The sequence below is a fragment of the Nonomuraea guangzhouensis genome (genome assembly GCF_019396345.1).
Taxonomy (GTDB): Bacteria; Actinomycetota; Actinomycetes; order Streptosporangiales; family Streptosporangiaceae; genus Nonomuraea; species Nonomuraea guangzhouensis.
This window is the reverse complement of record NZ_JAHKRM010000015.1, coordinates 277732-328654: the sequence shown is the minus strand read 5'-3', so window position 1 is coordinate 328654 and position 50923 is coordinate 277732. Positions and strand designations below refer to the sequence as shown.

Genomic DNA, 50923 nt, shown 5'->3' with positions numbered 1-50923 from the left:
GGCGCGTACCTCGGGCTCCGCCTCGGCGCCGAGGCGGTCGACGATGGTCACCGCCAGGCCGCGCGCCACGGCGGGGGCGCCGGACGCGGCGGCGAGCAGCTCGGCCGCCGCCGCGATCGGGGTGCGCCCGGCCAGCCAGCGGCTGATGTCCTCTTCGGCCAGCTCGGTGGGCATGCCGTCGAGCAGGCCCTCGATGAGCCCGGTCGCGTCGGCCTCGGCCAGGTCGGCGGCCTGCGGGGCGTCCAGGCCGAGCGCCAGGTAGTGCTCACGCAGCCCCCACACCGCCAGCGGGGTCAGCCCGGCGCTGTCGCCCTCGACCACGACCATCCCGCACCAGGCCAGCCGGTCGAGCACCGCGTCCAGATCGGCGCCGCCCGCGTCGGCGACCTCCTCCAGGTAGTCGCCGATCACGGTGACGGGCGCGGGCGCCCGCAGCCGGTAGAGCATGTCGAACAGGTCGTAGAGCTCCTCGTCGAGCTCGGCCGAGCCGGTGATCGTGCCGCGTGTGTCGCGTTCGACGACGTGGGCGACGATCTCGGCCCACGTCTGGAGCGGGTCGTCACCGCCGTCGCGCCTCAGCTCTTCCCGCAGCTCCTCGTACGGTCCGGCGTCTCCTCCGGCCAGGAGCGGCACGTCGGCCAGCTCGGCCACGAGCGTGCCGGGCTCCGCCAGCCGTACGGCGGGCAGCGGGGCGCACCCCGGGCAGTCGCAGGGCGCCTCTCCCAGGTCGGGCAGCTCGCCCGAGGGGATGGCGACCGACTGCTCCAGCGACTCGGGGCCGATGGAGCTGAACAGGCTCTTGGCCATGCCGAAGTTGGCCGTGTCGGCGAGCGCCTCGGGCATCCTCGGCTCGATGCCGGTCAGCTCCGCACGCATCGCCGCCGCGGTCTCCGCGCCGACCGCGCCGGACTGCTGCAGGTAGTCGACGAGGGTACGGGCGGCGGCGACGGTCTCCGGCGCGCTCTCGGGCGGCGCGATGACCTTGCGGGGGTAGATGGACAGCAGCAGCTCGTCGAAGGTCGCGGGAGTGAAGTCGCCCAGTTCGTTGACGTTGAGATAGTCGCTGGCGTAGTCGCAGAGCAAGCGGACCTCGTCCGCGTCCACCACGACACCCCGCGCGCGCCCCCAGGCACGGAGGTCGTCGATGGCCTGGTTCACCCATTCGATCGACACAGAGGCACGCTAATGGCTGACTTACAGATGAGCGAATCGGGGAAACTGCCTAAATCAGGTCTAGGGGGTCAACACTCACTCGGACGACATCAGGTGCCTTACGCGCCGCACGTACCCCACTGGTCCCTTTGAGCGCGGCGGCCAGCGCGGCGCCACCGCCGCGCGGAACGCGGATCATGGCGCGTTCCCTGCCCGTCTCGTCCACCGGCACGGGGCCGAGCACCTGCGCGCCGTCCGGCAGGCGGGTCTCGTCGAGCATCTGCCGGACCGCGGCGGCCGCACCCGTGAGCGTCGCCATCCGCACCGCGGGCGGGAAGCCCAGCTCGGCGCGTTCGGCCAGCTCGCGCTCGGCGTGGGTGATCGGGTCCCAGCGCACCAGCGCCTGTACTGCCGGCAGCCCGGCGTCACCGAGCACCACCACCTCGGCGCCGGGCCGGAGCAGGGCGGCGGCGTTCGTCCAACGCCGCAGCGCCTCCTCGGCGGCCCGCAGGTCGGCCCGGCCGAGCAGCGCCCACCCGTCGAGGAGCACGGCCGCCGCGTAACCGCCCTCGGCCACCGGCTCGGCGCCGGGCGTGGCGACGACCAGGGCACGGGTGGCGGGCACGGTGGCGAGGACGCCGTCGCGGCCGGACGTGCGTACCGGAACCGACGGGAACGCCCGACCCAGCTCCTCGGCGGTACGGCGGGCGCCCACGACGACGGCACGGAGGCGGCGGCCACCACAGTTCGGGCACTTCCAACCGGCGTCCACGCGGCCGCACCAGCGGCAGTAGGGGGCGGTGTGACCGCCGCGGAGGGCGAGCGGGCCATGACAAGACAGGCTCTGCTCGTTCACGGAGGTGATGTCGCCGAGCCTCTCGACAGGTCCGCGGTCGGATCCCGGCCCCTCGACCGGCCTGTCACGCGATCCCAGCCGGTCGGCCGATCGGTCACCGGACCCCGGCCCTTCACCCGGACGGCCACCAGATCCCGGCCTCTCGCCGGACGTCAACCTCTCGCCCGAACGCCCGCCAGACCTCAGCCCCTCGCCCGGACGGTCACCCGTCCCTGGCAGGTCGGCCGGCCCGTTGCCGAACCATAGCCCTTCCGGGGATCCGCCGTCGGAAGCCGGCCCTGCGGCTGATCCGCCTGCGTCCTTCGCCGCTCCGCGCCTCGTTCCTCCGTTTCTCGTCCCGCTGTTTCTCGTCCCGCCGGCCGAGCTGCGGCTGGCTGTCGTCGCCACCGCGAGGCCCGGTACGGCGTGCGGCTCGTTCGTCTGGGCGCCGGAGGCCGTGGGAGCGCTGAGGCGGGTGGGCGGGAGCGCGCAGCGGGCGGGGGCGCGGCAGTTCTGGCAGGCCAGTGCGGGCAGGTAGCCGCGCCGAGGCACCTGGACCAGCACCGGACCGGACTCCAGCCCCTGGCGCAGCACCCGCCAGGCCAGGCTGGGCAGCCTCGCCTGCCGTGCGGCCTGGTCCTTGGCGAGCTCGGCGTCCTCTCCGGCGGGATGTACGCGGGGGGCGAGGCTTCTGATCGTGGTGCGGGCGGCCACGATCGGCCTGGCCCAGCGGCTGGCGATGAGCTGCGTGGCCTCGGCGGTACGCGTGTAGCCACCGATCAGCATGGCGGCGCCCGTACGGTGGGCCCTCAGGGCGAGGACCTCGCGGGCGTGCGGGTAGGGGGCCAGCCGTTCGGCGTGAAGGTCGTCTCCGTCGTCCCAGATGGCCACCAGGCCGAGCGCGGCCACGGGGGCGAACATGGCGGCCCGGGTCCCCACGACCGCCCGTACCTGCCCTCTCAGGACGCGCAGCCAACGCCGGTAGCGTTCCGCCGGGCCCAGGTCGGCGGTGAGCGCCACGTGCATCCCGTCGCCGAGCACCCGGGTGAGCTCGGCGTCGGCCAGCGCCACGTCCTTGCCGTCGGGCACCACGACGACCGCTCCCCGCCCACCGTCGAGCGTCGCCCGCACCGCCTCGGCCACCGCTCCGGCCCACCCCTTGGCGCCGGGCAGCGCCGACCAGACGGCCCTGGGCGCCCTGCCGTTCCGGAGCGCGTCGAGAAACGACGGCCCCATCGGGTAGTCGTCCCAGGGTCCGGCGGACGCACGGTCAGACCCGTCGACCGCCCCGCTCCGGGGCCCGCTGCCCACCGCCGGAAGACCATGCCCGCTGTCCGCCCCGGCCGGAGTGCCTCCAGGCGTGTCGATCGTGGGACGGCTGGACGTGCCGACAACCGGACCACTGGGCCCACCGGGGACCAGGTCGCTGGGGCCACCGGGCGCCGGATCTCCGGGGCCGCCGGTGGCCAGGTCCCTCGGTCTACCGGTGGCGGTGTCACTGGGCGTGTCGCTGGGCATCCCGGCCGCCGTGTAGCTGGGCGTCGTGGTCCCTGGACCGGTGGGCATCCCGTCCGCCGCATCGCCGGGCGTCCCGATCGCCGGACCGCTGGACGTACCGTCCGCCGCATCGCTGGGCGTCCCGATCGCCGGACCCCCGGGCGTCCCGGTCGCCGGACCACTGGACGTCCCGATCGCCGGACCACTGGAGACGTCATTGGCCGGGGCAGCCGGGCCGACAGGCGGGCGGACGGGCTGGGCCGGCGGAGCCGCGGCCGTACCGGCGGGCTTCGGGGTGGTCGCTTCGGCTCTGGCGTGGCGGGGTGGGATGGCCAGGCGGAGGACGTCGGCGAGCGTGCCCGCGTAACGATCGGCGACCGCCCTGGCCAGGCCCGCGATCTCCCCGGTCAGCACCTGCTCGCTCGACACGACCCGCTCAAGGGCGGTGAGCTTGCCCGTGTGGTCGCTCTCCTCGACCCGTTCGAGCACGAACCCGTCCACCAACTGGCCCGCGAACCGCACCCGCACCCGCACCCCCGGCTCGGCCGTCTCATGCATCGACGCCGGCACCAGATAGTCGAACGGCCGGTCCAGGTGCGGCAGCGGGTTGTCGACCGCCACCCGGGCCACCGGCCGCGAAGGAGCGGGGACCGGCGCCCCCTTGGCGGGCTTCGACGGCTCTACCCTCCGCACGGCGTCGAGCGGCAGGAGGGCATCGGAGTCGGTCACGCATTACGTCTACCAGACCCAGCCCGTAGGTAACGCCCGCCTACCTGTCGGACCAGTGGCTCCCAGGAGGCCCCGGGCTCAGCCGTCCTCCCGCTGCCGCCGCCCCATCACCCATGCGGCGACCTGACTCCGTCCGGAGAATCCGAGTTTGGCGAAAATGTTCTCCATGTGGGAGTCCACTGTGCGCCGGGCGACGAGCAGTCGCTGCGCGATCAGCCGGTTGGTCAGGCCGTCGGCGACCAGTTCGGCGACGTCCGCCTCGCGCGGGGTGAGCGGCGCCCAGAACGGTACGACCGCGACCGGCGGGGTGCCGCCCGGGGAGAGCGCCTCGGCGATCGCCTCCTCGGCCGACATGGCGCGGCCTTCCGCGACGGCTTTGCCGTAGTCCTGGCCGAGGGTCTCGCGTAGTTCCCGCTGGTCGGGGTCGCGTTCGGCGGCGAGGATCGGCGCGCCGAGCAGCGGGTTCATCTCGTACCCCCACAAACGTTGCACCGCGCTCAGCAGCCGTACGGCGCGCGCGGGGCGGCCCTGGTCGGCGGCGAGCCGGCCGAGGACCTCGACGCAGAGCGCCCGCCCGAATGTGATGTGCAGCGCCACCTGCGCCCGCAGCGCGGCCGTGGCCAGGGTGTCCGCTTCCGCGTACCGGCCGGCCGCCCGCCGGACCAGGGCGAGCGCGAGCTCCGTCCAGGCCGTGGTGGCGCCGTCGCCTGCTTGCCCGCAGAGCGCGCGGGCCCGGGTGAGGACCTCGTCCGCCTCGCCGGTACGGCCGGCGAGCATGAGCGTGACGCCCAGTTCGACGGTGGCGTTGATCACGTGACGCCCAGTTCGGGTGACGGTGGCGTTGACCACATGAGGTCCGGTTCGAGTGACGGTGGCGTTGACCAGGTGGGCGCCTCCGTCGGGCGGCCGGCCGTTGATGCTCTCGGTCAGGTGGAGCTCGGCCGCTGCCAGGTCGCCCTCGCAGAGGCTGACCGTGCCGCGCGCCTTGGCCAGGTGGCAGCCGCAGCGCGCGCCCACACGGGCCGCGGGGGCCTCGGCCTCGTCGAGTGCCTTGCGCGCCCCGTCCAGGTCTCCCCCGCCCGCCGCCAGTTGGGCGACGTGCAGCAGGGCGTGGAGCCGTACCGAATCCGGGCACGAGGTGATGGGCAGCAGGCGCTCCAGGTAGCGGCGGCCATATCGAGCAGGCCCGCCGAACGCGCACAGATGGCCCAGCCGCAGTCCCATCCTCAGCCCGCGCTCCCGGGTGACCGGGTCGGCGGCGAAGGACTCCAGCGCGGCCCTCAGGTTCGCCCAGTCGGCCCTGACCCGGACGACCCCCTCGGCCCGGTCACGGCCCGCGCCCGTTGCACCACCCGCCCCCTCGGCGCTGATCTCCCCGGCCCAATCGCCGCCCAGCCCCTCCGCACCGGTCTCCCCGGCCCAATCGTCGCTCAGCCCCTCGGCGCCGAATGCCTCTGCGACGGCGTAGTAGTGCTCGCGGTGGCGGGTCCGCAGCCGTTCCTGCTCGCCGGTGCCCTCCAGACGGGCGGCGGCGAACTCGCGCACGCTGTCGGGCATCCGGTACGCCGTGCGCCGCTCGTCCCGCTCCTCGGTCACGATCGACTTCTCGACCAGCGCCGCCAGCGCGGGGTACACCCGTGCGGCGGCCAGCGCGCCACCGGAGCAGACGGCCTCGCCCCCCGCCCGCTCGAAGCTCCCCGCGAACACGGTCAGCCGCTCCCACAGCAGACGTTCCTCGGGCGAGCAGAGCTCATGACTCCACGCGATCACCGCCTGCATGGTCGAAAGCCCGCTCGGCGGGCCGAACGCGTCCATCCGCGTCAGCAGTTCGTCCACGGGCAGTTGCCGCGCATGGACGGCCACCAGCTCGATGGCCAGCGGGATGCCCTCCAGGCGGCGGCAGACCTCGGCGACGGCAGCCGCGTTCCGCTCGGTGAGCTCGAAGCCGGGATCGACGGCCGCGATCCGGTCCAGCAGGAGCGACACCGACTCGACGCGCGCCACGTCGGCTGGCGCCGACTCGCCACCTGGTACGGCCAGCGGCCGGACGATGACCGCCTGCCCGCCGGGCACGCGCAGCGCCTGCCTGCTCGTGGCCAGCACGTGCAGGCCGGGGGCGGCGCGCAGCAGCGAGCGTACGAGGCCGGAGCACGCGTCGGCCAGGTGTTCGCAGGTGTCGAGCACCAGGAGCTGGCTGCGGCGCGACAGGTGCGCGGTCAGGTCACCCTGGACGTACAGGGCCTGGGCGATGACCTGTTCGAGGGACGCGGGGTCGGTGTGCCCGGACAGCTCGACGTACTCGATGCCGTCGGTGAAGGCCCGCCGCATGAGCTGCGCCGCCCGGATGGCCACCCGGGTCTTGCCGACTCCGGCGATGCCGGTGACGCTGACGAGGCGGCGGCGCTGGAGCATCCGCCGGACGTCCGCGACCTCCTGGCGGCGACCCACGAAGCTGGTCGGCGTGGCACGCCATGACATGATCCGTTCCTCGATTTCCGGAAGATCCAAGAAGACCACGTTACGTGCTGCCTGGTTCGCCTCCGGGGACGGCCCCCGCCCTGAACGCGCAGATGCCGCATCCCACAATCGGGATGCGGCATCCAGCGCGATCGCGTCACAGACCGGCGGCGGACCTCAGCGTCTCGGCGCGGTCGGTCGACTCCCAGGAGAAGCCCTCGCGGCCGAAGTGGCCGTAGGCGGCGGTCTCCGAGTAGATCGGGCGCAGCAGGTCGAGGTCGCGGATGATCGCGGCCGGACGCAGGTCGAACACCTGGAGCACGGCGGCCTGGATCTTCTCGACCGGCAGCTTCTCGGTGCCGAAGCACTCGACGAACAGGCCGACCGGCTGAGCCTTGCCGATGGCGTAGGCGACCTGGACCTCGCAGCGGTCGGCGAGCCCGGCGGCCACGACGTTCTTGGCGACCCAGCGCATGGCGTAGGCGGCCGAGCGGTCGACCTTGGACGGGTCCTTGCCGGAGAAGGCGCCGCCACCGTGGCGGGCCATGCCGCCGTAGGTGTCAATGATGATCTTGCGTCCGGTGAGGCCGGCGTCGCCCATCGGGCCGCCGATCTCGAACCGGCCGGTCGGGTTGACCAGCAGGCGGTAGCCCTCGATGTCGATGTCGAGGCCCGCGAGCACGGGGTCGACCACGTGCTCCTTGATGTCGGGCGTCAGCATCTCCTTGAGGTCGATCTCGGCCGCGTGCTGCGTCGAGACGACCACGGTGTCGAGCCGGACCGGCTGGTCGCCGTCGTACTCGATGGTGACCTGGGTCTTGCCGTCGGGCCGCAGGTAGGGGACGGTGCCGGACTTGCGGACCTCGGACAGGCGCTGGGCCAGCCGGTGCGCGAGCGTGATCGGCAGCGGCATCAGCTCGGGCGTCTCGCGGCAGGCGTAGCCGAACATCAGGCCCTGGTCGCCCGCGCCCTGACGGTCGAGCTCGTCGATGTCCCCGTCGACTCGGTGCTCGTAGGCGTCGTCGACGCCCTGGGCGATGTCGGGCGACTGCGCCCCGATGGACACCGACACGCCGCAGGAGGCGCCGTCGAAGCCCTTGTGGGAGGCGTCGTAGCCGATTTCCAGGATCTTCTCCCGGATGACGCCGGGGATGTCGACGTAGGTCTCGGTCGTGACCTCGCCTGCGACATGGACCTGGCCGGTAGTGATCATCGTCTCGACGGCGACCCGGCTCTTGGGGTCGTCCTTGAGCATGGTGTCGAGAATCGCGTCACTGATCTGGTCGGCGATCTTGTCCGGGTGGCCTTCGGTGACCGACTCGGAGGTGAACAGGCGACGTGACAACTCAGTGGCTCCTCATGCAGCGGCTGCTGACGGACGTGCGGGCTCCGGCGACTGTACACCCCGGCCAGTGCCTCGCCGAAGTGTAGCCCTACCCACCGGCATGGCGCGAAACGGGCCCATCACAGGTCGGGCAGGGGATCCGGGGGCAGCGTCTCCGGCGCGAAGATCTCCGCGTCGGCGGCGGCCACCACCGCGGCGTACTCCTCCTCGAACTCGAAGGCCATCACGCCCAGCTCGATCACCGGCAAGGAGGCCTGCATGATCGGCCCGAGCCTGGTGTGGCGCGGGAACGTCGCGTGGACCGCGACCGGGCGGTCGCTCCTGAGCATCCTGGTGGCGAGGACCGAGATGGCGTTGTCGGTGACCACGATCAGGAAGTTCGCCGTGTCCTGGGGTCCTAAGGACAGCGCGGGGAAGACGTAGCGGATGTCCCCCTGTTCGCCGAGCAATGTCCTGCAGCGATCCCTGACAGCGGAACTCACCGGCATTCCCCGCCCCCTTTTGCCCCCTTTGCCTAAGTATCGGCAGGCGTTCGGGGATGTCGCAACAGGTTGGCGACTTGATCCCATACGGCGTCGGCGACGTCGTCCTTGGGACCGCGCGGGATCTCCACCGGCTCGCCGCCCGCGACGAGCACGGTCGCGGCGTTGTCGGGCGTACCGAAGGCCAGGTGGGGGCCCACCTGGTTGACGACGAGCAGATCGCAGCCCTTGCGGGCGAGCTTGGCCTGCCCGTTGGCGAGCACGTCGTCGGTCTCGGCGGCGAACCCGACGATCACCTCGGGCTTCGGCCCGCCGGCGTGTCGCCGCTCCCCCAACTCCGCCAGGATGTCCGGATTTTTCACCAGATGGATGGGGTCGGGCTCGCCGTCGGACTTCTTGATCTTGGAGTCGTGCCGGGCGGCGGGCCGGAAGTCGGCCACGGCCGCCGCCATCACCACCACGTCCGCGGCGGTGGCGGCGGTCAGCACCGCCTCGCGCAGCTCGGCCGCCGACTCCACCCGCACCACGTCGGCCCCGGCCGGATCGGGCAGCGACACGTTGGCCGCCACCAGGGTCACGCGGGCCCCGCGGGCGACGGCCGTGCGGGCCAGAGCGTAGCCCTGCAGCCCGGAGGACCGGTTGCCCAGGTAGCGGACCGGATCGATGGCCTCGCGCGTGCCACCGGCGGAGACGACGACATGCCGTCCGGCCAGGTCGCGCGGGCGCCCGGCAAGTACGCGCAGGCAGATCTGGAAGATCTCGGCGGGATCGGGCAGGCGCCCGGGCCCGCTGTCGGCGCCGGTGAGGCGCCCGACCGCGGGATCGATCACCACGGAGCCCCGTTCGCGCAGCGTCGAGACGTTGGCGCGGGTGGCGGGGTGCTGCCACATCTCGGTGTGCATCGCGGGCGCGAACACCACCGGGCAGCGCGCGGTCAGCAGCGTGTTGGTGAGCAGGTCGCCCGCCAGGCCGTGGGCGGCCTTGGCGAGCACGTCGGCGGTCGCGGGCGCCACCACGACGAGGTCGGCCCGCTGGCCGATCCGCACGTGGGGCACCTCGTGAACGTCGTCCCACACGTCGGTCGTCACCGGGTTGCCGGACAGCGCCGCCCAGGTGGGCTCGCCCACGAATCGCAGGGCGTCGCGGGTCGGCACGACCCGCACCTCGTGCCCGGACTCGGTGAACAGGCGCAACAACTCACACGCCTTGTACGCGGCGATGCCCCCGCTGACGCCCAGGACGACCTTCATTTAACGGGTCAGACCGCGCCTTCGATGGGCTCGGCGTTGAGCAGGCCCTCGGCGACCTCGCGCAGCGCGATGGACAGCGGCTTCTCCTGCGCGTGCGTCTCGACCAGCGGTCCGACGTATTCGAGCAGGCCCTCGCCGAGCTGGGAGTAGTAGGCGTTGATCTGGCGGGCGCGCTTGGCACCCATGATCACCAGGGAATACTTGCTGTCGACGATGTCGAGCAGCGCGTCGATCGGCGGGTTGGTGATGCCCTCTGCGACCGGGGCAATTCCTGCCACGATTGTCAGACCTCTCGGTTGGTGGTTTTGATGACCCCCTGAGGGTCAGTCATCAAGGCTATCAGCCGGCGGCACACCTCTTTGACACTCGTGTTCACCAGCGTGAGGTCGAATTCCTTCTCGGCCGCCATCTCGACGTGCCCGGCCTCCAGGCGGCGGGCGATGACGTCCTCGGGTTCGGTGCCGCGGCCGCGGAGCCGCTTCTCCAGCTCCTCCCAGGAGGGTGGGGCCAGGAAGACCAGCAGGGCGTCCGGCATGCTCCGGCGTACCTGCCTGGCGCCTTCCAGGTCGATCTCGAGCAGCGTGGGCATGCCCGCGGCGAGCCGGTCGAGCACGGCCGCGCGCGGCGTGCCGTACCTGTTGCCGGCGAACTCCGCCCACTCGAGCAGCTCACCCGACTCCACGAGCCGGTCGAACTCCTCGTCGTCGGCGAAGAAGTAGTGGATCCCGTGCACCTCGCCGGGGCGGGGTTTTCTGGTTGTCACCGAGACCGACAGCCACACCTCGGGGTGTGCCCGCCGGAGCTCGGCGACGACCGTTGACTTACCGACGCCCGACGGTCCCGACAGGACCGTCAGGCGCCGCTCGCTCGAGGGGAGGAAGTCGCCGACCCCAGATCCGACTGCCTCATGGGCCCAAACACTGCCAGACCTGGACCTGTCGGTCACTTCCTACCCCCCATTGAACCTGCGCTTTCGTGTGGAACCGAGATTAGCTCTCGTTGCCACCGAACTCGCGCTCGAGGGAGGCCCTCTGGTTCGCACCGAGACCCCGCACGCGGCGGGACTCGGCAATGGCAAGCCGCTCCATGAGCTGCTTGGCGCGGACTTTGCCCACGCCTGGGAGCGATTCCAACAAGGCCGACACCTTCATCTTGCCGATGACGTCGTCGGTCTGCCCATCCTTGAGCACCTCAGCCAGAGAAACCGCGCCATGCTTGAGCCGGTTCTTGACCTCGGCACGCTCTTTACGGGCCTTGGCAGCCTTCTGCAGGGCTGCGGCGCGCTGCTCAGGGGTCAGGGGAGGAAGAGCCACGCCGGGTCACCTCGAATTTCTGTCGATGTACTCGGACGGGAAGGGAAACTAGCTGGTCATCGCCCCCTAAGCAACGTCAAACCCAGTTTCTCTCCTCACAAAATCCACTTCATCACTCTCTGTGTCTGGAAAACTACAGACTGCTGATCAAATCGCCTTCACTTCCCGCTTCTTCCTTACACACAGGAAGCGCGGTGGGGGTACGATGATGATCACCTACCCGTCAGGGAGAGGTGTCCGAAACGTGCGCGGGATCGGGTCCGAAACCCCGCCCGAGGTGGGCGTCCGCGCGCGCTGCGCGGGTGTTTTCACGATCATGTACGGTCGGTGTGAGGCATCCTTGGGCACCGCCATCTCTCCGGGGAGGCGCTCACCGTGCGTACACGGCCACCCGCCGTAGCGCGTGTCCACGGAGGGCGGCTTGCCATGAACGGGTGGCACCTGCGGAGCAAGAGTCTTCCTTGCTTGCCGTACGCGGGCCCGAGTCGCCCTCGGCTCGCCATAGGCGGGCTGGAGACACCTCGGCTCGCCGTACGCGGGGCGGAGACGCCCTGGCTCGCCATAGGTAAGTCCGAGTGACTCGGCTCGCCATAGGCAGGTCCGAGCTGTTCGAACCGCCCTACGTGGGCCCGAGCCGCCCTGGACGACCCGCGGTGGCGCGCAGGGCACCACCGCACGACGTCCGGCCGACCCGGCAGCGGGCTGATGCTTCACGACCTGAGCGATCGTCGGCCCTGCCCCCACGGTGGCCGAGCTACACACGGGCCCCATTGGGTGGCGCCCCTGGGCATCGGCGCACGCGTCCAGGCGGCCTTGCGCGGGGCTGAAGGCGCACCACGACGGGAGCGGCTACCCGGCTCGCGCGGGGTCCGAGCCCCACACGACCGCGAGTGGGCAGTCCCCTCACGCCCTCACGGGCCGACCCCACCAACAGGCGCGCACCCTCACCAACGGGCCCGCGTCCGCACGAGGACCCTTACAGACAGGCGGTCGCCTTCACGATCGGGCTCTCACTCTCACGAACGGGCCCTCACAGACAGGCCCCCGCCCTCACGAACGGCCCCTCACAGACAGGCCCCCGCCCTCACGAACGGCCCCTCACAGACAGGCCCCCGCCCTCACGAACGGCCACTCACAGACAGGCCCCCGCCCTCACGAACGGCCCCTCACAGACAGGCCCCCGCCCTCACGAACGGCCCCTCACAGACGGGCCCCCGCCCTCGCACATGCTCTTCGCGAACGGACCCCTATGAAAGAAGGACCGTTCACGGCCGACCCCATGAAGGGCGCCAGGAAGCCCTCAGGAGGGGATCGTGCGGCGCAAGGAGGACGCGATGGCGGCCGCCGTGGCGCCCGGGTCCGGGGAGGCGGTGATCGGGCGGCCGATGACCAGGAGGTCGGCGCCGTCCGCCAGCGCCTGCTCGGGCGTCGCGACCCGCGCCTGGTCCTGGCTGTCGGCCCCGGCCGGCCGTACGCCGGGCGTGATGAGCGTGATCCCCGGCCCCACCTCCGACCGTACGTCGACGACCTCGTGCGGCGAGCACACCAGGGCGGTGGCCCCCGACTCGACCGACAGGGCGGCCAGGCGGCGCACCGCGTCCGAGGCGGGGCCCGCGAGCCCGATGCGGCTCAGATCGGCCTCCGACAGCGACGTGAGAACCGTCACCGCCGCGATCTGGGTGTCCGGGGCCGCCTCGACGGCCGCGCGGATCATCGCGGGGCCGCCCGCCGCGTGGACCGTGAGGATGGCCGGGCGCAGACGGGAGACGGCCTTGGCCGCGCCGGCGACCGTGTTGGGGATGTCGTGCAGCTTCAGGTCCAGGAAGACCTGTACGCCGCTCGCGCCGCGGACCGAGGCGATCACGTCGGGGCCGTAGCGCAGATAGAGCTCCAGCCCGATCTTCACCGTGGTGACGTGCGGTGTCACCAGGGCGGCCCATCTGGCGGCGGTCTCCAGGTCGGGGGCGTCGAGGGCGACGGCAATGGGTGCGGGCGTCAAGGGGAGCTCTCCTCGGAGTCGACGAGCAGGTGCCGGGGGGCGCTCCCCGGCGGACGGTGGGCCAGGCCGACCGCGTCGGCCAGGCGCTGGAAGCCGCGTGCCCTCAGCAGGTCCTCAAGCTCTCGCTCGATGCGCAGGCACGCGTAGGGGTCGTGGAACAGCGCCGTCCCCACTCCGACCGCGCAGGCGCCCGCCAGGATGAGCTGGAAGGCGTCCCTGCCGGTCGTCACGCCGCCGACGCCGATCAACGGCACCCCGGGCAGGGCGGCGTGCACCTGCCACACGCACCGTACCGCCAGGGGCAGGATGGCCGGTCCCGACAGCCCGCCGGTCACGGCCGCGAGCGAGGGCCGCAGCGCCTCGGTGTCGATGGCCATGCCGAGCGGGTTGTTGATCATGGACAGCGCGTCGGCTCCGGCGTCGACGCAGGCTCGGGCGACCGACACGATGTCGGCCACGTCGGGGGCGAGCTTGGCGACCACCGGCACGTCGTACCGCATGATGGACCGCACCGAGGCGATCACCTCGGCGGCGGCGCTGCCCTCGCGGGCGAAGACCCGGCCGCGGTCCTCGATGTTCGGGCAGGACAGGTTCACCTCCAGGGCCGTGACGCCGGGCGCGTCGGCCAGCCTGCGGGCCAGCGCGGAGTACTCGGCCACGGTGCCGCCGCCGATCGACACGATGGTCCTGATGCCGCGCTGGGCCAGCCAGGGCAGCTCGCGTTCGAGGAAGGCGTCGATGCCGGGGCCCTGGAGGCCGACGGCGTTGAGCATGCCTGAGGGGGTCTCGGCCATCCGGGGGGTGGGGCGGCCGGCGCGCGGGGCCATGGTGATCGAACTGGTGGTCAGGGCGCCCAGGCGGTGCAGGTCGAAGAACTGGGCCAGCTCGCGGCCAGAGGCGGCGCAGCCGGCGGCGGTGGTGATGGGGTTGGCCAGCTCGACGTGCGCCAGGAAGGTCCGCATATCTACTGACACGTCAGGTCACCGCCGCAGAAAGAACAGCGCCGCCGAAAACGCGAGCGCCGCAGGGGGCGGGGGTCCTTCGGGGGACGCGAGCGCCGTAGGGGGCGGAGGTCCTTCGGGAGACGCGAGCACCGTTGGAGGCGGAGGTCCTTCGGGGGACGCGAGCGCCGTAGGAGGCGGAGGTCCTTCGGGGGACGTGGGAGCTGTGGAAAGCGGAGGTCGTCCCAAGGATGCGAGCGCGCCGTTCCAGGCGAGGGCCCTCCAGAGGACGCGATCGCCGTACGGCGGGACGTGGGCCGCAGGGGTCAGCCCGCATGGCGAGCACCGCCCCCGGGCGCCCCCAGCGCGTCGAACGGGATCGTCCCCACATCCTCGAACCGCACCCGCTCCCCCCGGAACACCGGCCCCTCGGCGCAGGCCCGCACCATCCGGGTCACCCCGTCGTCGCCGATGACCGGCAGCACGCACGTCATGCAGACCCCGATCCCGCAGGCCATCGCCTCTTCCACCGCCACCTGCACCGGGATGTCGAACTCCATCGCCACCGCCGTCACCGCCCGCAGCGTCTCCATGGGCGCGCACGCGTAGACCACGTCCGCCCGTGTGTCGGCGATCACCGCAGGCAGCGCGTCGGTCACCCTGCCGCGCAGCCCGAGCGAGCCGTCCTCGGTGGTGAGCGTCGTGGTCTGCGCCATCCGCCTGGCCCGCATGGCGCCGAACACCCGGTCCGCGCTGGCCCCGCCCAGGACGAAGTCGACCCGGCAGCCGCGTTCGATGAGCTGGTCGGCCACCGGGAACAGCACCGCCGAGCCGTACTCGGAGCCGACCAGCACGCAGTGGACCGGGTCGCGGGGCAGCGGGAAGGGCCGGCCGAGCGGTCCGACGAGGTCGATCGTGTCACGCGCGCGGCGTTCGGCCAGCCACGCGGTGCCGGGCCCGCGCACGGTGAAGACGAGCTCCACCGTGCCGCCGTAGTCGGGCTTGACGTCGTGGATGGAGAAGGCCCGCCGCGTCACCATGGACGTGTGAGCCCCGCCCACGGCGACGGACACGAAGTGGCCGGGGCGGTAGCGCTCGGCGATGCCGGGCGCCACCACGGTCAGCGCATGGTAGGCGTCGACCCGGCGCGTCGTCAGCACCGTGCCCGTCACCTGCACCGGAGTGCCGGCCAGTCCTGTTCACCTCCCGCGGGAGCCTGCCGTGGATCGAGCCCTACGCCCCTGCCGCCCGCAGCGCCCGCGCGTGCTCCTGGAGGGACCGTACGCCGACATCGCCCCGCACGATGGCCTGGATGCCCGCGGCCGCGGCGGCGAGCCCGGCGACCGTGGTGATGCACGGGATGCCGCGCAGCACGGCGGCGGTGCGGATGTCGTAGCCGTCGAGCCGCGGACCCGACTGGCCCGGACTGCCGAACGGCGTGTTGACGATCAGGTCGACCTCGCCGTCGAGGATGTACTGGACACTTGTGGGCTCACCTCCGGGTCCGGGCCCCTCGCTCCGCTTTCGCACGATCTTGGCATGGACACCGTTGCGGCGCAGCACCTCAGCGGTCCCCTCGGTGGCCAGGATCTCGAAACCGAGGTCGGCAAGCGCCCGCACCGGGAAGATCATCGCACGCTTGTCCCGGTTGGCCACGGACACGAACGCCCGCCCCTTGGTGGGCAGCTCGCCGTAGGCGGCCGCCTGCGACTTGGCGTAGGCGACGCCGAAGGACTCGTCGATGCCCATGACCTCGCCCGTGGAGCGCATCTCGGGGCCGAGCACGATGTCGACGCCGCGGAACCGGTTGAACGGCAGCACCGCCTCCTTCACCGCGATCGACGCCTCCAGCGGCAGCGTGCCGCCGTCTCCGGTGGCGGGCAGCATGCCCTCCTCCCGCAGCGAGGCGATCGAGGCGCCGAGCATCACGCGGGCCGCCGCCTTCGCCAGCGGCACCGCCGTCGCCTTGGAGACGAACGGCACGGTACGGCTGGCGCGTGGGTTGGCCTCCAGGACGTACAGGACGCCGGCCGACATGGCGTACTGGACGTTCAGCAGCCCGCGGACCCCGACGCCGCGGGCGATGCCCTCGGTGGCGGCGCGGATGCGCTTGATGTCGTTGCTGCCGAGCGTGATCGGCGGCAGCGCGCACGCCGAGTCGCCGGAGTGGATGCCGGCCTCCTCGATGTGCTCCATGACGCCGCCCAGGTAGAGCTCCTCGCCGTCGAACAGCGCGTCCACGTCGATCTCGATGGCCTCGTCGAGGAACTTGTCGACCAGCACCGGATGGCCGCCCTCCTGGGCCGCCATGTAGGTGGTCAGGGTCGCGTCGTCGTAGACGATGGCCATGCCGGCGCCGCCGAGCACGTACGAGGGCCGGACGAGCACGGGGTAGCCGATCTCCTCGGCCACGGTCAGCGCCTCGGCGACGGTCGTCGCGGTGCCGTGCTTGGGCGCGGGCAGCTGCGCCTCGGCGAGCACCCGGCCGAACGCGCCGCGCTCCTCCGCCAGGTGGATCGACTCGGGCGAGGTGCCGACCACGGGCACGCCCGCGTCCTTGAGCGCCTGCGCCAGGCCGAGCGGCGTCTGCCCGCCGAGCTGCACGATCACGCCCGCGACCGGGCCGGTCTGCTGCTCGGCGTGTACGACCTCCAGCACGTCCTCCAGGGTGAGCGGCTCGAAGTAGAGCCGGTCGGAGGTGTCGTAGTCGGTCGAGACCGTCTCCGGGTTGCAGTTGACCATGACGGTCTCGAACCCGGCCCGCGACAGCTCGAAGGAGGCGTGCACACAGGCGTAGTCGAACTCGATGCCCTGGCCGATGCGGTTGGGGCCGGAGCCGAGGATGATGACCTTCTCCCGCTCGCCGTACGGGACCTCGCTCTCCTCGTCGTAGGCCGAGTAGAGGTAGGGGGTCTTGGCGGCGAACTCGGCGGCGCAGGTGTCGACCGTGTTGTAGACCGGCCGCAGGCCGAGCGCGTGGCGCAGGTCGCGGACGCGCGCCTCGTCGATGCCGCGGATCTCGCCGAGCTGGGCGTCGCTGAAGCCGTGGCGCTTGGCCCGCTCCAGCACCTCGGCGGTCAGCTCGGGCGCCTCGCCGACGGCCCGCGCCTCCTCGTCGAGCAGGAACAGCTGGTCGAGGAACCAGGGGTCGACGTTGGTGGCCTCGAAGAGCTCCTCGGCCGTGGCACCGGCGAGGATGGCCTGCTGCATGGTGCGCAGCCGGCCGTCGTGCGGGACGCGCGACTCGTCGAGCAGCTCGGCCTTGGGCCGCGGGGAGCCGGCCCAGGAGAAGGAGGAGTCCTTCTTCTCCAGCGACCGCAGCGCCTTCTGCAGCGCCTCGGGGAAGGAGCGGCCGATGGCCATGGCCTCGCCCACGGACTTCATGTGCGTGGTGAGGGTCTGGTCGGCGCCCTTGAACTTCTCGAAGGCGAACCGCGGCACCTTGACCACGATGTAGTCGAGCGTGGGCTCGAACGACGCCGGGGTCTCCTTGGTGATGTCGTTGGGGATCTCGTCGAGCGTGTAGCCGATGGCCAGCTTGGCGGCGATCTTCGCGATCGGGAAGCCGGTGGCCTTCGAGGCCAGGGCGCTGGATCGGGACACGCGCGGGTTCATCTCGATGACGATCATGCGGCCGGTCGCCGGGTTGACCGCGAACTGGATGTTGCAGCCGCCGGTGTCGACGCCGACCTCGCGGATGACCGCGATCGCGACGTCACGCATGTTCTGGTATTCGCGGTCGGTCAGCGTGAGCGCGGGGGCGACGGTGACGCTGTCGCCGGTGTGGACGCCCATCGGGTCGATGTTCTCGATGGAGCAGACGATGACCACGTTGTCGTGCTTGTCGCGCATGACCTCGAGCTCGTACTCCTTCCAGCCGAGGATCGACTCCTCCAGGAGCACCTCGGTGGTCGGCGAGGCGTCCAGCCCGGCGCCGGCGATGCGGCGCAGGTCGCTCTCGTCGTAGGCGAACCCGGACCCGACGCCGCCCATGGTGAAGGACGGCCGCACGACCAGGGGGAAGCCGAGCTGCGTGGCGGCGGCCAGGCACTCGTCCATCGTGTGGCAGACGACCGAGCTGGCCGACTCGGCGTTCAGGCCGTGCTCGCGGGCGACCTTGGCGACGATCCCCTTGAACAGCTCGCGGTTCTCGCCCGCCTGGATCGCGTCGAAGTCGGCGCCGATCAGCTCGACCTCGTAGCGCTCCAGCGCGCCCGACTCGTGCAGCGCGACCGCGGTGTTGAGCGCGGTCTGCCCGCCCAGCGTCGGCAGCAGCGCGTCGGGGCGCTCCTTGGCGATGATCTTCTCGACGTACTCGGGGGTGATCGGCTCGACGTAGGTGGCGTCGGCGAACTCGGGGTCGGTCATGATCGTCGCGGGGTTGCTGTTGACGAGGATCACACGGAACCCCTCGTCGCGCAGCACGCGGCAGGCCTGGGTGCCCGAGTAGTCGAACTCGCACGCCTGTCCGATCACGATCGGCCCCGAGCCGATCACCAGGACGGACCTGATGTCATCACGCTTGGGCACGGCTCATGACCTCACAGAACTCGTCGAAAAGGTAGGCGGCGTCGTGGGGCCCGGCGGCGGCCTCGGGGTGGTATTGAACGCTGAAGGCGCGCCCGTCGAGCAGGCGCAGCCCTTCCACGCAGCGGTCGTTGAGGTTGACGTGGCTGACCTCGGCCGGGCCGTAGGGGGTGTCGAACGGCTCGCCGATCGGCGCCTCGACGGCGAAGCCGTGGTTGTGCGCGGAGATCTCCACTTTTCCGGTCCGTACGTCCTGGACCGGCTGGTTGACCCCGCGGTGCCCGTATCGCAGCTTGTACGTGGACAGCCCCAGGGCGCGGCCGAAGATCTGGTTGCCGAAGCAGATGCCGAAGAACGGCACCCCGGCCTCCAGCACCCGCCGCAGCGGCGTGACGTCGACGGTGGCCGGGTCGCCCGGCCCGTTGGACAGGAACACCCCGTCCGGCTCGACCGCCATGATCTGCTCGAACGTGGCGCCGGCCGGCAGCACGTGCACCTCGCAGCCGCGCTCGGCCATCCGGTGCGGCGTCATGCCCTTGATGCCCAGGTCCACGGCCGCGACCGTGAACCGCTTCGGGCCGATGGCGGGCACGACGTAGGGCTCGGTCGTGGCCACTTCGGCGGACAGGTCGGCACCCTCCATGCGTGGCGCCTGACGTACGCGCTCGATGAGGTCCTCGACCGGCTCCGAGGGAGCGGTGAAGATGCCGGCGCGCATGGCGCCGCGCTCGCGCAGGTGGCGGGTGAGCGCGCGGGTGCCGGGCATCGCGATGCCGACGACGCCCTGCTCCTTGAGGTAGTCGTCGAGCGAGCGGTTGGCCCGCCAGTTGGAGACCACGCGGGACGGCTCGCGTACGACGTAGCCGGCCACCCAGACGCGGCCCGACTCGGGGTCGTCGTCGTTGACGCCGGTGTTGCCGATGTGCGGGGCCGTCATCGCGACGATCTGCCGGTGGTAGGACGGGTCGGTGAGGGTCTCCTGGTAGCCGGTCATCCCGGTGTTGAAGACCATCTCGCCGAACGTCTCGCCCTCGGCGCCATAGGGGGTTCCGTGGAAGACACGACCGTCTTCCAGAACGAGTAGCGCTGAAGTCACACCAGCTTCCCTTCAAGTACTGTCGGCTTGCCGCGCAGGAACGTCGCCACGACCCGGCCGGGCAGCGTCATCCCCTCGTACGGCGTGTTGCGGCTCTTCGACGCGAAGGCGGACGGATCCACCTCGGTGCGGACGGACGGGTCGTACAACGTGAGGTTGGCCGGCACCCCCACCTCGATCGGCTGCCCGTGCCCCGACAGGCGGCCGATACGCGCGGGGACGATCGACATGCGATCGGCGACGCCCGCCCAGTCGAGCAGCCCGGTGTCCACCATGGCCTCCTGCACCACGCTGAGCGCGGTCTCCAGGCCGACCATGCCCATGGCCGCGGCCGACCACTCGGTCTCCTTGTCCTCGACCGGGTGGGGGGCGTGGTCGGTGGCGACGATGTCGATCGTGCCGTCGGCCAGCGCCGCGCGCAGCGCCTCGACGTCGGCGCGGGTGCGCAGCGGCGGGTTGACCTTGTAGATGGGGTTGTAGGCGCCGACCGGCGAGTCCTCGACGAGGTCGTCGGTGAGCAGCAGGTGGTGCGGGGTGACCTCGGCGGTGATGTTCCAGCCCTTGGACTTGGCCCAGCGCAGGATCTCCACCGAGCCGGCCGTGGAGACGTGGCAGACGTGCAGCCGGGAGCCGACGTGCGCGGCCAGCAGGCAGTCGCGGGCGATGATCGCCTCCTCGGCGACCGCCGGCCAGCCGGTCAGGCCGAGCCGGCCGGAGACGACGCCCTCGTTCATCTGCGCGCCGCCGGTCAGCCTGGGCTCCTGGGCGTGCTGGGCGATCACGCCGTCGAACGCCTTGACGTACTCCAGGGCGCGGCGCATGAGCACGGCGTCGTCGACGCACCTGCCGTCGTCGGAGAAGACGCGGACCCGGGCGGCGGAGTCGGCCATCGCGCCGAGCTCGGCCAGTTGCCGGCCCTCCAGGCCGACGGTGACCGCGCCGACCGGCTGGACGTCGCAGTGGGCGAACTCGCGGCCGAGCCGCCAGACCTGCTCGACCACTCCGGCGGTGTCGGCGACGGGCGAGGTGTTGGCCATGGCGTGCACGGCGGTGTAGCCGCCGCGGGCGGCCGACTGGGTGCCGGTCTGCACGGTCTCGGCGTCTTCGCGGCCGGGCTCGCGCAGGTGGGTGTGCAGGTCGACGAGGCCGGGCAGCACGATCGCGCCGCCGCCGTCGATCCCGGGCTCACCGTCGATCCGCGGCGCGATCTCGGCGATCACCCCGTCCTCGATGCGGAGGTCGACGGGCTCCCCGCCGAGGATCCTGACGTTGCGGACGATCATGCGGTCTCTCCCCCGAGGAGCAGGTACAGGACGGCCATGCGGATGGTCACACCGTTGGCGACCTGCTCGACGATGGTCGAGCGCGGTGAGTCGGCCACTTCGGCGGCGATCTCCATGCCCCGGTTCATCGGGCCGGGGTGCATCACGATGGCCTCGTCGGGCATCTTGGCGAAGCGGTCGCGGTCGAGGCCGTAGCGGCGGGAGTATTCGCGCTCGCTCGGGAAGTAGGCGGCGTTCATCCGCTCCTTCTGCACCCGCAGCATCATCACCACGTCGGACTTGGGCAGCACCGCGTCGAGGTCGTAGGAGACCGCGCACGGCCAGGTGTCGACCGCGACCGGCAGCAGCGTGGGCGGTGCCACCAGCGTGACGTCGGCGCCGAGCGTGGCCAGGAGCAGCACGTTGGAGCGGGCGACCCTGCTGTGCAGCACGTCGCCGACGATCGTGACCTTCCGGCCGTCGAGGCCGCCCAGGCGGCGGCGCATGGAGAAGGCGTCGAGCAGCGCCTGCGTGGGGTGCTCGTGGGTGCCGTCGCCGGCGTTGACGACGCTGCCGTGCACCCAGTTGGCCAGGCGGTGCGGCGCGCCGGAGGCGCCGTGGCGGATGACGACCGCGTCGGCGCCCATCGCCTCCAGGGTCAGCGCGGTGTCCTTCAGCGACTCGCCCTTGGAGACGCTGGAGCCCTTGGCGGAGAAGTTGATCACGTCGGCCGACAGCCGCTTGGCCGCCGCCTCGAACGAGATGCGGGTCCGGGTGGAGTCCTCGAAGAACAGGTTGACCACCGTACGGCCGCGCAGCGTCGGCAGCTTCTTGATGGAACGTTCCGAGACCCTCGCCAGCTCCTCGGCCGTGTCGAGGATGAGCAGGGCGTCGTCCTTGCTGAGGTCGCCCGCGGAGATGAGGTGGCGGTTCACTTGGCGTCCTCCTTCATGAGGAGCACCGCGTCACGCCCGTCGGTCTCCTGCAGATAGACCTTCACCTTCTCGCTCTTGGCGGTCGGCAGGTTCTTGCCGACGTAGTCGGCGCGGATGGGCAGCTCGCGGTGGCCGCGGTCGACCAGCGTGGCCAGCTGGACGGCGGTCGGGCGGCCGAGGTCGTTGAGCGCGTCGAGCGCGGCCCGGACGGTACGGCCGGAGTAGAGGACGTCGTCGACCAGGACGACGATCCTGCCGTCGATGCCGTCGGGCGGCAGCTCGGTGTGGCCGAGCGGCCTGGCGGGCTTGAGCCGGAGGTCGTCGCGGTACATCGTGATGTCGATCGAGCCGACGGGGATCTTGACGCCTTCGAAGCGTTCGATGCGGTCACCCAGCCGGCGGGCCAGGGTGGCGCCGCGGGTCGGGATGCCGAGGAGGACGACGCCGTCGGCGCCCTTGGTTCGTTCGAGGATCTCGTGCGCGATACGGGTCAGCGCCCGGTGGATGTCCGGGCCCTCCAGGACTGCCCTGGAATGGGGCGTCTGGTCGGTCGGGAAGTCGGACACGGCAGAGCTCACCACCTTTCCCGCCTCACGGGACGGGTCTTAAAAGGGTGTTGGTCGGGACACACAGTACCAGGGGCTACCAGCCAGAACTTGGGCGGGCCACTGCCCGTGGCGGGCCGCGATTCGGTAATTTCCCGGCCTTTCCCGTGTTGGCACCCCCCGCTCGGGGCACGTCATCGGCATCGCGGGCGGTGCCGGCGCGTTGACGTCCGCCTGCTTCGAGGGGATACAGAGACAATGACCTTCCATGTCGACTCCGAGGTGGGCAAGCTCTACCAGGTGCTGCTGCACAAGCCCGACCTGGCGCTCAAGCGGCTCACCCCGACCAACAAGGACGCGTTCCTCTTCGACGACGTGCTGTGGGTGCAGCGCGCGATGGAGGAGCACGAAGAATTCCAGCAGGTGCTGCGGGAGCGTGGCGTCAAGGTCCACATGCTCGCGGACCTGCTCCAGGAGACGATCGAGATCCCCGAGGCGCGCAAGCACATCCTCGACGGGATCCTGGACGAGCGCTTCATGGGCCCGCTGGCCGTCGACGACATCCGCAACACGCTCGACGCCATGGACTCCAAGACCCTGCAGCTCTACCTGACCGGCGGCATCACCAAGCGCGAGATGGTCGAGGCCGGCTGCGACCCGAAGTCGATGTCGTACCACGCGGCCGGCGACGACGACTTCATCCTGCCGCCCCTGCCGAACCACCTGTTCACCCGCGACACCTCCTGCTGGGTGTACGACGGCGTCTCGATCAACGCGATGAAGAAGAAGGCGCGGATGCGCGAGACGGTGAACATGGAGGCCATCTACGAGTTCCACCCGACCTTCGCCGACGGGTTCGGCCGGCCGCAGAAGGACGGCTACCACGTGTGGCTGCCCGGCCAGTCCGTCGCCCCGGCCACGCTGGAGGGCGGCGACGTGCTGGTACTCGGGCGCGGCGTGGTGCTGATCGGGATGAGCGAGCGCACCCAGCCGCAGGCCATCGAGATGCTCGCGCAGCGGCTGTTCCAGGCCAGCTCCGCGCGGAAGATCATCGCCCTGAACATGCCGAAGGCCCGCGCGTTCATGCACCTGGACACCGTGATGACGATGGTGGACGTAGGCGTGTTCACCAAGTACGCGGGGCTCGGCATGCTGGCCTCGTACACGATCGAGCCGGGCGACACCGACAAGGAGCTCAAGGTCACCGACCATCAGCCGCAGGACATGCACCGCGCCATCGCGCGGGCCCTGGAGCTGGACGACATCAAGGTGCTGACCCCCACGCAGGACGTCTACGCCGCCGAGCGGGAGCAGTGGGACGACGGCTGCAACGCCCTCGCCGTCGAGCCGGGCGTGGTCGTCGCCTACGAGCGCAACACCACGACCAACAACTTCCTGCGCGACAACGGCATCGAGGTCATCACGATCCGGGGCAGCGAGCTCGGCCGGGGCCGCGGCGGCCCGCGCTGCATGAGCTGCCCGCTAGAGCGAGACGGCATCTGACCGATGAGGGTCATCGTCGCTCTGGGAGGCAACGCGGTACTGCGGCGGAGTCAGAAGGCCGACTGCGAGCCGCAGGTCGCCAACGTGGCCAACGCGGTCAAGACGCTGGCCAAGCTCGCGGAGAAGCACGAGCTGATCATCACCCACGGAAACGGGCCGCAGGTGGGCCTGCTGGCCTTGGAGAGCGCCAACGACCCCCGCCTGACCAAGCCCTACCCGTTCGACACGCTCGGCGCCGAGACCCAGGGCATGATCGGCTACTGGATGCTGCAGGCCCTGCAGAACGCGCTGCCCGGCCGTCAGGTGCTGGCCATGGTGACCCAGACGCTCGTGTCGGCGGTCGATCCGGCCTTCGAGAAACCGACCAAGTTCGTCGGCCCCGTCTACGAGCAGGACGAGGCCGCCAAGCTGGTCAAGGAGTACGGCTGGACGGTCGCGGCCGACGGCCGCTACTGGCGGCGCGTGGTCCCCTCCCCCGCCCCGCGGCGCGTGGTGGAGACCCGGCTGATCAGCAAGATGGTCCGCGAGGGGGTCGTGGTGATCTGCGCGGGCGGCGGCGGCATCCCGGTCATCCGCGACGAGCACGGCCGCCTGTCCGGCGTCGAGGCGGTCATCGACAAGGACTCCACGGCGTCGATGCTGGCCGAGGCGCTCGAATGCGACGCGTTCCTCATCCTGACCGACGTGCCGCGCGTCATGAAGGACTTCGGCACCGCGCGGCAGAGCGAGCTCGCGCACACCACCCCGCACGAACTACGCGCCCTCGACTTCCCAGCCGGCTCCATGGGGCCGAAAGTGGAAGCGGTCTGCCGTTTCGTGGAGACCACCGGCGACATGGCGGCGATCGGCGAACTCGGCCAGGCGGAGCAGATCCTGGAGGGCTCCGCGGGCACGATCGTCACACCGAACGCCCGCTGGCCGCTGACCAGCACGCTGTAGGGCTCAAGGAGGTTTCGACGTGGCACTCGCCCAACGGCTCTTCCGTACCAAGCCCACCGAACAGATCGTGGCCGAAGGCGGCCACGGCGAGGGCGGTGAGCTGCGCCGCACGATGTCGCTGTGGCAGCTCACGCTGTTCAGCGTCGGCGCCACGCTCGGCACCGGCATCTTCGTCATCCTCGGCCAGGCCGTGCCGAAGGCGGGCCCCGCCGTCGTGCTGGCCTTCGTGCTGGCGGCGATCACGGCGCTGTTCTCCGCGCTGTCCTACGCGGAGCTGGCCGGCTCGATCCCGGTGTCCGGCTCGTCCTACTCCTATGCGTACGCGACGCTGGGCGAGCTCGTCGCCTGGATCTGCGGCTGGTGCCTCATGCTCGAGTACGCGGTGTCGGTCGCGGCGGTGTCCGTCGGCTGGGGCGAATACCTCAACTCGTTCCTGGAGGGCCTGTTCGGCTGGTCGCTGCCCGCTGCGATCACCCACTCCCCCGGCCAGGACGGCGGCGTGGTCAACGTCACCGCGATCCTCATCGTGCTGCTGGCCACCTGGCTGCTGCTGCGCGGGGCCTCGGAGAGCGCCACGGCCAACGCCGTGTTCGTGCTCATCAAGATCGCCGTGCTGGTCTTCTTCTGCGTGGTGGCGTTCACCGCGTTCAGGGCCGGGCACTTCTCGCCGTTCGCGCCCATGGGGGTCGCGGGCGTCACGGCCGCCGCCTCGCAGGTGTTCTTCTCCTACATCGGCTTCGACGCGGCCTCCACTGCCGGCGAGGAGGCCAAGAACCCCAAGCGCGACCTGCCGCTGGCCATCATCCTGTCCCTGGCCATCGTCACGATCGTGTACGTCCTGGTGGCCGTGGCCGCGATCGGCGCCATGCCGTGGACCGACTTCGACCCGGAGCGCACCGAAGCCAGCCTCTCCTACATCGTGAACCTCGCCACCGGTGCCACCTGGCCGGGCCTGATCGTCTCCTTCGGCGCGGTCGTGGCGATCGCCAGCGTCGTCCTGACCGTCATCTACGGTCAGACCCGCATCCTGTTCGCGATGTCCCGCGACGGGCTCATCCCGCACATCTTTCAGAAGGTGAACCCGCGCCACCAGGTCCCGGTCGCCAACACCCTCATCGTGGCCGCGTTCATCTCGGTGCTGGCCGGGCTGGTGCCGCTGGGCCAGCTCGCCGAGGCGACGAGCATCGGGACGCTGTTCGCGTTCGCCATCGTCAACATCGGCGTGCTCGTGCTCCGCTACCGCAGCCCCGACCTGCCGCGCAGCTTCCGCACGCCGCTCTTCCCCGCCACGCCGGTGCTCGGCACGATCTTCTGCGTCATCGTGATGGCCGGTCTCGCCGGCGTCACCTGGCTCGCGTTCGGCCTCTGGATGCTGGCGGGCCTGATCTGTTACTTCCTGTATGGCTACAGCCACTCGCGGTTGAACACCGAGGTGCCCAGATGAAGTTCGAAAGCGTACTGGTCGGATTCATCCCCGAGCCGAGAGGGCGTGACGGGCTGGCGCTGGCCTCACTCCTCGCCAGACAGACCAAGGCGCGCCTGATGGTGGCGACCGTGCAGCCGCCCGTGTGGACCACGCCGGGGCCCGCCCGTGCCGACGTGAGCGAGTGGCGCAGGTACCTGAAAGAGCAGGCGGACGCCACGCTCGAGCAGGCCAGGTCGCTCACCGGCGACGAGGCCGACTACGTCGTCCACACCCACAAGGGCAGCGGGCGCGGGCTGGTGGAGCTGGCCCGCCGGCGCGCGGCCGACGTCGTCGTGATCGGCTCCGCGCCGGGTGGCGGCAAGGGCCGCATCGCGGTCGGCAGCACCGCCGACCAGTTGCTGCACTCCTCGTCGGTGCCGGTCCTGCTGGCCCCGCGCGGCTACGCGGACGGGCCGGCCGCGGCCTTCGAGCGGATCACCGTCGCCTACCGCCGGAGTCCCTGCTCGGACGCCGCGGTCAAGGACGCCGCCAAGACGGCGGTCGGCCTCGACGTGCCACTGCGGCTGATCACGATGGTGATCCGCGGTGCACGTCGCCACAAGATCGAGGAGGACATGCTCACCCGGCTCCGCGACCAGGTGGCGGCCGACCTCTCGGAGGCGGCCAGCGGGCATCGGCCACACATCCGGGCGGAGTTCGAGATCCTGGAGGGCCGCGACGTGGCAGAGGCCATGGGGCAGACGTCATGGCTGCCGGGCGAACTGCTCATCTGCGCCTCCAGCAACGCGGGGCCGCTGCGGCGGGTCTTCCTGGGAGACACGTCGCTCAAGATCGTACGCGCGGCCACGTCTCCGGTGATGATCCTAACCCGCCAAGCCTGACTCCGGCGCCACTTATGGGGCTGTCCGACGTCCATCGTCGCGCGCCCGCCCCGCCCTGGTGCCCTCCCCCGGCCGCTCCCCGCCGACCCTCTCACCGCTCCCCACCTCGGCCTCTACGCGATCACTGACACGGATTTCGAGGTGATTTCACCATGCATGTCACTGGGGCAAACGGTGCGAAGTACAGTTACCAGTGGGACAAGAGGGGCTATTAAGTCGTTCCATCCCGGATCGGATTCGGCATCTTTTTTCCAATCAGCTTGACCTTAGGCGTCCACCCCTTTACCGTCACTGTGCGTAACCACACTGCGCGGCGTTATGGGGTAAACCCAGAGCCATGGCTACCGATGGTGCCGAGCCAGGCACCACACCCCCCGGTGGCACGGGCATTCGCCGCAAGGGAGCACAATCTACTGAGAGCGCTACATACGAGAGCCGGGGGGCCACACGATGCCGTCTGAGTACGCAAAGTCGCTGGGTGCACGACTCCGCGCCATCCGCACCCAGCAGGGGCTGTCCCTGCATGGAGTCGAAGAGAAGTCGCGTGGCAGGTGGAAAGCCGTGGTCGTAGGCTCGTACGAGCGTGGCGACCGGGCTGTAACGGTTCAGAAGCTTGCCGAGCTTGCCGACTTCTACGGGGTGCCCGTCTCCGAGCTGCTGCCCGGCGGTGCCGCGCCCAGCCCGCTCGGCCCGACACCCAAGCTTGTGATCGACCTGGAACGCCTTGCGACGCTGCCGAAGGAGAAGGCCGGGGCACTCGCCCGCTACGCGGCCACCATCCAGAGCCAGCGTGGTGACTACAACGGGAAGGTCCTGTCGATCCGCCAGGAAGACCTGCGCTCCCTGGCCGTGATCTACGACAAGTCGCCCAGCGAGCTGACCGAGGAGCTCATCAGCTGGGGCGTCCTCGACGCGGAGGCCCGCCGAGCCGTCGAGTCCTTCTGACCACTCCTGTTTTCGGGGCGCGCCATGTGATCGGCGCGCCCCGCTTTCATGTCCGCTTGCGCACGGCGGCCTGTGCGACCCCTCGGGGGCAGCATGAGCGACCCCTCGTTATGGCGGCCTGCGCTGCCCCCCGGGGGGCAGCATGAGCGAGCCCCCGCTATGGCGGCGCCGGACTCCTCTGGCGGAGACGACACCGCGAATGGCGGAGACGACACTGCGCACGTCCGGTCGTACATCTCCGCCTCACCCGCCGCGCGCGTGGCCTCCGCCGCGCAGGCCGGCCACACATAGCCGTCGGCACCTCGCACAGCAGCCACGCGCACCGGCGGAACACCTCGCATCCCCGCGTCAGGCCATGCCGGGCGGATCCACCGCATGCCGGGCGGATCCACCAGCAGGCTCACTCGCGGCCTCTCCCCCTCGCTGATGCCCCAACCGCGCACATCCACCCTCGGCAAGGCCGGCCGCGCATGTTCACCGCGCAGACGCGGTCACATAGGTCCACCCGCGGTGTTCACCCAGATGGGGCGAGGGAAGCGATCTCCCTAGCGGTATCGAACGCCAGTTCGTATAATGGACCAATGCATCTCGACACGAAGGGCCTACCAGGATTGTGGCGACCGCCCATCGTCGAACATGCCGAGCCGATATTCCCGACCACCGGCACCGGTGAGGCGCGATACCTGCTGGCGTGGGGCGATGCGGAAGGAGAACGGTGGGGGTTCCTGCTCTGGCCGCCGCAGACGGTGAACACCGATGACGGCAGCGAGCACATGGGCGAGGCCCACTGGGTGCGCTGGCAAGACATCCGCCCAGTAGCCGGCGAGGACTACAGCACCGTACCGCTGTGCGATCCGATGTGAACGACGCCCTGTCGCGCCATCGCGAACCTGTCGGGACATCGCGTGTCGGTCACGTTGGGATTCGCACGCGCGCGAGTCTGGACACGTAGGTCGGGGATCGGGACGCGCAGGACGAGCAGCTCAGCGCGGCGACGAAGGCGAGTCACACGGGCTCGCCTTCGTCGCCGTGTGGCCGTATCCAGCGTCCCCCGCGCCAAAGGGGCACGCACGTACGTCGATCGCATGCGGATTGAGGGGCCCAGCCCCGGTGCCTGGCTTTGGCGGGTCACCCACGTTCAGAATCGGCCCCACCCGTGTCGGCGCGTTCGCTTGAGGCGTCATGCTTGGCGTCTTTGCCGGCTTGGCGTGGGCATGCATGTTCGGAGCATTGGGCCTCGCGAGCATCGGTGTGATCGTGCGCGCTTGGAATGTCCCGCTTGCCTCCTACCGGTCTGCCGTCGGCGTGTTCGCGAACGGTCGGAACGACTCGCTCCGCGTTTGCCGGTTTGGCGTGGTCGTACTTGGTCGGGGTGTTCGGGGGTCCCTCGCCTGCGTCGGCGTGTTCGCTCGTGTTGGAGACGTCCGGCTGCCCACTCGCCGCCGGTGCCGGCGGCGCGAGCGGTGTGGTCAGCCGGCCAGGGGGACCTCGACCGGGAGCTGGGCTTGAGCGGGGACGCCCAGGATGTCCTGCACCACGGCGACGAAGGTGTCCGCCTCGGCCAGGAGCTCGTCCGCGTCGGCCGCGCTGACGCCGCGGACCATGCCGGCCTCGGCGGCGGCGCGCTTGGCGGCGCTCACCGAGAAGTAGGCGGCCCACTCCGCGAGCCTGGGCTCCGCCTCTGGGAGCAGCTCCCAGGCGCTGCGCAGGCGGCGCCTGCGGCCTTCCATGGGGCGGGGACGGGCGGCCAGGATCGCCGCCGCCGCTCGCAGAGCTGCCAGATGTGCTGCCACATATCGGGATGCCGGGGTGCGAGCGGTCGCCGCCTCCGCCAGGCAGGAACGTGAATCCGTCAGGTGTGCCCGCACCGCGGGCGACAGCCGGGGCCCCTGCGTATCGCCGAGCCGTTGTGCCATCTTGCGCGCCTCCTTGGAGTCATGGCGGCTCCCGGCGTCTCCGCCGGTGGAGTCAACGTTCGCAGACACCACCGACAATTCCGCCGGGCTGGCCGGACGAGGAGCTTCCCCTCACCCCGTCCGGCCAGGACGCGCCCACTCGTCTCCGCCGACGACGAGGACACGCCCTTCGCCCTGGAGCCTGATCGCGGGTCTCGCTTGGGGGAAGCGAACGGCCCGCGACCAGGTCCTACGACGTGAGCCGCGAGCCTCACGTCACTAGGTCGAACATAATTTCGATCACGCTCGGTGTCAACCTGTTCTACGAACACAGATTCGATCAACATGGAGGGTGAAAAAGCACATGCCCTTCGACGTGCGGATCCACCCTGGGAGAGGCCTCCTGCTTGGGGGACCACCTTGAGGAGACCGCCTGGGGAGGGAACCGCCTGGGGAGCGCCCCGGGCGGGGACCGCGTTGGGGGGAACGCCCCCGGTGGGGACCGCGTGGGGGGACCGCCTGGGGGAGCGCCCCGGGGGAACCGCCTTGGGGGGCCGCCTAAGGGGGACGCCCCGGAGGGGAGACCGCCCGGGAGGGGAGACCAACCCGGAGGGGGGACTGCTCCGGAGAGGACCATCCGGGAGAAGACCGCCCCGGAGGGAAGCCGCCCTGAGAGGGCCCACGCCCCGAGGGGCCGCGTCAAGCAGGGGTCGCGCCGCAGGTCGGGGGTTGGCTTCGTGAAGCATGCAGGCGAGCAGTGGTAGAGCGAGCGGTCGGGGGCGCCAGGTCCCGCGAGGGACGTGGCGGGGTCGCGCGCTTGCGGCACGGGCCGTGGCCAGATTGCCGCTGCCCACGAGCGATCGGCATGGAGGGCCGTGGTGACCGCTGACACTGCGACGGCCGACCTGAGCGCCCATGGAACGTGGCCGCTCAGCGCAGGGCTGAGGGCTGTGGGGCAGACAAACTCAGGGCGCGTAGCTGAGGGGGCTGCAAGGGCTGAGGGGTCGAGGGCCGTGGAGCAGATGAACTCAGGGCACGCGACCGAGGGGGCCGCAGGGGCGGACGGCATGGGGCCGGAGAGGAGGCGAACTCGGAGCACAGGGCCGAGGGGCCGCAAGGGACGAGGGCGTGAGGCTCTGGAGCCATGAGCCGACGGAGCCATAGCGCGAGGGCCCCAGAAGGGTGTGGCCGTGGCGTGAGAGGCCGTGGAGTGTGGTGTGAGGCGCAGGGAGCCGCGTCGACGGCGGTGTGCCCCGGCCTGGCCAGACCGTAAGACAATGCGGTCCAGTCAGAACGTACGACAAAAGAGAGAACCCGCCGTCGGCGCGGTAATAACCGGCAAATCGTGAAAAAACGTGAAAACCGTGCTGAATGGTGTCTCAGACCACCGAAATGGCCCCGGACGGGCACAGTGTCACGGCGCGGCGGACGGCGTCCTCCAGCTCGGCCGGTGGGGTGGAGTCAAGGACCACCACCGTCCCCTCGTCCTCGCTCTGGTCGAATATCGCCGGCACCGTCAGCGCGCACATGCCCGCACCGATGCACACCGTCGTGTCTGCCTTGATCTCCATCATTGACCTACCAGGTGACAGGGAGGCGGTGCACTCCATAGATGCTCATGTCCGAGCGCATCGGCACCTCCTCCGGTGATACAGCCAAGCGTAGGCCGGGGAAGCGCCGCAGGAGCGCGGGGTAGCCGATGCGCATCTCGGCCCGGGCCAGTTGCTGGCCGAGGCACTGGTGGATGCCGTGGCCGAACGTCAGGTGGCCGGTGGCCGGCCTGGTGAGGTCGAGGTGTTCGCCGCCCGGGAAGCGGGACGGGTCGCGGTTGATCACCGGCAGGTGGAGCGTGACAGATTCGCCGGCCTTGATGAGCTGGCCCTCGATCTCGACGTCGGTCAGTGCGCTCCTGACCGGTCCGAGGTGGATGATCGTGAGGTAGCGGAGCAGTTCCTCGACGCCGTTCTCGACCGCGGACGGGTCGTCGCGCATGACGGCGAGCTGGGCGGGGTTGGTGAGCAGCGCGTACGTGCCGAGGCCGAGCATGTTGGCGGTGGTCTCGTGTCCGGCCACCAGCAACAGGAACGCGACGCCGGTGAGCTCCTCGTCGTTCAGCTCGCCGCTCTCGACGAGGCCGCTGAGCAGGTCGTCCGTCGGCTTTGCGCGCTTGCGCTGGATCAGCCCGTAGAGGTACGCGGAGATCCGGGTCATCGCGCCGATGGCGTCCTCGGCCTTGACCTCCAGGTTGACGAGCACCTTGGTGTCTTCCTGGAACTGCGCCCGATCCTCGTACGGCACGCCGAGCAGCTCGCAGATCACCAGCGACGGGATGGGCAGCGCGAACTCCTGCACCAGGTCCACCGGCTTGCCCGCGGACTCCATGGCGTCGAGGCAGGCCTCGGTGATCTCGGCGATCCTCGGCTCCAGCCCCTTCATCCGGCGCACGGTGAACTGGCCGGTGAGGAGCTTGCGGTAGCGGGTGTGCTCGGGCGCGTCCATCCGCAGGAAGAACCCGGGCGGAACGCGGAAGCCCCCCTCCTGGGCGAGCTGCATCCGGGCCGGGATCGGCGGGTGCATGCGCTCGGGGCGGTTGCTGAAGCGCGCGTCGGCGAGCACCGCGCGCGCGGCGGAGTGGCCGGTCACGAGCCAGCCGAGGTGCCCGTCGGCGTAGGTCATGCGGTGCATCGCCGCTTTTGGCCGTAGCTCGGCGATTTCGTCGGGCGGGTCGAAGGGGCGTTGCCGGGCGGTGGTGAGGGTCAGATCAGACATGCTGCGGTTCCCTTTCTCGTCGTCAACGTCTTCAGAAAACCTCATCCGTTGCAAAATTTCAATGGGTGCAACAAACGGAAATTGGCGGTAAAGTTCGCGACATGGTGGGACTGCGGGAGCGTAAGAAACAGCGCACGCGCCGGGCGCTGATCGAGGCCGCGCTCCGGCTGTTCGACGAGCAGGGCTTCGAGGAGACCACGCTGGCCGAGATCGCGGCCGAGGCCGAGGTGTCGACGCGGACGTTCTTCAGCTACTTCGCCAGCAAGGAGGACGTGCTGTTCTACGACGGCGAGTCGCGCATGGCCATGGCCATGGAGCTGATCTCGTCCAGGATGCCCGGCGAGCACCTGGCGGACCTGCTGCTGCGGCTCGTACGGGCGAGCCTGCACCTGGCCACCGTTGACGACAGCATCTCCGTCGAGGAGGTGCCCCTGCGGATGCGGCTTCTGATGAACGTCCCCTCGTTGCAGGCGCGGGCGCTGCACCTGCTGTTCAACAGCCAGCTCCGGCTGGCGCGGGCGCTGGAGGACGCCTTCCCCGACGAGCTCGACCACGTGGACGCGGCGGCGGTCATAGGCGCGCTGATCGGCGCCACCAAGCTCGCGGTCATCTCCAGCATCAACCATGGCGGGTCGCTGGAACAGGCGACGGAGGCGGCCGAGCGCGCCGCCCGGCTCACCCTGCGTGGCCTGTCATCGATCGGGTCAGCTTCTCGGCCGTAAACGACCGAGCTTGCAGCTCCTCGCCGTCGATGGCTTCGACGGTCCGGTCCGCGTCAGGCAGCGTGACTCACTGCCCAGCCCGCCACACCACGCGCGGCGATGTTGCGGGCTGCGTTGACGTCGGCGTGCTCAGCGAAGCCGCACGAGGTACAGCGGAAGGTTTCCTGGTCGGGCCGGTTGGCCCGTTCGGTGTGCCCGCAGGCCGAGCATTGCTGGCTGGTATGGGCCGGATCGACGTGGACAACGGCGATCCCGGCCCGTCGGGCCTTGTAGGCGATGAAGCTGCCGAGTTGGTGGAAGCTCCATGAGTGCAGGGTGACCCGCTGGGGCTTGCGGAGCCGTACCCGGTCGCGGATGCCCTGGAGGTCTTCCAGAGCGATTCCTTGGCCGGTGCGTTCTGCCTCGGTCACGATCTGCTTGGCGATGGTGTGGTTGGTGTCGGCCGCGAACCGCGCTTCCTTGCGACGGCGGCGTTTGAGCAGTCGTTTGGCGCTCTTGGTCCGTTTGGCCTGCAACCGGCGGCGCAGTTCGCGGTTGCGGTGGCGGACCGCGTTCAGGGCCTTGCCGCTGTGCCGGGTGCCGTCGCCGCTGGTGGTCGCGGTGGTGGCGATGTTGGCGATGCCCAGATCGACGCCGAGGAAGCCTTGCGGTGCGGTCAGCGGCACGTCGGGGATCTCGCAGGTCGCATACAGGTACCAGCCGCCGTCTCGGTGGACCAGATCCGATTCGCCCTTGCGGCAGGCGGCCAAGGTGGTGAGCTGCTCGGTCGAGCCGGTGAACGCGACATTCTTCAACCGGCCGCGGGTGGTCCAGAGCGACACCGTTCGCGCCTGCATCTGCCAGGACAGGCACCGATCGTCGTAGGGCTGGGCCGCGTCCGGCCGGAAGGTGATCGGCCTGCTCCCGGCCTTGGTCCTGCGCTGGGTTCCCGGCGCGCCTAGATTTCCGGCTCTGAGGTTGGCGTGGAGGGTGCGGTAGGCATCGGCGACTTTTTTGATCACATGCTGGGCGGCCTGCGCGGCCAGCCCGCACTCGGCCTTGATCCGGTCGTAGGTGTGTTGGCGCAGGTCGTAGTTGCGAAAGCACCGCTGGTCGAAGGCAACCGCGGAGACCAGGTCGGCGGCCGTGTTGACGGCGTGCAGGGTCGCTTCCAGCGCCGCCGCCTGCTCAGGTGTCGGCAGGAGTTTCACCTGCACCACCAGTTTCACAATCGAACACACTATCATTCGGTCCATGTCACCGCGATGGGAACCGAATCCCGATGTCAGGCGGGGACGTAGTGTCACATATAGCCTTCATGCGCATTTGGTCTTCATGCCGAAGGACCGGCGCGGCGTGTTCACCGACGAGATCCTCGCCCGCTGCGCGGACATCATGATCGAGGTCTGCGACAGCTTCGGCGCCGAACTGGTGGAGTTCAACGGAGATTCCGATCATGTGCACCTGCTGGTTCGCTACCCACCAAAAGTCGCCCTGTCGGTCTTGGTCAACTCACTCAAAGGCGTCTCGGCCCGGCTCCTGCGCAAGGAGTACCCGGCCCACATCGGCAGGTATCTGTGGGGCGGGCGCTTCTGGTCTCCGTCTTACCTCGCCGCGTCCTGCGGCGGCGCACCACTCACGATCATCAAGGAGTACATCGAGAACCAGAAACGGCCAGGCTGAGCAGCCCACCTGGACCAACCGTCACGGCACCACTCGGGCCTGGAGGCCCTCCCGCGCTGCCGTTTCCTCCCGGGCGTAAACAAACACCCAGGGTTCTACGCCAGATCACGCTGAACCGGGGCCGAGCGCTCGCGGGCGGGTCAACCGGCTGAACCAGGGCCGAGCGCGCGCAGGCGGATCAGCGTGCTGGCGTAGTCACCCGCAGGCAGCAGCTCCGGCAGCAGGCCCGGCGACATGAGCAGGGCCCCGTGGTGCAGCGCCCCAGTGTCCTCGTCGCGGTAGCGGCCGAGCGGGTCGAGCCCGGCCAGGCGGAGCGGCACGAGCGGCGTGCCGTGGGCGACGGGCCCGCGCCAGGCGAGTACGACCACCTGGTCGCCGTGGGTGTACTGCACGCCGTACTCGAGCCTGTCCTGTCGCCCGAGCTGGACGACGGGCCTGATCTCCTTGTAACGGCTGACCAGCGCGGCGGCCTCGGCCAGTTCGGCGGGGGTCCACTTCAGCAGGTCGCCGCCGAGGCCGAGCGCGCCGGCCATCGCGACGTGGAAGCGGAAGCTCAGCGGGGTGACCCGGCGGGTGAGGGGGTTCGGGCTGTCGGTGACCCAGGCGGCCATCACGCGGGCCGGGTAGATCTGGCTGAAGCCGTGCTGGATGGCGATGCGGTCGTGGGCGTCGGTGTTGTCGGAGGTCCACACCTGGTCCGTACGGGCGAGGATGCCCAGGTCGGTACGGCCGCCGCCACCCGCGCACGCCTCGATGCGCAGGTGCGGATGGTCGGCGCGGAGCCGGTCCATGATCGAGTAGACGGCTCTGACGTGGTCGATCCAGAGCCGGTCCTGGTCGGCGGCGCCCGGCCGGCCCGCCTCGGTGAAGGCCCGGTTGAAGTCCCACTTCAGGAAGTCGACGCCGTGCTCGCCGACCAGCCGGTGAAGCCACTTGTGCGCCCAGTCCGCGACGTCGGGCCGGGCGAAGTTGAGGACGAGCTGGTTACGCAGCAGCGTGCGCGGGCGGCCGGGCATGTGCAGCACCCAGTCGGGGTGCGCGCGGTAGAGGTCGCTGTCGGGGTTGACCATCTCGGGTTCGACCCACAGGCCGAACCGCATGCCCAGGCCGTGCACCTCGTCGATGAGCGGAGCCAGGCCGTTGGGGAAGCGGTCCGGGTTCGGCCACCAGTCGCCGAGTCCGGCGCTGTCGCCGGTGCGCCCGCCGAACCAGGCGTCGTCCATGACGAACAGCTCCACACCGGCGCGGGCGGCGAGCGCGGCGAGCTCCTTCTGGTTCGACTCGGCCACGTCGAACCCGACGGCCTCCCAGGCGTTGTAGACCACCGGGCGCAGCTCGTCCGGCTCGGGCAGCACGTTCTGGGTGACGTGGTCGTGCCAGCGGCGGCTGGCCCCGCCGAACCCGTCGGGGGCGTACACGCCGGCGAACGCCGGCGTGACCCACTCCTCCCCCGGCTCCAGCCGCCAGGTGAGGCCCTCGTGGCCGAACCCGCCCGTCCACCCCGCGCTCCCCGAGGGCGTGCGGGTGACCGTGACGCGCCAGCTGCCGCTCCAGGCGAGCGCGCAGCTCCACACCTCGCCGTGCCGCTCGCCGGCGTCGCCGCCGTCCACGGCGAGCCAGGGGTTGGCGTGGTGGCTGGTCACCCCGCGCCGGCTGGTCAGCGTCGTCTCGCCCACGGTGAGGCCGGTACGGCGCAGCTGATGCTCGGCGCTCCACCCGCCGGTGACGTGGCTGAGCCGGTAACCGGACAGCGACGGAACGCTCCACGCGGCGGAGTCGCACCGCAGGATCGTCACGGGCACCTCGGACCGCAGCCCGACCCACCGCTCCAGGACGTCGCCGCGCACCCGGTAGTGCAGGTCCACCTCGAACGGCTGGACGGCGTCCCGGAAGCGGACCGTCAGGTGCCCCCCGTCGATCGTGTGACCGAGATGGCGCCAGTCGACGCCCCGGGCACCGTCGGGGAAGGCGATCTGCAACGACGGAGTGCCGAAGCGGGCGCCCGCCTCGGTGCCGAGCTCCTCGGCCGGTCCCGCGCCGTCGAAACTGCTCGCGAGGGGCGCCGCCGGCCGGGGCAGCGACGCGGCCTGCCCCTCGGTCAGAACGGGCCCCCAGTGCAGGTGGACGGGCGTATCCTCGGCGTCGAGGCCGAAGACGTAGCTGGTGGTGGAGGTACGCAGCAGGTACGTACGACTGGCGGCGTCGAAGGTCACCGAAGGCATGTCCGGAGCCTAGATCGACGTGCCCTTCGAATCAATTCTTAACGAAGTTAATTAGTGTTACGATGCCCATCATGCCTGCACCGCTCACCACTCCCGCGGCGGCCACCGTGTTCACCATGGTGCTGACGCAGGGGCCGGTCTCCCGGGTGGAGATCGCCAGGCGGACGGGGTTGTCGTCCGCCGCAGTCACCAAGGCGGCCCGCCCGTTCATCGAGGCGGGCTATCTGGAAGAGCTGGAGGCCACCGACCGGCCGGGGCCCGGCGCGGGCCGCCCGGCCAGCCCGCTGGCCATCAAGCCGGACCGGGAGTTCTTCGCCGGCGTGAAGATCACCGACGACGAGCTCATCGGCGTCGTCACCGACCTGCGCGCCCAGGTGCTCGTCGGCGCGCATCGCCCGCTGACGACGTCCTCGCCCGAGGGCGTGGTGGCGACGCTGGCCGATCTCGTGGCCGAGCTGCTCGCCGCCGACCCGGCCTACCGGCAGCGCTGTCACGCGCTGGGGCTGGCCGTGTCGGGCGATGTGGACAAGGCGCACGGCATGGTGCGCTACTCCCCCTTCCTCAACTGGCGGCAGGTGCCGCTGGCCAAGCTGGCCGCCGCGGCGACGGGCCTGCGGGTCACGGTCGAGAACGACGTCAAGTCCCTCACCGTGGCCGAGCAGTGGTTCGGCGAGGGCATCGGCGCGTCGTCGTTCGCGCTGGTCACGGTGGGGGTGGGGATCGGCTGCGGACTGGTGGTGAACGACCGGATCGTCGCCGGTTCGCACGGCGTCGCCGGGGAGATCGGGCACATCCCGGTCGGCGGCGAGGCGCCCGAGTGCCACTGCGGAGGACGCGGCTGCGTCGAGGCGATCGCCGGGACCGCGCCCATCGTGACCGCGGTCCGCGAGGCCCTCGGTGACGCGGAGCTGACCATCGACGCGGCCATCGACGCCGCGCACGCGGGCGACGTGGCGGCGCGCGAGGTGTTCGCCAGAGCCGGGCACGCGATCGGGCTGGCCATGGCCGCCATGGCGAACCTGATCGGGCCCGAGCGCATCATCGTGACCGGCGACGTGCAGGGGCTGGCGGCCTACGACCTGTTCGAGGAGCAGATCAGCCGGTCGTTCGCGAGCCAGGCGTTCGGGGCGGCGGCCGACTGCCGGATCTTCCTGCGCCCCCGGCCGTTCGAGCAGTGGGCGCGCGGCGCGGCCTCGGTCGCCATCCAGACCTTCTTCACCCTCCAGGAGCGCTGATGACCACGGCGACCGGGATCTGGCAGCCGCACGACCGATCTCCGGCGGAGACCCGCGAGGTGCGCATCGTCGCGGGCGAGGCGGAGCTGACGGCGACGGCCGCGGCCGAGCTCGCCTGGACCGTCACCGAGGACGCCGAGGGCGTCCACGAGGTGCGGATCACGCCGGACCGGCCCGCCGCCGTCCGCGTGGCCTGGCGGGTGCCGTGCGTGGCCGCGACGGCGTTCTGGGCGCCCGACGGCGGCGAGCACCGAGGGCTGCCGCCGTTCTGGCGCAAGCCACGGGTGGCCGCCCTGGAGAAGAACGCTCCCGTGGGGTGCCTGGTGGGCGCCGGGGACGTGTCGCTGTGCACGTACGCCGTCGGCGAGGTGATCAGGCCGGTCCACATCCGCACCGGGGTGGTGGAGGAGACCGGGGACTTCGGCTTCTGGGCCGAGCACGACGCCGAGCCCGGCACCGGCTTGGTGCTGCGGCTCGACCTCACCGGACGGCCGTTCGCCCGCACGCTCGCGGACGTGGCCGAGTGGTGGCGCGGCGACGTCCGCGAGCGTGCGGACGTGGCCACGACGTGGCGCGGCCCGGCGGGACAGGTGCCCGAGGTGGCGCGGATGCCCGCCTACTCGACCTGGTACGCCATGCAGCAGCACGTCGACGCCGTCAGCGTGGAACGGCAGGCCGGTCCGGCGGCCGAGCTGGGCTGCGAGGCGATCATCGTGGACGACGGCTGGCACAGCGACGACCGCGGGCGCGGCTACGGGCACGTCGGCGAGTGGGAGCCATCCGCCACCTCTTTTCCCGATATTTCGGGACACGTGGCGGCGGTCAAGCAGGCGGGGCTCGCCTACCTGCTCTGGTACGCGCTGCCGTTCGTCGGCCGCCACACCGCGCTCTGGGACCGCGTACAGCCGTACTCGCTGGCCTACAAGGAGCACATGAACGCGGTCATCGTCGACCCGCGTTACCCGTACATCCGCGAGCTCCTCGCCGGCCACCTGACCCGGGCGGTCCGGGAGTGGGGCATGGACGGCCTGAAGATCGACTTCATCGACCAGTTCGCCGTGGAGGACCCGCCCGAGCCGGGGCCCGAGGCCGACTGCGCGACGGTCAACGAGGGCGTGCGGCGGCTGCTGGCCCTGTTACCCACGGACTGCCTGGTGGAGCTCCGCCAGCCGTACGTGAGCCCGGGGCTGTGGCCGTACGCGACGATGATCCGCGCCTCGGACTGCCCGCTCAGCCCCGCGCACAACCGCCAGCGCACCGTGGACCTGCGCCTGATCGCCGGGCCGCTGGCCGTGCACGCCGACATGCTGATGTGGCACCCGGAGGAGACCCCGGAGCGGGTGGCGACGCAGCTGGTCAACGTGCTGTTCGCGGTGCCGCAGATCTCGGTGGACCTCACCACGCAGACGCCCGAACAACTGGAGGTGCTGCGGTTCTGGCTGGGCTTCGTCAAGGAGCACGCCGAGGTGCTGCAGCGCGGCGCGTTCGAACCGGCCCGGCCCGACCTGGTCTACCCGCAGGTCACGGCCCGCTCGGCGGACACGGTGATCACGGCCCGCTACGCGCCACTGCCGGTGGCGGTCCCGGAGGCGGGCACGTTGTGGGTGGCCAACGCGGACGACTCGGCCGACGTGCTGCTCCAGATCGGCCACTCCGGTACGGCCCGCGCCAGGGTCCAAACCTGCCGGGGCCGTACGGTGAACGACCTGACGCTGGAGCTGTCGCCCGGCACGCACCCGATCACGGTGCCCACGGGCGGGCTGCTCCGGCTGGACCTGGGCTCAGAAGCCGTCGCGTAGCCGGTCGAGGAACTGCGCCTCGTACAGCGACGGCGGGAGGAGACCCGGCTGCCCGGTGCCCTCGATGTACCCGGCGGGCTGCTGGAAGGGGCCGTCGCCGGTGACCGTGCCCAGGCAGCCGATCGCGTAGTTCTGGGCCGTCGGCGGCTTCTGGACGATGAGCCTGCTGGTCGACACGTCGCACCGCCAGGCCACCGAGTGCGCCGCCGACCAGCCGTGCGAGGTGCCGTAGCGGCCCCGGTTGTACAGGCCGAGCGTGTAGTCGTAGTGCGGGTCGATGTCGCGGTGACCGTCGTACAGCAGGCCCTGGGACCAGCGGCGGTGGCCTTCACTGGAGTTCAGCGCGTACTCGGCCGTCCCCCGCAGGAACACCACGCCCGACACCGTGCTGTGCCCGTTGGAGACGAAGGCGTGCCGCGACTTGTAGGCGTAGCAGTCGCGGAAGAGCACCTGCTGCGAGTACACGTAGGTGTTGAAGTTGTAGCGCCTGCTGCCGGTGACGATGCTGACCGGGTCGATGGCGCGGCAGTTCTCGACGATGGCACGAGTCGTCTCCTGGGTGGCCACCCCGGCCTGGGTGAAGTGCAGCATCGTGCTGCTGCGCACCCAGAAGTCCTCGGTGCGCAGCAGCGCGATCGGCGTGGTCCTCGTCCCGCTCGGAGTCGCCGTGATACTCGATGTCCGCGCAGCCACTCGACTCCCATCTGGGTAACGAGCCCGGCCCGGTCCCACTTTTGACGTGCTCCTCGCTCTGAAGAGGCGAGGATTCCTGTGCTGCTTACGCAGCAGCCCATGCCGCATAAGCAGCACGAGCTGTGGAACAGGATGCTTGACGCTTCACCGACCCGCCTACCGGCAAGTCTCCACGTCCTGTCACCGCCCGTCCGGCGGCCTCGTCGTACCGATGAATCCAGGAAGCGATCTCACGGCCAGCTTGGTTATCGCTTGCCAGTTCGATCACGGAAACCTTACCGTACGTGATTGAGACGTCGCAATCAGTTCCGGTCATTGCACGCTCGCGCCCCAGAGGACACTCGCGCGCGCCCACCTGCACGAAGTCAGTGGTGATGTCGGTACGGGTGCCCGGCACCTCCCCCTTCCAGCCGCCCGCCGCGGCGCCGCCGACCACGATGACGTCGCGGTCCTTGGGGTTGTTGCCGGTGGCCTTGATGATCGTGTTGCCCGCCGGGTCCGCGCCGTCGCCGCTGCCGCGCAGGACCATGCCGTCGGCGCGTACGTACAGGGTGCCGGCGACCGGGTAGAGGCCGGGCAGCAGGAGCAGCGCGCCGCGCAGCCGGCGGGGCAGCGCCGCGATCTCGTCGAGGGCGGCCTGGACGTGCGCGGTGTTGTCGCCCTCGACCGGCCGGATGGCCTTGACCACCCGCGCGTGCGGGATCGGCCGCTCGCCGTTGCGGTATCCGGCGTGGCTGAAGTCCGGGATGCGGTTGCCCTCGGCGTCCTGCGCGTAGGCCAGCCGCCCGCGCCGGTCGTAGGAGACCAGCTTGGACTGCCAGAACGTGGTGGCGCCCGCGGGCGCGGCGCCGGCCGCCGCGGCGATCGCCAGCGTGCCTCCCGCCACGATCAATCCGCGCCTGCTGAGGTCGTGTGCCATGGCCTCTCCTAAGGGGGTACGGCCCGCACCCGAGTTGGGTGCGGGCCGTTCGTTCGGGCTCAGCTGATGACGATCTTGTCGAGCTCGGGACCCCTGGCCGTGAGGCTGAAGAACCGGATCGTGTTGACCCCGGCCACCAGGTCCACCGGCACGGTCGCGGTCGTCACCGTGTCCTTGGTCCCGGTCATCGGCACCTGGATCGAGTCGGCCCCGTTGACGCTGACCGCGAACGTCTGCGCGCCGTCCACCAGCGCGTGCACGGTCATCTTCCGGGTGCCGGTGGTCTCCGACAGCACACCCTTGACCACGGCGTAGTCATAGACGTTGCCGCCGATGAGGATCACCTTCCGGCCGCCCGAGCAGACCGCGCAGTAGGCGGGCTCGGCCGCGCCCTCCCAGACGTTGCCCACCCGCTCGGCCTCATAGGCGCCTGGGCTCCGGTCCGGCGCCGGCAGCTTGACCGGCGGCGTCGCCGGGCCGAGCTGCCACGCCTTCAGGTCCTTGACCAGCAGGTACGTCTCCTGCAGCCCGGCGCTCTTGATGCTGCGGTAGATGCCCCACTTGGGACGGTTGTACTGCTCCTGGGTCCACCACAGGTCGATGTGCTCGACCTTCTGGTCGGCGATCGTCCGGCTGCCGTCCGCCAGGGTCCAGCGCATGTAGCCGTCGTCGCTCGACTTGAACTCCAGCGTGGTGGTGACCCACTTGTTCTGGATCGGCTCCAGGTCGGCGGTGGCGAAGTCGTGCGAGGCGTTGTCCGGGAGCGTCCAGTAGCGGGCCGCGATCTTCTGGACTCCCCCGATGACCGGCAGCGAGATCTGCGCGATCGGGGTGCCGACGTCGGAGTTCTTCAACTGCCAGATGTGGGTGAAGGAGGTGGTCGCGTCGAGGGTGTCCGGAATGTACATGCGGTAGCTGATCCGCCAGGTCTCGTCCTTGCGGATCTCCAGCGGGGCGCCGTCGTGGCCGCGCATGCCGCGTACCTCGTTGCGCATGCGGTCCGAGCCGTCGCGGTCCTCCAGGTGGGCGGTGAACTTCCAGGCGTCCTTGTCCGTGAAGACGTGCGGCTGACCCTCAGGGTGGGAGCCGCGCCGGTCGTCCTCCAGCGCCTCGAACGCCTTGACACCGTCCTTCCTGACGCTCGGGTCCCATCGGAGCTCCCATCGCGGCCGACCCGACTGGGACGGGGTGGGCTCCGCGGTGGCGGGGGTGGCGGTCGCGATCAGGGCGAGTGTGGCGAGCGCGCCCGCCAGGCGAGTGAGCTTCACGGGCCCTCCGCCGCGGCGGCCGTCTGCTGCTCCGCACGCAGGTTCCTGATCAGCAGGTACGTGTTCTGCAGACCGGAGCTGTTGATACTGCGGTAGATGCCCCACTTGGGCCGGAGGTAGTCGGTGTCGGCGCGCCAGAGATCGGTGTTGTCGAGGCGTTTGTCGACCAGCGTCGTCGAGCCGTCCTTGAGCGTCCAGCGCAGGTAGCCGCTGTCCGACGCCTTGAACTCGAAGGTGGTGTCGAGCCACTTGCCCTGGATCGGGTTCAGGTTCGTGTTGCCGACCTCGTGCGTCTGCTCGTCCTCGTCCCAGTAGCGGACGTTGATCTTCGGCGTGCCGCCCGAGATGGGCAGCGACATCGTGTAGAGGGGCGCGCCGGAGCCGGGCACCTTCATCTGCGCGATGTGGGTGAAGGAGCTGGTCGCGTCGAGCGAGGTCGGGATGTACATCTGGTAGGAGATGCGCCAGACCTGGTTCTTCAGGATCTTGATGTACGCGCTGCTGCTCGTCCGCATGCCCTTGACCTCGTTGCGCTGCCGGTCGTCGCCGTCGCGGTCCTGGGTGTGCATGTCGAAGCGGTAGGCGTCGCCGGAGACGTAGATGTGGGTGACGCCGGAGTGGGAGTCGGAGCGGTCGTCCTCGATGCCCTCGAAGGCCTGCGCGACCGTCTGGCCGGCCGGGCTCGGGTTCCAGCGCTGCGTCCAGACGGCCGCCGTGGCCGAGGCGGGCGCGGTGGGTAACGCGATGAGGGTGAGGGCGGCGAGGGCGCCGCTCAGGCGCTTGATCATGAGGTCTCTCTCCTCAGATGGAGGGTGAACCCGCCGTTGGGGGATACGGCGAGGTCGAGCTTGCCCCCGGCGGAGACGGTCGCCGTCTCGGCGAGGATGCCGTCGTCGGGGGCGTCCCGGTAGATCTCGGCCGCCCACTCCCCCGCGTCCAGGAAGTCGAGCGGCACGGTGAGCGTGCGGGCCTCGCCCGACACGCCCGCGCCGACGTACCATTCGTCGCCGCTCCTCCTGGCCAGCAGGATGTGGTCGGCGGGGTCGCCGGAGAGCAGCCGCGTGTCGTCCCATGCGGTGGGGACGCCGGAGAGCAGCCGCAACGCCTCGGGCCTTGCCCGGTAGGACTCGATGCTGTCGGCGAAGTGCTGGACGCCCGACTCGAAGATCACCGACAGCGCGAGCTCGAATCCGGCGGAGATGCTGCGGACCGCGGTGAACGTGCACGGGGTGAAGTCCATCGGGCCCTGCACGTTGCGGGTGAACGCGAGCGACAGGTAGTGCGCGGGCGGATAGAGCGGCAGCTTGCCGGGCTTCGGCTTGATCCACTCGGCGCCCTTGACCGCCTCCGCGGTCATGAACTGCGGCCAGGTCCGCTCGGTGCCGCGTGGGATCGTGCCGCCGTGGAAGACGACCATGAGCTGCAGCCGGGCGGTGGCGGCCAGGATGGCGTCGAACCAGCGCATCCGGTCCTGGCCGTCGGACTCGGTGAAGTCGATCTTGACGCCGACGGCGCCCCATTCCTTCCAGAGCGCGAGCTTCTCGCGGTGTTCCAGCTCGGTGTCGACGTGCTGCCAGTGCGACCAGAGCCAGACGCCGACATCCCTGGCCGCGGCGTAGGCGATCAGCTCGGGCATCCACTCCTTGTTCCACCCGGCGTCGGCCAGCACGTACGGCCAGCCGTGCTCGGCGGCGAAGTCGACCCAGCGCTTCTGCGCCTCCAGGTCACGCGTGGACGGCCCGTCGGACCACCACGACCAGGCCGCGGCGCCGGGCCGGATCCACGAGGTGTCGGCCACCGCCGACGGCGCGGCCAGGCTGGTCACCAGGTCGCTGGCCACGATCGTGTCCAGGTCACCGATGATCATCGTGCGCCACGGGGTGACGAGCGGGCTGGCCGCCGTCACGTACGGGTCGGGCAGGTCGAGCCGGAAGGCGTGGCCGTCGAAGCGGAGCCGGGTGCCCGCGTAGCCGCTGTCCAGGTTCGACTCGGTGACGAACAGCCAGGTCTCGCCGATCTGGAAGAGCGACGGGTAGCCGTACAGGATGGGCTCGGCGTCGGCGACCTGACCGTGCCGGTGGATCTCCTCGTAGTCGCAGCGCCCGTTCTCGTACGGCAGGAGCACCGCCCGAGCCTCCCCCGGCACCACATACTCCGAAATTTCGTCAATTACGGTCACCGGTCCGGTCCACGGAACCACGTACCGATATGCCACGCCGTGGCCGCCGATCCGCACCTCCAGGTCGAGCCGGTGCGCGCCCTTGGTGAACGACAGCGTCCACTCCTTGGCCGTGTAGCGGTGCTCGCGCCGCTTGCCGGTCACCGTGTCATAGGTCTCCGCCACCTGCCTGGACGACAGCTCGTCGAAGGCCAGGCCCGTGCTCAGGTCCTCGTGCGCGGCCCGCAGGCCCAGCCTGGACGGCCGCACCACCACGCGACCGCCGCGCCGCACCTCCAGGCTCGGCTCGCCGTCGGGCGAGAGTTCGACCGCGACTTCCAGGTCTTCATCACTGAGCGTCCACTTCGGCACAGGGCCCTCCAGAACAGAGATAGGAGGACTCATCGGCAGCCCGCTCGGGTGCGCCGGCTCGGACGAGCGGCGCGCGCCGGCCCCGCTGAGCTCCTCACAACGTGCCCGAGCCTAGGTTGCAAGCGATTGCAATTCAATTCTTGACGAAGTTAATTACCAGGTCTACGGTACGGCCATGCCTCACGCTTCGGATGCTGACGGATCGACACATCGGATCTCTCCTGCCCGGCTGGCCGAGTTCAGGGAGCAACGCTTCGGCTTGTTCATCCACTGGGGCCTGTACGCGCTCGCCGCCCGCCACGAGTGGGTCAAGCAGCGCGAGCGGCTCACGGACGAGCAGTACCAGCCCTATTTCGAGCACTTCGATCCCGATCTGTTCGACCCGGACGCCTGGGCCGAGGCCGCCGCCGGAGCGGGGATGCGCTACATGGTGCTGACGACCAAGCACCACGACGGCTTCTGCCTGTGGGACTCCGCGCTCACCGACTACTCGGTGGCGGGCACGCCGCACGGCAAGGACCTGGTCGGCCCGATCGTCGAGGCCTTCCGCGGCCGAGGGCTCGGCGTGGGCTTCTACCACTCGCTGCTCGATTGGCATCACCCTGACTTTCCCATTGACGGACTGCATCCCGCATGGCGTGAAGGTCTGACCAATAATGACCGAGACATCACGAAATATCAGGCCTATCTCCATGGGCAGGTCGAGGAGCTGCTGACCCGCTACGGCCGCATCGACACCATGTGGTTTGACTTCTCCTACACCAACCGGCGGCGCAACGGGCAGCTCACGCCGGGCGCGAAGGGCGCGGCCGACTGGCGCTCGGAAGAACTGGCCGCGCTGGTCAGAAGGCTCCAGCCGGACATCATGCTCAACAATCGGCTGGAGATCCCCGGCGACTTCACCACTCCGGAGCAGTTCCAGCCCGCCGCGGCCCCCGCCGAGGTGTGGGAGGCGTGCCAGACGCTCAACGGAAGCTGGGGCTACGACCGCGACAACCTCGACTACAAGTCGGTCGACCTGCTCGTACGCATGCTGGTCGACAGCGTCTCCAAGAACGGCAACCTGCTGCTCAACGTCGGCCCCGACGGGCGCGGCGCGTTCGACCCCCGGGCACTGGAGACGCTGCGGGGCATCGGGGACTGGATGCGGCTGCACGGCCGCTCCATCTACGGCGCGGGCCCGAGCACCTTCGAGGCACCGCCGGACTGCCGTTACACACAGCGTGGCGACCGGCTCTACGTGCACCTGCTCGCCTGGCCGTACCGGCATCTGCACCTGCCGGGACTGGCGGGCAAGGTCCGCTACGCGCAGTTGCTCAACGACGCCTCGGAGATCCGCACGCTGGTCCCCGACCCGGCCGTCGACAGCGGCAACTCCCAGCTGGGCACGCTGCCGTCTCAGACCCTCACCCTCCAGCTCCCGGTCCAGCGCCCGGACGTGGCGGTGCCGGTGATCGAGCTCTTCCTGTGAAAGGCCCACCCCCATGGAGATGAACCGCCGGCAGATGCTGGCCCTCGCGGTGGCGGCGGCGACCGCGCCCGTACTGTCCGCCTGCGGCGACAACCGTCAGGCGAAGCAGGCGGCGGCCCCGGTCAAGTCGGGCGCCCAAGTGATCGACCCGAACCGACCGGCCAGCGATGACTGGCCCTTCGAAGAGGCCGAACAGCTCAACAACTCGCTGACCTGGCCGAAGACGGACGTGCCCGACCCGGCGTCCAAGGTCGTGATCACACTGGCGTTCACCACGGACGCCGTCACCGAGGTACGCAACGCGCAGTTCGACTTCTTCTTCAAGAAGCGCCACCCGAACATCGAGATCAAGCGCGAGTCGGCGCCGTTCGACCAGTTCCTCACCAAGTACATGGCACAGGCCGCCGGCGGCTCACTGCCCGACGTGCTCTACAACCACTACTCCTGGACGCAGAACCTCATCACCAACAAGGTCCTGCAGCCGCTGGACGACTACATCGCCAAGACGCCCGAGTTCGACATGAAGGACATCCCGCAGCGCGGGCTCGGCTACTTCAAGCGGGACAGCGCGCTGTACGGGCTGCCCACCGACATGGCGCCCAAGCTGCTCTTCTACAACAAGGACCTGTTCGACAAGGCCGGGCTGGACTACCCGGACGAGAGCTGGACGTGGGACAAGCTCTTCGAGACGGCCAAGAAGCTGACCAGCGGGTCGGGCGCGGAGAAGATCTACGGCGTCTCGCCGATGCCCAAGCCGGCGCCGGACCTGAGCTCGGTGTACCTGATGCCGTACGGCGGGCGCTTCCTGGACGCGGCCGAGTCCAAGGTGATGATCACCGATCCGAAGGCCAGGGACGTCATGGCCCGCTGGATGGACCTGCTGCTCAAGGACAAGGCGGTGCCGAGCCTGGCCGAGCTGCAGCTGTTGGAGAAGGTCGATCCGTTCAAGTCCGGGCACGCGGCCCTGTTCCTCAACGGCGCGTGGGTCATGCTGGAGCTGTCCAAGCAGAAGGCGTTCAAATGGGGCGCCACGCAGGTGCCCAAGGGGCCGGAGGGCCGCACCACCCCGGCCGTCGGCAGCGCGCTGGTGATGGCGGCCTCGTCACAGAACAAGGACGCCGCCTGGATCTACATGCACGAGTACCTGTCCGCCTCCGGCTACAAGTTCCGCCGGATCGCCGCGCCGGCCCGCCAGTCCGCGTGGGAGGACAACGCCAAGGCGCTCGGCATCCCGGTCGAGGAGGCGGACCTGGTCAAGAAGATCATGGCCGACTACGCCTCGGACGACGGCGTGCTGCGGCTGCCGGCCAACAAGAAGGTCGTGGACACCGCCATACCGATCTGGGAGCGGGCGCAGCTCGGCAAGATCGGCGTGGACGACGCCTTGAAGGAGATGGCCGCGAAGGTCACGCCGGTCCTCAGCGAGAACAAGATCGCATGACCGCGGTGAGCGCCGGCGGCACTCTGGCCCGCAGGGAGGCGCGGCGCTTCTACCTGTTCACCTCGCCGTGGACGATCGGGTTCGTGCTCTTCAGCGTGGGCCCGATCCTGGCCGCAGTGGTGCTCAGCTTCATGAAGTGGAACCTGCTCCAGGCGCCGACCTGGGTGGGCCTGGCCAACTACGAGCGCATGTTCAACGACCCCGAGTTCTGGGAGTCGATCGGGAACACCGTGGAGTACGGCGTGGGCGCGGTGACGCTCGGCGTGACGTTCACGTTCCTGCTGGCGCTGCTGCTCAACCAGCCGCTGCGTTTCCAGGGCCTGTTCCGTACCGTGATGTACCTGCCGTCGGTGGTGTCGGGCCTGGCCACCGCGCTGCTGTGGCTGAACATCCTGCACCCCGACTACGGCCTGATCAACAAGGTGCTGGCCTCCATCGGCATCCAGGGCCCCGGGTGGCTGGCCTCGCAGGAGTGGGCCATCCCCGGGCTCGTGCTGATGAGCGTGTGGGGCGCGGGCAACACGATCGTCATCTACCTGGCCGGACTGCAGGGCATCCCGAAGACGCTCTACGAGGCGGCCGAGATCGACGGCGCCGGGTGGTGGCGCCGGTTCTGGAGCGTGACGGTGCCGATGATGTCGCCGGTCATCTTCTTCAACGTGGTGACCGGGTTCATCGCCGCGCTGCAGAGCTACGTGCTCATCCTCGTCATGACCGAGGGCGGCCCCGGCAACGCCACGATGGTGCTGGGCCTCTACATCTACCGGCACGCCTTCGTCTACTTCGACATGGGGTACGCGGCCACGCTGTCGTGGGCGATGTTCGTGCTGGTCATCGCCGTAACCGCGATCCAGTTCAGCCTGGCCAGGCGCTGGGTGCACTACGAGTTCAAGTGAGGTACGCCGATGCTCGTCGAGACCGCGGCGCATGATCGGGCGCCCGCGCGCACCAGGCCGGGGAGGCCCCTGACCTCGGAGCAGGCCGATCGGATCAGGCGGATCCGGCGCACCGGCGCCTATGTGCTGCTCGCCGTCAGCTCGGCGGTGTTCCTGCTGCCGTTCCTGTGGATGCTGACGACCTCGCTGAAGTCCGACGCGGACAACCTGGCTTTCCCGCCGCAGTGGCTGCCTGACGCCTTCCACTTCGAGAATTACGTCAAGGGCTGGTCGGGTTCGTTGCCGTTCACCAGGTTCCTGGTGAACACCATCGTGATCACCGGGCTGTCCATGGCCGGCAACCTGCTCTCCTGCGTGCTGCCCGCCTACGCCTTCGCCAGGATGCGGGCGCCGGCGGCCACCCTCATGTTCGGCGCGCTGATGGCGACCATGATGATCCCGCGCGAGATCACCCTGGTGCCGAAGTTCATCATGTTCTCCAAGCTCGGCTGGGTGGACACCTATCTGCCGCTGATCGTGCCGGAGTTCTTCGGCGTGGCGCTCTACATCTTCCTGCTGCGGCAGTTCTTCACCACGATCCCGCAGGAGCTCATCGACGCCGCCCGCATCGACGGCGCCTCGGAGCTGCGCATCCTGTGGAGTGTCATGCTGCCGCTGGCCAGGCCGGCGATCGCGGCGATCTGCCTGTTCTCCTTCGTCGGGAACTGGAACCAGTATCTGGAGAACTCCATCTACCTGCGGACCGTGGACAAGATCACCCTCGCGCAGGGGCTGGGCATGTTCAACGGCGTGTACGTCACCCAGTACAACCAGATGATGGCCGTCTCGATCATCTCTATGATGCCCATACTCATCGTCTTCTTCCTGGCCCAGAAAACGTTCATCCGGGGCGTCACGCTCACCGGAATCGCTGGAAGGTAAGTTTTGAATTACGAACGTCAGCCGTACAGAAGGTGTGGCCGCAGCGGCCTGCAACTCCCCGCGGTCTCGCTGGGCCTGTGGCACAACTTCGGCGGCGGCAAGCCGCTCGACAGCCAGCGCGCGATCCTGCACAAGGCGCTCGACCTCGGCATCACCCACTTCGACATCGCCGACAGGTACGGTCCGCCGCTCGGTGCCGCCGAGTCGACGTTCGGCACGATCTTCCGCCAGGACCTGCGCGGTCACCGTGACGAGATCGTCGTCACCACCAAGGGCAGCAACCCCATGTGGGACGGCCCCTACGGCAAGGGCAACTCGCGCAAGCACCTGCTCGCCACGCTCGACCGCTCGCTGGACCGGCTCGGCCTCGACTTCGTGGACATCTTCTACCTGCACCGCGACGACGACGCCACGCCGCTGG

The 50923-nt window shown here is 70.2% G+C and carries 42 protein-coding genes (1 of these 42 cut by a window edge); 15 read left to right on the top strand and 27 right to left on the bottom strand.

Annotated elements, in window-relative coordinates; genetic code table 11:
- From KME78_RS30865 to pyrR, 17 genes are all read right to left on the bottom strand, one after another.
- Positions 1-1173: hypothetical protein (locus tag KME78_RS30865; protein WP_219532888.1), on the bottom strand; the 1173-nt coding region annotated here is incomplete at its 3' end.
- A 49-nt stretch (positions 1174-1222) separates the two neighbouring features.
- Positions 1223-4213: a primosomal protein N' family DNA-binding protein gene (locus KME78_RS64820; RefSeq protein ID WP_372454970.1), complete on the bottom strand. Its 2991-nt coding sequence runs from the start codon at positions 4211-4213 to the stop codon at positions 1223-1225.
- Between the two features lie 78 nt (positions 4214-4291).
- Entirely contained in the window at positions 4292-6721 is a 2430-nt protein-coding gene (locus tag KME78_RS64815) for an ATP-binding protein (RefSeq protein ID WP_246652116.1), read from the bottom strand.
- A 106-nt stretch (positions 6722-6827) separates the two neighbouring features.
- Positions 6828-8015 (bottom strand): methionine adenosyltransferase, encoded by a 1188-nt coding sequence (gene metK / locus KME78_RS30840; RefSeq protein ID WP_219532887.1) that lies wholly within the window; start codon positions 8013-8015, stop codon positions 6828-6830.
- A 119-nt stretch (positions 8016-8134) separates the two neighbouring features.
- Positions 8135-8503, bottom strand: coding sequence for a hypothetical protein (locus KME78_RS30835; protein WP_219532886.1), 369 nt, complete (start codon positions 8501-8503; stop codon positions 8135-8137).
- A 26-nt stretch (positions 8504-8529) separates the two neighbouring features.
- Positions 8530-9747: a bifunctional phosphopantothenoylcysteine decarboxylase/phosphopantothenate--cysteine ligase CoaBC gene (gene coaBC / locus KME78_RS30830; RefSeq protein WP_219532885.1), complete on the bottom strand. Its 1218-nt coding sequence runs from the start codon at positions 9745-9747 to the stop codon at positions 8530-8532.
- An 8-nt stretch (positions 9748-9755) separates the two neighbouring features.
- Positions 9756-10025 carry a DNA-directed RNA polymerase subunit omega gene (gene rpoZ, locus KME78_RS30825; protein WP_214637710.1) on the bottom strand — a complete coding sequence of 90 codons (270 nt, stop codon included), beginning with the start codon at positions 10023-10025 and terminating at the stop codon, positions 9756-9758.
- A 5-nt stretch (positions 10026-10030) separates the two neighbouring features.
- On the bottom strand, positions 10031-10693 hold the full coding sequence (gmk, locus tag KME78_RS30820) for a guanylate kinase (RefSeq protein WP_219532884.1): 663 nt from the start codon (positions 10691-10693) through the stop codon (positions 10031-10033).
- A gap of 43 nt (positions 10694-10736) precedes the next feature.
- On the bottom strand, positions 10737-11060 hold the full coding sequence (gene mihF, locus KME78_RS30815) for an integration host factor, actinobacterial type (RefSeq protein WP_214637712.1): 324 nt from the start codon (positions 11058-11060) through the stop codon (positions 10737-10739).
- Positions 11061-12360: 1300 nt separating this feature from the next.
- Positions 12361-13059 carry an orotidine-5'-phosphate decarboxylase gene (pyrF, locus tag KME78_RS30810; RefSeq protein WP_219532883.1) on the bottom strand — a complete coding sequence of 233 codons (699 nt, stop codon included), beginning with the start codon at positions 13057-13059 and terminating at the stop codon, positions 12361-12363.
- Positions 13056-14033, bottom strand: a complete 978-nt coding sequence (locus tag KME78_RS30805) for a dihydroorotate dehydrogenase (protein ID WP_308127197.1) — start codon at positions 14031-14033, stop codon at positions 13056-13058. Before KME78_RS30805 ends, pyrF begins: the two co-directional genes overlap by 4 nt.
- A 293-nt stretch (positions 14034-14326) precedes the next feature.
- Complete coding sequence (locus KME78_RS30800; protein WP_246652320.1) at positions 14327-15193, bottom strand: dihydroorotate dehydrogenase electron transfer subunit; 867 nt, start codon at positions 15191-15193, stop codon at positions 14327-14329.
- Positions 15194-15233: 40 nt separating this feature from the next.
- Entirely contained in the window at positions 15234-18530 is a 3297-nt protein-coding gene (gene carB / locus KME78_RS30795) for a carbamoyl-phosphate synthase large subunit (protein ID WP_219532882.1), read from the bottom strand.
- Positions 18517-19623 carry a glutamine-hydrolyzing carbamoyl-phosphate synthase small subunit gene (gene carA / locus KME78_RS30790; protein ID WP_219532881.1) on the bottom strand — a complete coding sequence of 369 codons (1107 nt, stop codon included), beginning with the start codon at positions 19621-19623 and terminating at the stop codon, positions 18517-18519. The genes carB and carA overlap by 14 nt, the downstream gene beginning before the upstream one ends.
- A complete protein-coding gene (locus tag KME78_RS30785; RefSeq protein WP_219532880.1) occupies positions 19620-20906 on the bottom strand; it encodes a dihydroorotase in 1287 nt (428 codons plus the stop codon). Before KME78_RS30785 ends, carA begins: the two co-directional genes overlap by 4 nt.
- A complete protein-coding gene (locus KME78_RS30780; RefSeq protein WP_219532879.1) occupies positions 20903-21820 on the bottom strand; it encodes an aspartate carbamoyltransferase catalytic subunit in 918 nt (305 codons plus the stop codon). The genes KME78_RS30785 and KME78_RS30780 overlap by 4 nt, the downstream gene beginning before the upstream one ends.
- A complete protein-coding gene (pyrR, locus tag KME78_RS30775; RefSeq protein ID WP_219532878.1) occupies positions 21817-22386 on the bottom strand; it encodes a bifunctional pyr operon transcriptional regulator/uracil phosphoribosyltransferase PyrR in 570 nt (189 codons plus the stop codon). Before pyrR ends, KME78_RS30780 begins: the two co-directional genes overlap by 4 nt.
- Before the next feature lie 237 nt (positions 22387-22623).
- Between pyrR and KME78_RS30770 the strand changes: the two genes are divergently transcribed.
- The 6 genes from KME78_RS30770 (at position 22624) to KME78_RS30745 (ending at position 28922) form a co-directional block, all read left to right on the top strand.
- Complete coding sequence (locus KME78_RS30770; RefSeq protein ID WP_219532877.1) at positions 22624-23868, top strand: arginine deiminase; 1245 nt, start codon at positions 22624-22626, stop codon at positions 23866-23868.
- A 3-nt stretch (positions 23869-23871) separates the two neighbouring features.
- Positions 23872-24807: a carbamate kinase gene (arcC, locus tag KME78_RS30765; protein ID WP_219532876.1), complete on the top strand. Its 936-nt coding sequence runs from the start codon at positions 23872-23874 to the stop codon at positions 24805-24807.
- Between the two features lie 19 nt (positions 24808-24826).
- Complete coding sequence (locus KME78_RS30760) at positions 24827-26251, top strand: amino acid permease (RefSeq protein WP_219532875.1); 1425 nt, start codon at positions 24827-24829, stop codon at positions 26249-26251.
- Positions 26248-27114 (top strand): universal stress protein, encoded by an 867-nt coding sequence (locus tag KME78_RS30755; RefSeq protein ID WP_219532874.1) that lies wholly within the window; start codon positions 26248-26250, stop codon positions 27112-27114. Before KME78_RS30760 ends, KME78_RS30755 begins: the two co-directional genes overlap by 4 nt.
- Positions 27115-27564: 450 nt before the next feature.
- A complete protein-coding gene (gene bldD / locus KME78_RS30750; RefSeq protein WP_026214021.1) occupies positions 27565-28059 on the top strand; it encodes a transcriptional regulator BldD in 495 nt (164 codons plus the stop codon).
- Positions 28060-28640: 581 nt separating this feature from the next.
- The gene (locus KME78_RS30745) at positions 28641-28922 is read left to right on the top strand and encodes a hypothetical protein (RefSeq protein ID WP_219532873.1); all 282 of its coding nucleotides are present in this window, start codon (positions 28641-28643) and stop codon (positions 28920-28922) included.
- A gap of 606 nt (positions 28923-29528) precedes the next feature.
- Here the strand turns inward: KME78_RS30745 and KME78_RS30740 are convergent.
- The 3 genes from KME78_RS30740 to KME78_RS30730 all read right to left on the bottom strand — a co-directional run bounded on the left by KME78_RS30740 (position 29529) and on the right by KME78_RS30730 (position 32723).
- A complete protein-coding gene (locus KME78_RS30740) occupies positions 29529-29975 on the bottom strand; it encodes an SAV_6107 family HEPN domain-containing protein (RefSeq protein WP_219532872.1) in 447 nt (148 codons plus the stop codon).
- A gap of 1358 nt (positions 29976-31333) precedes the next feature.
- The gene (locus KME78_RS30735; RefSeq protein WP_372454968.1) at positions 31334-31528 is read right to left on the bottom strand and encodes a ferredoxin; all 195 of its coding nucleotides are present in this window, start codon (positions 31526-31528) and stop codon (positions 31334-31336) included.
- 4 nt (positions 31529-31532) lie between these two features.
- Positions 31533-32723 (bottom strand): cytochrome P450, encoded by a 1191-nt coding sequence (locus KME78_RS30730; RefSeq protein ID WP_219532871.1) that lies wholly within the window; start codon positions 32721-32723, stop codon positions 31533-31535.
- A gap of 101 nt (positions 32724-32824) precedes the next feature.
- Between KME78_RS30730 and KME78_RS30725 the strand changes: the two genes are divergently transcribed.
- A complete protein-coding gene (locus tag KME78_RS30725) occupies positions 32825-33445 on the top strand; it encodes a TetR/AcrR family transcriptional regulator (RefSeq protein ID WP_246652115.1) in 621 nt (206 codons plus the stop codon).
- Between the two features lie 53 nt (positions 33446-33498).
- Here the strand turns inward: KME78_RS30725 and KME78_RS30720 are convergent, their stop codons facing one another.
- Complete coding sequence (locus tag KME78_RS30720) at positions 33499-34653, bottom strand: RNA-guided endonuclease InsQ/TnpB family protein (protein ID WP_308127196.1); 1155 nt, start codon at positions 34651-34653, stop codon at positions 33499-33501.
- 25 nt (positions 34654-34678) lie between these two features.
- Between KME78_RS30720 and tnpA the strand changes: the two genes are divergently transcribed.
- Entirely contained in the window at positions 34679-35107 is a 429-nt protein-coding gene (gene tnpA, locus KME78_RS30715; RefSeq protein WP_219532870.1) for an IS200/IS605 family transposase, read from the top strand.
- 140 nt (positions 35108-35247) lie between these two features.
- On the opposite strand, the gene KME78_RS30710 is transcribed toward tnpA, so the two are convergent.
- The gene (locus tag KME78_RS30710) at positions 35248-37329 is read right to left on the bottom strand and encodes an alpha-galactosidase (protein ID WP_219532869.1); all 2082 of its coding nucleotides are present in this window, start codon (positions 37327-37329) and stop codon (positions 35248-35250) included.
- A 71-nt stretch (positions 37330-37400) separates the two neighbouring features.
- Here KME78_RS30710 and KME78_RS30705 point away from each other — a divergent pair, with 71 nt between their 5' ends.
- Positions 37401-38564, top strand: a complete 1164-nt coding sequence (locus KME78_RS30705; protein ID WP_219532868.1) for an ROK family transcriptional regulator — start codon at positions 37401-37403, stop codon at positions 38562-38564.
- Entirely contained in the window at positions 38564-40363 is a 1800-nt protein-coding gene (locus tag KME78_RS30700; RefSeq protein WP_219532867.1) for a glycoside hydrolase family 36 protein, read from the top strand. Before KME78_RS30705 ends, KME78_RS30700 begins: the two co-directional genes overlap by 1 nt.
- Here KME78_RS30700 and KME78_RS30695 read toward each other — a convergent pair.
- From KME78_RS30695 to KME78_RS30675, 5 genes are all read right to left on the bottom strand, one after another.
- Positions 40346-41056 (bottom strand): hypothetical protein, encoded by a 711-nt coding sequence (locus KME78_RS30695; RefSeq protein ID WP_219532866.1) that lies wholly within the window; start codon positions 41054-41056, stop codon positions 40346-40348. The two genes, KME78_RS30700 and KME78_RS30695, sit on opposite strands and share 18 nt — an antisense overlap.
- Before the next feature lie 85 nt (positions 41057-41141).
- Positions 41142-41975 carry a hypothetical protein gene (locus KME78_RS30690; RefSeq protein WP_219532865.1) on the bottom strand — a complete coding sequence of 278 codons (834 nt, stop codon included), beginning with the start codon at positions 41973-41975 and terminating at the stop codon, positions 41142-41144.
- A gap of 59 nt (positions 41976-42034) precedes the next feature.
- Positions 42035-43243, bottom strand: coding sequence for a carbohydrate-binding protein (locus tag KME78_RS30685; RefSeq protein ID WP_219532864.1), 1209 nt, complete (start codon positions 43241-43243; stop codon positions 42035-42037).
- Entirely contained in the window at positions 43240-44031 is a 792-nt protein-coding gene (locus KME78_RS30680) for a hypothetical protein (RefSeq protein WP_219532863.1), read from the bottom strand. Before KME78_RS30680 ends, KME78_RS30685 begins: the two co-directional genes overlap by 4 nt.
- Positions 44028-45773, bottom strand: a complete 1746-nt coding sequence (locus tag KME78_RS30675; protein WP_219532862.1) for a glycoside hydrolase family 97 protein — start codon at positions 45771-45773, stop codon at positions 44028-44030. Before KME78_RS30675 ends, KME78_RS30680 begins: the two co-directional genes overlap by 4 nt.
- 175 nt (positions 45774-45948) lie before the next feature.
- Here KME78_RS30675 and KME78_RS30670 point away from each other — a divergent pair, with 175 nt between their 5' ends.
- The 5 genes in view from KME78_RS30670 to KME78_RS30650 are tightly spaced (at most 19 nt apart) and all read left to right on the top strand, a layout consistent with a single transcriptional unit that may run on beyond the window.
- Positions 45949-47244, top strand: coding sequence for an alpha-L-fucosidase (locus tag KME78_RS30670; protein ID WP_219532861.1), 1296 nt, complete (start codon positions 45949-45951; stop codon positions 47242-47244).
- Positions 47245-47263: 19 nt separating this feature from the next.
- Positions 47264-48685 carry an ABC transporter substrate-binding protein gene (locus KME78_RS30665; protein WP_219532860.1) on the top strand — a complete coding sequence of 474 codons (1422 nt, stop codon included), beginning with the start codon at positions 47264-47266 and terminating at the stop codon, positions 48683-48685.
- Positions 48682-49581: a carbohydrate ABC transporter permease gene (locus KME78_RS30660; protein WP_219532859.1), complete on the top strand. Its 900-nt coding sequence runs from the start codon at positions 48682-48684 to the stop codon at positions 49579-49581. The genes KME78_RS30665 and KME78_RS30660 overlap by 4 nt, the downstream gene beginning before the upstream one ends.
- Before the next feature lie 9 nt (positions 49582-49590).
- Complete coding sequence (locus KME78_RS30655) at positions 49591-50502, top strand: carbohydrate ABC transporter permease (protein WP_219532858.1); 912 nt, start codon at positions 49591-49593, stop codon at positions 50500-50502.
- Positions 50503-50505: 3 nt separating this feature from the next.
- On the top strand, positions 50506-50923 hold the 5' end (the start) of the coding sequence (locus tag KME78_RS30650; protein WP_219532857.1) for an aldo/keto reductase. It continues 566 nt past the right edge of the window; 418 of the gene's 984 nt are visible here — the first part of the coding sequence; its start codon is at positions 50506-50508; its stop codon lies off the right edge, out of view.

Bases quoted from the DNA above. Each gene is read 5' to 3' on its own strand.
- KME78_RS30835 (WP_219532886.1), bottom strand. From the start codon at position 8,503: ATGCCGGTGAGTTCCGCTGTCAGGGATCGCTGCAGGACATTGCTCGGC.
- coaBC (WP_219532885.1), bottom strand. From the start codon at position 9,747: ATGAAGGTCGTCCTGGGCGTCAGCGGGGGCATCGCCGCGTACAAGGCG.
- KME78_RS30785 (WP_219532880.1), bottom strand. From the start codon at position 20,906: ATGATCGTCCGCAACGTCAGGATCCTCGGCGGGGAGCCCGTCGACCTC.
- KME78_RS30770 (WP_219532877.1), top strand. From the start codon at position 22,624: ATGACCTTCCATGTCGACTCCGAGGTGGGCAAGCTCTACCAGGTGCTG.
- arcC (WP_219532876.1), top strand. From the start codon at position 23,872: ATGAGGGTCATCGTCGCTCTGGGAGGCAACGCGGTACTGCGGCGGAGT.
- KME78_RS30755 (WP_219532874.1), top strand. From the start codon at position 26,248: ATGAAGTTCGAAAGCGTACTGGTCGGATTCATCCCCGAGCCGAGAGGG.
- bldD (WP_026214021.1), top strand. From the start codon at position 27,565: ATGCCGTCTGAGTACGCAAAGTCGCTGGGTGCACGACTCCGCGCCATC.
- KME78_RS30745 (WP_219532873.1), top strand. From the start codon at position 28,641: ATGCATCTCGACACGAAGGGCCTACCAGGATTGTGGCGACCGCCCATC.
- KME78_RS30740 (WP_219532872.1), bottom strand. From the start codon at position 29,975: ATGGCACAACGGCTCGGCGATACGCAGGGGCCCCGGCTGTCGCCCGCG.
- KME78_RS30735 (WP_372454968.1), bottom strand. From the start codon at position 31,528: ATGATGGAGATCAAGGCAGACACGACGGTGTGCATCGGTGCGGGCATG.
- KME78_RS30730 (WP_219532871.1), bottom strand. From the start codon at position 32,723: ATGTCTGATCTGACCCTCACCACCGCCCGGCAACGCCCCTTCGACCCG.
- KME78_RS30725 (WP_246652115.1), top strand. From the start codon at position 32,825: ATGGTGGGACTGCGGGAGCGTAAGAAACAGCGCACGCGCCGGGCGCTG.
- tnpA (WP_219532870.1), top strand. From the start codon at position 34,679: ATGTCACCGCGATGGGAACCGAATCCCGATGTCAGGCGGGGACGTAGT.
- KME78_RS30710 (WP_219532869.1), bottom strand. From the start codon at position 37,329: ATGCCTTCGGTGACCTTCGACGCCGCCAGTCGTACGTACCTGCTGCGT.
- KME78_RS30705 (WP_219532868.1), top strand. From the start codon at position 37,401: ATGCCTGCACCGCTCACCACTCCCGCGGCGGCCACCGTGTTCACCATG.
- KME78_RS30700 (WP_219532867.1), top strand. From the start codon at position 38,564: ATGACCACGGCGACCGGGATCTGGCAGCCGCACGACCGATCTCCGGCG.
- KME78_RS30690 (WP_219532865.1), bottom strand. From the start codon at position 41,975: ATGGCACACGACCTCAGCAGGCGCGGATTGATCGTGGCGGGAGGCACG.
- KME78_RS30680 (WP_219532863.1), bottom strand. From the start codon at position 44,031: ATGATCAAGCGCCTGAGCGGCGCCCTCGCCGCCCTCACCCTCATCGCG.
- KME78_RS30670 (WP_219532861.1), top strand. From the start codon at position 45,949: ATGCCTCACGCTTCGGATGCTGACGGATCGACACATCGGATCTCTCCT.
- KME78_RS30665 (WP_219532860.1), top strand. From the start codon at position 47,264: ATGAACCGCCGGCAGATGCTGGCCCTCGCGGTGGCGGCGGCGACCGCG.
- KME78_RS30660 (WP_219532859.1), top strand. From the start codon at position 48,682: ATGACCGCGGTGAGCGCCGGCGGCACTCTGGCCCGCAGGGAGGCGCGG.
- KME78_RS30655 (WP_219532858.1), top strand. From the start codon at position 49,591: ATGCTCGTCGAGACCGCGGCGCATGATCGGGCGCCCGCGCGCACCAGG.